General features: G+C 69.8%; 57 protein-coding genes and 1 pseudogene (1 of these 58 only partly in view). 34 read left to right on the top strand and 24 right to left on the bottom strand.

Features of this window, described 5'->3' with window-relative positions; genetic code table 11:
- On the bottom strand, positions 1-412 hold the 5' portion of the coding sequence (locus tag BW41_RS03845; RefSeq protein WP_037531626.1) for an SdpI family protein. The gene continues 248 nt to the left of window position 1, outside the view; the window shows 412 of its 660 coding nt (coding positions 1-412); its start codon is at positions 410-412; its stop codon lies off the left edge, out of view.
- Positions 409-702 carry a metalloregulator ArsR/SmtB family transcription factor gene (locus tag BW41_RS03840; protein WP_037531624.1) on the bottom strand — a complete coding sequence of 98 codons (294 nt, stop codon included), beginning with the start codon at positions 700-702 and terminating at the stop codon, positions 409-411. Before BW41_RS03840 ends, BW41_RS03845 begins: the two co-directional genes overlap by 4 nt.
- Before the next feature lie 90 nt (positions 703-792).
- Here BW41_RS03840 and recQ point away from each other — a divergent pair, with 90 nt between their 5' ends.
- The 12 genes from recQ to BW41_RS03785 all read left to right on the top strand — a co-directional run bounded on the left by recQ (position 793) and on the right by BW41_RS03785 (position 12,846).
- The gene (gene recQ / locus BW41_RS03835; RefSeq protein ID WP_037531622.1) at positions 793-2,562 is read left to right on the top strand and encodes a DNA helicase RecQ; all 1,770 of its coding nucleotides are present in this window, start codon (positions 793-795) and stop codon (positions 2,560-2,562) included.
- A gap of 82 nt (positions 2,563-2,644) precedes the next feature.
- Positions 2,645-3,079: a TIGR01244 family sulfur transferase gene (locus tag BW41_RS03830; protein ID WP_037531621.1), complete on the top strand. Its 435-nt coding sequence runs from the start codon at positions 2,645-2,647 to the stop codon at positions 3,077-3,079.
- On the top strand, positions 3,076-3,510 hold the full coding sequence (locus BW41_RS03825; protein WP_037531619.1) for a hypothetical protein: 435 nt from the start codon (positions 3,076-3,078) through the stop codon (positions 3,508-3,510). Before BW41_RS03830 ends, BW41_RS03825 begins: the two co-directional genes overlap by 4 nt.
- A gap of 143 nt (positions 3,511-3,653) precedes the next feature.
- Positions 3,654-5,324, top strand: a complete 1,671-nt coding sequence (locus tag BW41_RS03820) for a DUF1800 domain-containing protein (protein WP_235199500.1) — start codon at positions 3,654-3,656, stop codon at positions 5,322-5,324.
- Positions 5,325-5,329: 5 nt separating this feature from the next.
- Positions 5,330-6,715: a DUF1501 domain-containing protein gene (locus BW41_RS03815; protein WP_037531618.1), complete on the top strand. Its 1,386-nt coding sequence runs from the start codon at positions 5,330-5,332 to the stop codon at positions 6,713-6,715.
- Between the two features lie 208 nt (positions 6,716-6,923).
- Positions 6,924-7,838: a heme o synthase gene (locus tag BW41_RS03810; RefSeq protein WP_037531695.1), complete on the top strand. Its 915-nt coding sequence runs from the start codon at positions 6,924-6,926 to the stop codon at positions 7,836-7,838.
- Complete coding sequence (locus BW41_RS21940) at positions 7,835-7,969, top strand: hypothetical protein (RefSeq protein WP_268747101.1); 135 nt, start codon at positions 7,835-7,837, stop codon at positions 7,967-7,969. The genes BW41_RS03810 and BW41_RS21940 overlap by 4 nt, the downstream gene beginning before the upstream one ends.
- Positions 7,966-8,532 (top strand): cytochrome c oxidase assembly protein, encoded by a 567-nt coding sequence (locus tag BW41_RS03805; protein WP_037531616.1) that lies wholly within the window; start codon positions 7,966-7,968, stop codon positions 8,530-8,532. The genes BW41_RS21940 and BW41_RS03805 overlap by 4 nt, the downstream gene beginning before the upstream one ends.
- A gap of 37 nt (positions 8,533-8,569) precedes the next feature.
- Positions 8,570-9,502: a cytochrome c oxidase subunit 3 gene (locus BW41_RS03800; RefSeq protein ID WP_037531614.1), complete on the top strand. Its 933-nt coding sequence runs from the start codon at positions 8,570-8,572 to the stop codon at positions 9,500-9,502.
- 31 nt (positions 9,503-9,533) lie between these two features.
- Complete coding sequence (locus tag BW41_RS03795) at positions 9,534-9,953, top strand: DUF983 domain-containing protein (RefSeq protein ID WP_081792882.1); 420 nt, start codon at positions 9,534-9,536, stop codon at positions 9,951-9,953.
- Positions 9,950-10,534, top strand: coding sequence for an SURF1 family cytochrome oxidase biogenesis protein (locus tag BW41_RS03790; RefSeq protein WP_037531611.1), 585 nt, complete (start codon positions 9,950-9,952; stop codon positions 10,532-10,534). The genes BW41_RS03795 and BW41_RS03790 overlap by 4 nt, the downstream gene beginning before the upstream one ends.
- Before the next feature lie 134 nt (positions 10,535-10,668).
- Positions 10,669-12,846 carry a xanthine dehydrogenase family protein molybdopterin-binding subunit gene (locus BW41_RS03785; protein ID WP_037531609.1) on the top strand — a complete coding sequence of 726 codons (2,178 nt, stop codon included), beginning with the start codon at positions 10,669-10,671 and terminating at the stop codon, positions 12,844-12,846.
- Here the strand turns inward: BW41_RS03785 and BW41_RS03780 are convergent.
- Positions 12,821-13,948, bottom strand: a complete 1,128-nt coding sequence (locus BW41_RS03780; protein WP_235199499.1) for an SGNH/GDSL hydrolase family protein — start codon at positions 13,946-13,948, stop codon at positions 12,821-12,823. The two genes, BW41_RS03785 and BW41_RS03780, sit on opposite strands and share 26 nt — an antisense overlap.
- A gap of 233 nt (positions 13,949-14,181) precedes the next feature.
- Here BW41_RS03780 and BW41_RS03775 point away from each other — a divergent pair, with 233 nt between their 5' ends.
- Positions 14,182-15,552 carry a carbohydrate porin gene (locus BW41_RS03775; protein WP_037531607.1) on the top strand — a complete coding sequence of 457 codons (1,371 nt, stop codon included), beginning with the start codon at positions 14,182-14,184 and terminating at the stop codon, positions 15,550-15,552.
- Positions 15,553-15,591: 39 nt separating this feature from the next.
- Here BW41_RS03775 and BW41_RS03770 read toward each other — a convergent pair whose 3' ends face one another.
- Positions 15,592-16,338 carry a glucose 1-dehydrogenase gene (locus BW41_RS03770; RefSeq protein WP_037531606.1) on the bottom strand — a complete coding sequence of 249 codons (747 nt, stop codon included), beginning with the start codon at positions 16,336-16,338 and terminating at the stop codon, positions 15,592-15,594.
- 107 nt (positions 16,339-16,445) lie between these two features.
- Here BW41_RS03770 and BW41_RS03765 point away from each other — a divergent pair, with 107 nt between their 5' ends.
- A complete protein-coding gene (locus BW41_RS03765) occupies positions 16,446-16,811 on the top strand; it encodes an ArsR/SmtB family transcription factor (protein ID WP_037531605.1) in 366 nt (121 codons plus the stop codon).
- Between the two features lie 279 nt (positions 16,812-17,090).
- Positions 17,091-18,050, top strand: coding sequence for a glucokinase (locus BW41_RS03760; protein ID WP_037531603.1), 960 nt, complete (start codon positions 17,091-17,093; stop codon positions 18,048-18,050).
- Positions 18,051-18,060: 10 nt separating this feature from the next.
- Here BW41_RS03760 and BW41_RS03755 read toward each other — a convergent pair whose 3' ends face one another.
- The 5 genes and pseudogenes from BW41_RS03755 to BW41_RS03740 all read right to left on the bottom strand — a co-directional run bounded on the left by BW41_RS03755 (position 18,061) and on the right by BW41_RS03740 (position 23,835).
- Complete coding sequence (locus tag BW41_RS03755; protein ID WP_200870336.1) at positions 18,061-19,008, bottom strand: alpha/beta hydrolase family esterase; 948 nt, start codon at positions 19,006-19,008, stop codon at positions 18,061-18,063.
- Positions 19,005-20,114, bottom strand: coding sequence for a hypothetical protein (locus tag BW41_RS19965; RefSeq protein ID WP_235199498.1), 1,110 nt, complete (start codon positions 20,112-20,114; stop codon positions 19,005-19,007). Before BW41_RS19965 ends, BW41_RS03755 begins: the two co-directional genes overlap by 4 nt.
- A 194-nt stretch (positions 20,115-20,308) precedes the next feature.
- Positions 20,309-21,424: pseudogene (locus BW41_RS21715) on the bottom strand (TonB-dependent receptor domain-containing protein); the annotation flags it as partial.
- Positions 21,425-21,439: 15 nt separating this feature from the next.
- Positions 21,440-23,350, bottom strand: a complete 1,911-nt coding sequence (locus BW41_RS21710) for a TonB-dependent receptor (protein ID WP_235199497.1) — start codon at positions 23,348-23,350, stop codon at positions 21,440-21,442.
- Between the two features lie 242 nt (positions 23,351-23,592).
- The gene (locus BW41_RS03740) at positions 23,593-23,835 is read right to left on the bottom strand and encodes a hypothetical protein (protein WP_037531601.1); all 243 of its coding nucleotides are present in this window, start codon (positions 23,833-23,835) and stop codon (positions 23,593-23,595) included.
- Positions 23,836-24,029: 194 nt separating this feature from the next.
- On the opposite strand from BW41_RS03740, the gene thrC reads away from it, so the two are divergent.
- The 3 genes from thrC to BW41_RS03725 all read left to right on the top strand — a co-directional run bounded on the left by thrC (position 24,030) and on the right by BW41_RS03725 (position 26,593).
- Positions 24,030-25,421, top strand: a complete 1,392-nt coding sequence (gene thrC / locus BW41_RS03735; protein ID WP_037531599.1) for a threonine synthase — start codon at positions 24,030-24,032, stop codon at positions 25,419-25,421.
- On the top strand, positions 25,418-26,287 hold the full coding sequence (locus BW41_RS03730; protein ID WP_037531598.1) for a class I SAM-dependent methyltransferase: 870 nt from the start codon (positions 25,418-25,420) through the stop codon (positions 26,285-26,287). The genes thrC and BW41_RS03730 overlap by 4 nt, the downstream gene beginning before the upstream one ends.
- 99 nt (positions 26,288-26,386) lie before the next feature.
- The gene (locus tag BW41_RS03725) at positions 26,387-26,593 is read left to right on the top strand and encodes a hypothetical protein (RefSeq protein ID WP_037531597.1); all 207 of its coding nucleotides are present in this window, start codon (positions 26,387-26,389) and stop codon (positions 26,591-26,593) included.
- Positions 26,594-26,600: 7 nt separating this feature from the next.
- Here BW41_RS03725 and BW41_RS03720 read toward each other — a convergent pair whose 3' ends face one another.
- Genes BW41_RS03720 through BW41_RS03710 form a run of 3 tightly spaced genes read right to left on the bottom strand, consistent with a single transcriptional unit; the run spans position 26,601 to position 28,203 of the window.
- The gene (locus BW41_RS03720; protein WP_037531595.1) at positions 26,601-27,242 is read right to left on the bottom strand and encodes a heme exporter protein CcmB; all 642 of its coding nucleotides are present in this window, start codon (positions 27,240-27,242) and stop codon (positions 26,601-26,603) included.
- Entirely contained in the window at positions 27,242-27,796 is a 555-nt protein-coding gene (gene ccmA, locus BW41_RS03715) for a heme ABC exporter ATP-binding protein CcmA (RefSeq protein ID WP_037531592.1), read from the bottom strand. Before ccmA ends, BW41_RS03720 begins: the two co-directional genes overlap by 1 nt.
- Positions 27,793-28,203, bottom strand: coding sequence for a metallopeptidase family protein (locus BW41_RS03710; RefSeq protein WP_037531687.1), 411 nt, complete (start codon positions 28,201-28,203; stop codon positions 27,793-27,795). Before BW41_RS03710 ends, ccmA begins: the two co-directional genes overlap by 4 nt.
- Before the next feature lie 49 nt (positions 28,204-28,252).
- Between BW41_RS03710 and BW41_RS03705 the strand changes: the two genes are divergently transcribed.
- Entirely contained in the window at positions 28,253-28,546 is a 294-nt protein-coding gene (locus tag BW41_RS03705) for a 4a-hydroxytetrahydrobiopterin dehydratase (protein WP_037531590.1), read from the top strand.
- 257 nt (positions 28,547-28,803) lie between these two features.
- Here the strand turns inward: BW41_RS03705 and BW41_RS03700 are convergent, their stop codons facing one another.
- Positions 28,804-29,592, bottom strand: coding sequence for an SDR family oxidoreductase (locus tag BW41_RS03700; protein WP_037531589.1), 789 nt, complete (start codon positions 29,590-29,592; stop codon positions 28,804-28,806).
- Positions 29,593-29,643: 51 nt separating this feature from the next.
- On the opposite strand from BW41_RS03700, the gene BW41_RS03695 reads away from it, so the two are divergent.
- Both BW41_RS03695 and BW41_RS03690 read left to right on the top strand, forming a co-directional pair.
- Positions 29,644-30,405 (top strand): ATP-binding cassette domain-containing protein, encoded by a 762-nt coding sequence (locus tag BW41_RS03695; RefSeq protein WP_037531587.1) that lies wholly within the window; start codon positions 29,644-29,646, stop codon positions 30,403-30,405.
- Positions 30,402-31,949 carry an ABC transporter permease/substrate-binding protein gene (locus tag BW41_RS03690; RefSeq protein ID WP_037531586.1) on the top strand — a complete coding sequence of 516 codons (1,548 nt, stop codon included), beginning with the start codon at positions 30,402-30,404 and terminating at the stop codon, positions 31,947-31,949. The genes BW41_RS03695 and BW41_RS03690 overlap by 4 nt, the downstream gene beginning before the upstream one ends.
- Here BW41_RS03690 and BW41_RS03685 read toward each other — a convergent pair.
- Together BW41_RS03685 and BW41_RS03680 are read right to left on the bottom strand one after the other, a co-directional pair.
- On the bottom strand, positions 31,946-34,696 hold the full coding sequence (locus tag BW41_RS03685) for a TonB-dependent receptor (RefSeq protein ID WP_037531585.1): 2,751 nt from the start codon (positions 34,694-34,696) through the stop codon (positions 31,946-31,948). The genes BW41_RS03690 and BW41_RS03685 overlap by 4 nt on opposite strands.
- A 76-nt stretch (positions 34,697-34,772) precedes the next feature.
- Positions 34,773-35,228 carry a MarR family winged helix-turn-helix transcriptional regulator gene (locus BW41_RS03680; protein WP_037531583.1) on the bottom strand — a complete coding sequence of 152 codons (456 nt, stop codon included), beginning with the start codon at positions 35,226-35,228 and terminating at the stop codon, positions 34,773-34,775.
- A gap of 80 nt (positions 35,229-35,308) precedes the next feature.
- Between BW41_RS03680 and hppD the strand changes: the two genes are divergently transcribed.
- The 5 genes from hppD (at position 35,309) to BW41_RS03655 (ending at position 39,752) form a co-directional block, all read left to right on the top strand.
- Positions 35,309-36,388 (top strand): 4-hydroxyphenylpyruvate dioxygenase, encoded by a 1,080-nt coding sequence (hppD, locus tag BW41_RS03675; protein ID WP_037531581.1) that lies wholly within the window; start codon positions 35,309-35,311, stop codon positions 36,386-36,388.
- A 42-nt stretch (positions 36,389-36,430) separates the two neighbouring features.
- A complete protein-coding gene (gene hmgA, locus BW41_RS03670; protein WP_037531580.1) occupies positions 36,431-37,732 on the top strand; it encodes a homogentisate 1,2-dioxygenase in 1,302 nt (433 codons plus the stop codon).
- Positions 37,699-38,358, top strand: a complete 660-nt coding sequence (gene maiA / locus BW41_RS03665) for a maleylacetoacetate isomerase (RefSeq protein WP_200870335.1) — start codon at positions 37,699-37,701, stop codon at positions 38,356-38,358. Before hmgA ends, maiA begins: the two co-directional genes overlap by 34 nt.
- The gene (locus BW41_RS03660; protein WP_037531577.1) at positions 38,355-38,711 is read left to right on the top strand and encodes a Rieske (2Fe-2S) protein; all 357 of its coding nucleotides are present in this window, start codon (positions 38,355-38,357) and stop codon (positions 38,709-38,711) included. The genes maiA and BW41_RS03660 overlap by 4 nt, the downstream gene beginning before the upstream one ends.
- Positions 38,712-38,783: 72 nt before the next feature.
- Positions 38,784-39,752, top strand: coding sequence for an alpha/beta fold hydrolase (locus BW41_RS03655; protein ID WP_037531575.1), 969 nt, complete (start codon positions 38,784-38,786; stop codon positions 39,750-39,752).
- Here the strand turns inward: BW41_RS03655 and BW41_RS03650 are convergent.
- The gene (locus BW41_RS03650; protein WP_037531573.1) at positions 39,725-40,246 is read right to left on the bottom strand and encodes a gamma carbonic anhydrase family protein; all 522 of its coding nucleotides are present in this window, start codon (positions 40,244-40,246) and stop codon (positions 39,725-39,727) included. The genes BW41_RS03655 and BW41_RS03650 overlap by 28 nt on opposite strands.
- Positions 40,247-40,563: 317 nt before the next feature.
- Here BW41_RS03650 and BW41_RS03645 point away from each other — a divergent pair, with 317 nt between their 5' ends.
- Complete coding sequence (locus tag BW41_RS03645; protein ID WP_235199496.1) at positions 40,564-40,947, top strand: hypothetical protein; 384 nt, start codon at positions 40,564-40,566, stop codon at positions 40,945-40,947.
- A gap of 104 nt (positions 40,948-41,051) precedes the next feature.
- On the opposite strand, the gene BW41_RS03640 is transcribed toward BW41_RS03645, so the two are convergent.
- Entirely contained in the window at positions 41,052-41,348 is a 297-nt protein-coding gene (locus BW41_RS03640) for a hypothetical protein (RefSeq protein WP_037531571.1), read from the bottom strand.
- Positions 41,349-41,425: 77 nt separating this feature from the next.
- On the bottom strand, positions 41,426-41,656 hold the full coding sequence (locus BW41_RS03635; protein WP_037531569.1) for a hypothetical protein: 231 nt from the start codon (positions 41,654-41,656) through the stop codon (positions 41,426-41,428).
- Positions 41,657-41,773: 117 nt separating this feature from the next.
- Here BW41_RS03635 and rarD point away from each other — a divergent pair, with 117 nt between their 5' ends.
- Positions 41,774-42,655 carry an EamA family transporter RarD gene (gene rarD / locus BW41_RS03630; protein WP_037531567.1) on the top strand — a complete coding sequence of 294 codons (882 nt, stop codon included), beginning with the start codon at positions 41,774-41,776 and terminating at the stop codon, positions 42,653-42,655.
- On the opposite strand, the gene BW41_RS03625 is transcribed toward rarD, so the two are convergent.
- From BW41_RS03625 to BW41_RS03615, 3 genes are all read right to left on the bottom strand, one after another.
- Positions 42,652-43,662 (bottom strand): sugar kinase, encoded by a 1,011-nt coding sequence (locus BW41_RS03625; protein ID WP_037531566.1) that lies wholly within the window; start codon positions 43,660-43,662, stop codon positions 42,652-42,654. The genes rarD and BW41_RS03625 overlap by 4 nt on opposite strands.
- A gap of 10 nt (positions 43,663-43,672) precedes the next feature.
- Entirely contained in the window at positions 43,673-45,091 is a 1,419-nt protein-coding gene (gene uxaC / locus BW41_RS03620; RefSeq protein ID WP_037531565.1) for a glucuronate isomerase, read from the bottom strand.
- Between the two features lie 106 nt (positions 45,092-45,197).
- The gene (locus BW41_RS03615) at positions 45,198-46,208 is read right to left on the bottom strand and encodes a LacI family DNA-binding transcriptional regulator (protein ID WP_037531564.1); all 1,011 of its coding nucleotides are present in this window, start codon (positions 46,206-46,208) and stop codon (positions 45,198-45,200) included.
- 130 nt (positions 46,209-46,338) lie between these two features.
- On the opposite strand from BW41_RS03615, the gene BW41_RS03610 reads away from it, so the two are divergent.
- Both BW41_RS03610 and BW41_RS03605 read left to right on the top strand, forming a co-directional pair.
- Complete coding sequence (locus tag BW41_RS03610) at positions 46,339-47,781, top strand: mannitol dehydrogenase family protein (RefSeq protein WP_037531562.1); 1,443 nt, start codon at positions 46,339-46,341, stop codon at positions 47,779-47,781.
- A 97-nt stretch (positions 47,782-47,878) separates the two neighbouring features.
- Positions 47,879-49,189 carry a glycoside hydrolase family 130 protein gene (locus BW41_RS03605; RefSeq protein ID WP_037531560.1) on the top strand — a complete coding sequence of 437 codons (1,311 nt, stop codon included), beginning with the start codon at positions 47,879-47,881 and terminating at the stop codon, positions 49,187-49,189.
- A gap of 15 nt (positions 49,190-49,204) precedes the next feature.
- Here the strand turns inward: BW41_RS03605 and nudC are convergent, their stop codons facing one another.
- The 3 genes from nudC to mutY are packed head-to-tail and all read right to left on the bottom strand — an operon-like array spanning position 49,205 to position 52,487.
- Positions 49,205-50,086 carry an NAD(+) diphosphatase gene (gene nudC / locus BW41_RS03600; protein ID WP_037531559.1) on the bottom strand — a complete coding sequence of 294 codons (882 nt, stop codon included), beginning with the start codon at positions 50,084-50,086 and terminating at the stop codon, positions 49,205-49,207.
- Complete coding sequence (locus BW41_RS03595) at positions 50,083-51,432, bottom strand: serine hydrolase domain-containing protein (protein ID WP_037531558.1); 1,350 nt, start codon at positions 51,430-51,432, stop codon at positions 50,083-50,085. Before BW41_RS03595 ends, nudC begins: the two co-directional genes overlap by 4 nt.
- Entirely contained in the window at positions 51,429-52,487 is a 1,059-nt protein-coding gene (gene mutY / locus BW41_RS03590) for an A/G-specific adenine glycosylase (RefSeq protein ID WP_037531556.1), read from the bottom strand. The genes BW41_RS03595 and mutY overlap by 4 nt, the downstream gene beginning before the upstream one ends.
- Before the next feature lie 26 nt (positions 52,488-52,513).
- Here mutY and BW41_RS03585 point away from each other — a divergent pair, with 26 nt between their 5' ends.
- The 4 genes from BW41_RS03585 to BW41_RS03570 form a co-directional block, all read left to right on the top strand.
- Entirely contained in the window at positions 52,514-53,026 is a 513-nt protein-coding gene (locus BW41_RS03585; RefSeq protein WP_235199495.1) for a DUF721 domain-containing protein, read from the top strand.
- A 5-nt stretch (positions 53,027-53,031) separates the two neighbouring features.
- Entirely contained in the window at positions 53,032-53,697 is a 666-nt protein-coding gene (locus BW41_RS03580) for a DsbA family protein (protein WP_037531683.1), read from the top strand.
- A 40-nt stretch (positions 53,698-53,737) separates the two neighbouring features.
- Positions 53,738-54,466, top strand: coding sequence for a thioredoxin domain-containing protein (locus BW41_RS03575; protein WP_037531552.1), 729 nt, complete (start codon positions 53,738-53,740; stop codon positions 54,464-54,466).
- 449 nt (positions 54,467-54,915) lie between these two features.
- A partial coding sequence (locus BW41_RS03570) for an AAA family ATPase (RefSeq protein WP_037531550.1) occupies positions 54,916-55,866 on the top strand: 951 nt, incomplete at its 3' end.

The following is a 55,866-nucleotide window of genomic DNA, read 5'->3' as shown; positions in this document are numbered from 1 at the left end:
ACTTGGGCAGGGCGTTGCCGAGGACGATCAGCAGCAGGCCGCAGGCCGCGAGATGCAGCGTCGCCGGCAGCCACAGGCCGAACGCCGGTGCGGCGATGACGATCTCGGTCAGGATCATCATGCCGAGCAGTCCCGCCCACGCCGTCCGGTAGAGCGGCGCGCTTTGCTGCAGGCGATGCTGCATCGGCTCGATCCGCGGCAGTATCGCCATGACAAGGCTGATCACGGCCGCCGATACCACCGGCATGAACAGGGCGCGGTCGGCGGACGCAAAGCCATTCGCCTGTCCCGCGCCGTTCCAATGTACCGGCAGGCTCGTGCCGGTCGGCAGCCGCTGTAACGCGGTCGCGGCGATCAACCCCAGCCCGGCGACGGTCAGCAGCGATGCGAGCGTGATGCGTCGATAGCTCATGCGTGTTCCTCCCGATCATCGTCAGCGTCGCCGCCGACGCGCAGCCGGCCCATGAACGCCATCATCACCTCTTCGAGCGCCGAGAGGTTGAGCGTGTAGACCATGCTGGTGCCGCGGGTTTCGCCCTGGATCAGCCCGGCGTCGCGCAGCCGCGCGAAATGCCCCGACATCGTCGGCTTCGAAACCGCAAAGGCCTCCGCCAGATCGCCCGCCGTCATCCCGCCCGCCTTGAGCAGTTCGAGGATACGGCGGCGCGTCGGATGCGCGAGGGCGTCGAATACCTTGTCCACGCGCCTTATTTAGCCGATCCGCTAATTAGCTTCAAGGCTAATAAAGCCGCGCCTCGACGCCGACCGCCCCCACGCCTACATGGCGCGATGATGATCCCCGATCCCCTGCCCACCCTGTCGCGCGTCTTCGGCTTTCCCGGATTCCGCGGCGTGCAGCAGCAGGTCGTCGAACGCGTGCTCGCCGGTGAGCGGACGCTGGGGGTGATGCCGACCGGCGCGGGCAAGTCGCTGTGCTACCAATTGCCGTCGGTGATGATGGAGGGGACGTGCGTCGTCGTCTCGCCGCTGATCGCGCTGATGCACGACCAGCTGCGTGCCGCCGAGGCGGTCGGCATCCGCGCCGCGACGCTGACCAGCGCCGATCAGAACCGTGCCGAGTCGATCGCGCGCTTCCGCGCCGGCGAGCTGGACCTGCTGTATATCGCGCCCGAACGCGCCTCGACCGGGCATTTCCGCGAGCTGCTGGCGAGCGCCAAGCTGAGCCTGTTCGCGATCGACGAGGCGCATTGCGTCAGCGAATGGGGCCATGATTTCCGCCCCGATTATCGCCTGCTCGCGCCGCTGATGGATGCGTTTCCGGAGGTGCCGCGGCTGGCACTGACCGCCACCGCCGACGCGCATACCCGCAGCGACATCCTCCAGCAGCTCGGCATTCCGGCGGACGGGCTGATCGTCTCCGGCTTCGACCGGCCCAACATCCGCTATGCGATCACCCCCAAGGCGAACACCACCAAGCAGATCGCCGACGTCATCGCCGCGACGCCCGGCCCCGGCATCGTCTATGCCCAGACCCGCGCCGCCACCGAGAAGCTCGCCGAGGCGCTCGCCCGCACCGGCCGGCCGACGCGCGCCTATCATGCCGGGCTCGAGACGCACATCCGCCAGAAGAACCAGGCCGATTTCGTCGCGTCCGAAGACATGGTGATCTGCGCGACGGTGGCGTTCGGCATGGGGATCGACAAGCCCGACGTCCGCTTCGTCGCGCATGCCGGCCTGCCCAAATCGATCGAGGCCTATTATCAGGAGACCGGCCGCGCCGGGCGCGACGGCGACCCGGCGGTGGCGCATCTGTTCTGGGGTGCGGAGGATTTCGCCCGCGCCCGCCAGCGGATCGGCGAGGTCGAGCCCGAGCGGCAGGCGGGCGAGCGCGCGCGGCTCGCCGCGCTCGGCGCATTGGTCGAGACCGCAGGCTGCCGCCGCCGCATCCTGCTCAAGCATTTCGGCGAGGACCGGCAGGAGGATTGCGGCAATTGCGACAATTGCCTCGGCTCGCCCGATGCGGTCGACGCGACGCAGACCGCGATGAAATTCCTCTCCGCGGTGTTCCGCACCGGGCAGATGTTCGGCGCCGGCTATGTCGAGCAGGTGCTGCTCGGCCAGTCGACCGAACGCAGCGTCGATCGCGGCCATGAATCGCTGTCGGTCTGGGGGATCGTCGACGGCGAAGAGGCGGCGCTGATCAAGCCGGTGGCGCGCGCGCTGCTGCTGCGCGACGCGCTGCGCACCAATGCGCACGGCGGGCTCGAATTCGGGCCGGGCGCACGGCCGATCCTCAAGGAAGGCGCGCGGCTGACGCTGGTCGTGCCGCCGAAGCGGACGCGCAGCCGCAAGCGCGACGCGGGCATCGCCACCAATCCGGCCGACGATCCGCTGTTCGAGGCGCTGCGCGTCTGCCGCCGCGATCTCGCCAAGGCGGCGGGGGTGCCGCCCTATGTCATCTTCCACGATTCGGTGCTGCGCGAGATGGCGGCGCAGCGGCCGACCAGCCGCGCCGAGCTGATGCACCTGTCGGGGATCGGCGCGCGCAAGCTGGAGGCCTATGGCGACGCCTTCGTCGAGGTGATCCGCGCGGCCGGCTAGACCGGCGGCGAAATCGTCACATCCAAGCGGAAATGCATCCAAAAAGGCTGACGAATCTCCGCCGATCGCCTAATAAGACCGGATGGCCGACATTCGCACCATCAACGACCGGATCAGCGTCGCCCCGCAGATCACCGCCGACGATATGGCGGCGATCAAGGCAGCCGGGTTCGTCGCGATCGTCAACAACCGTCCCGACGACGAAGAGGGCGGCCAGCCGGCCGGTGACGCGATCCGTGCCGCGGCCGAGGCGGCGGGTCTCGCCTATAGCGCGATCCCGGTCACGCATGCCGGCTTCTCGCACCCGCAGATCGATGCGATGGCCGCCGCGCTGACCGCCGCCGACGGGCCGGTGCTCGCCTATTGCCGCTCGGGGACGCGCAGCTGCAACCTGTGGGCGCTCGCCGCGGCCAAGGCGGGGCGCGACCCGGCGCTGCTCGTCGCGCAGGCGCGCGGGGCGGGCTATGATCTCGGCGCGATGCGGCCGACGCTGGACGCGCTCGCCGCCGGCCAATGAGCGCGCCTGCCGACCAGACGATCGTGATCGCGGCCGCCGCCGCGGTGGTGGCGGTGCTGCTCGTGATCGCCATCGTCATGGTGCTGCGCCGCCGCCGGCCGAAGCGGATCGGCAGCCCCGAAGAGGCGGCGGAGGCGGCGGAACGGTCGCTCGCCGGATTCGACACGCAGGGTGCGGTGGTCGGTGCCGACGGCGGCGGCGCGCTCGCGGTCGACCGCGCCGGGCGCGTCGCGGTGATGATCCGCCAGGGCGCGAGCATCGCGGTGCGCGAGGTACCGTGGGGCGCGTTGCGCTCGACCGCCGACGGCATCCTGATCGACACCGGCGAACGCCGGCTCGGCGCGGTGCTCGTCGCCGGCGTCGACGCGCTCGACGTCCGGCGCCTCGCACCCGCCGATCTCAAGCGATTGGTCTCGCACCTCGGGCGATAGACGCCGGCCGGGATGCGGCGAAGCGAAGCGCGTTAAGCCTCTTCGTTAAGACCGTATCGGCTATATCCCTCGTATGGCCGTTAACGCTTGTGGGGAGCGTGGCAGGGGGGACCGTTCCAGTGCTGGATGACAGGGTGGACCGCGTGTCCGCCGACGACGCGGCGCCGATCGCCGCCGCGACGCCATGGCAGGCGGGCGCGGCCGCGGTACCGGCGCTGCTGCTCGCCGCCTGCGCTGGCGGCAGCGGCGACGGCGGCGGCACCCCGACGGCGAGCGCCCCCGTCACCGTCCTTCCCGCCGCGATCACCGCGACGCAGGCGAGCCGGTTCCTCGCCCAGGCGACGATGGGCGGCACCCGCGCGATGATCGATAGTGTGATCAGCCGGCGCTACGAAGGCTGGATCGACGACCAGTTCGCCATGCCGCGCGCGACCAGCCACTGGGACTGGCTCGTCGCCAACGGCTACAACGCCTCCGCCAACATCAACAGCGAGGCGGGGTTCGACGCGAGCCTGTGGCGGCAGATGATCGTCGAGCCCGATCAGCTGCGCCAGCGCGTCGGCATGGCGCTGCTCGACCTGCTCGTCGTCGGTATCGGCGGCGTCAATCTCAGCTGGCGGCCGTTCGCGGTCGGCGCCTATGTCGACCTGCTGCTCGACAATGCCTTCGGCAATTACCGCACAATCCTCGACGCGATCACCACCAATGCGGCGATGGCATCGTTCCTCACCTTCCTCGGCAACCGCAAGGCCAATGCCAAGACCGGCGCGCAGCCCGACGAGAATTACGCGCGCGAGCTGATGCAGCTGTTCACGCTCGGCCTCTACCAGCTCAATATGGACGGCAGCGTCCGCACCGCCAACGGCGTTCCGCTCGAAACCTATGGCCCCGCCGACGTCAGCGGCCTCGCCCGCGTGTTCACCGGATTGAGCCTCGCCACCAGCGACAACAGCACGCCCGATCGCCTGCGCAAGCCGCTGGTGATGAACAGCGCGATCAACGAGACCGGCGCCACGAGCTTCCTCGGCGCGACGGTGAGCGGCGGCGGCATGGCGGCGATCAAGACCGCGCTCGATACGATCTTCGCGCATCCCAATCTGCCGCCCTTCGTCTCGCGCCAGTTGATCCAGCGGCTGGTGACGAGCAATCCGAGCCCCGCCTATGTCGGCCGCGTCGCCGCGGCCTTCGCCGACAATGGCGCCGGGGTGCGCGGCGACATGAAGGCGGTGATCAAGGCGATCCTGCTCGACAGCGAGGCGCGCAGCGATACCGCGCTGACCAGTGCCAGCGCGGGCAAGCTGCGCGAGCCGGTGATGCGGCTCACCGCCTGGGCGCGGCTCGCCAAGGTCAACTCGCCGTCCAACGCCTGGGCATTCGGCGATACGTCGAGCCAGTCGACGCGGCTCGCCCAGTCGATGGGACGCAGCCAGACCGTCTTCAACTTTTTCCGCCCCGCCTACACGCCGCCCGCCAGCGCGATCGGCAGCGCCGGGCTGGTCGCCCCCGAATTCCAGATCACCAACGAACAGAGCGTCGTCGCCTACGTCAATTACATGCAGGGGCTGATCGCCAACGGCGCCGGCGACGCCAAGCCCGATTATGCCGACCTCATCGCCAAGGCGGGCGACAGCGCCGCGCTGGTCGACGAGATCAACACGGTGCTCGCCGCCGGCCAGCTCGGCACGGCGACGGTGAGCGCGATCCGCGCCGCGGTCGACAGCGTCGCGGCCACCGCGACCGACGGCCCGATCAACCGCGTCGGCATCGCGCTGCTGCTGACGCTCGCCTCCCCCGAATTCCTGACCCTGCGGTGAGCATGATGGACGTCACGCGTGATGCCTCGCGCCGCGCCTTCCTCAAACGCTCCGCCGCGCTCGGCATGGCGGGGGTGGCGACGCCCTTCGTCACCAGCCTCGCCGCGATCGGCGAGGCGGCGGCGGCGGTGTCGACCGACTATAAGGCGCTGGTCTGCATCTTCCTCTATGGCGGTAACGATTACGCCAATACCGTCGCCGCCTATGACGAGGCGAGCTACGCCGCCTATCTCGCCGCGCGATCCAATATCGCGCTGACCCGGGAAACGCTGGCGGCGACCGTGCTGAAGCCGACGCAGGCGCTGCCCGAGGCGCGCCGCTATGCGCTGGCGCCGACGATGGCATCGCTGCTGCCGCTGTTCGATCAGGGCAAGCTCGCGGTGGCGCTCAACGTCGGCACGCTGGTGCAGCCGACCAGCAAGCTGCAATTCCAGCAGAATGCAGTGCGGCTGCCGCCCAAATTGTTCAGCCACAACGATCAGCAGAGCTATTTCCAGGCGTCCAATCCGGAAGGCGCGACCTCGGGCTGGGGCGGGCGGATCGGCGACCTGTTCCAGTCGGGCAATGGCGCGGCGACGCTGACCTGCATCAACACCAGCGGCAATGCGGTCTATCTCACCGGCAAGAGCGCGGTCCAATATGCGATCGGCGCCGGCGGTCCGGTCGCGCTGCTCAACAACCAGACCAAGCTGTACGGATCGACCGCGGCGGCGACGACGCTGCGCAGCCTGATGACCGGCGGCAACACCAATCTGCTCGCCGACGAACATGCCCGCGTCAGCAAACGCGCGCTCGACACCTATGCGCAGGTGAGCAGCGCGCTGACCGGCGCGCCGGCCAGCGGCTTCACCCTGTTCCCGACCGGCAATGCGCTCGCCGATCAGTTGAAGATGGTCGCGCGGCTGATCTCGGTCTCGTCGCAGCTCGGCGCCCGGCGGCAGGTGTTCTTCGTGTCGATCGGCGGGTTCGATCTGCACGACAATCTGGTCGCGCAGCATCCCGGGCTGATCGGCAAGGTCGCCGACGCGATGCGCGCCTTCTACGACACCACCGTCGCGCTCGGCGTCGCCGACACGGTGACGAGCTTCACCGCCTCCGACTTCGGCCGCACCCTGCAATCGAACGACGACGGCTCCGATCACGGCTGGGGCAGCCATCATCTCGTGATGGGCGGCGCGGTGCGCGGCCAGCGCTTCTACGGCACCGCGCCGCAGCTCGGCAACGGCACGCCCGACGACGTCGGCCAGGGCCGGCTGCTGCCGACGATCGCGGTGGATCAATATGCCGCGACGCTGGCGAGCTGGTTCGGCGTCGGCGCGGGCGATCTCCGGACGGTGCTGCCCAATGCGGGCAATTACGATGCGGCGAGCCTGAACCTGGGGTTCGTCTAGGTCCAACTCCTCCCCGGCACGGGGAGGGGGACCGCCGCGCAAGCGGTGGTGGAGGGGGGTATCCACACGCGCTGCCGTCAGCGGAAGCCCCCCTCCACCAGCCTTCGGCTGTTCCCCCTCCCCGTGCCGGGGAGGATTGGTTGGGTGGTCATCGGTGCAAGCCCGATCGGCTTTGCTCAAAGCGCCCGCGCGGCGTATAGCCATGGCGATGACGGTCGCGACGCCCCTGCTGCCCCCCGCTGACTGGCGGGACTTCCTCGCGCTGACCAAGCCGCGGGTGATGACGCTGGTCGTCTTCACCGGGCTGTGCGGGATGCTCGCTGCGCCGCCGGTGAACGGACACTTCATCCATCCGGTGCTCGGCTTCACCGCGATCCTGTGCATCGCGCTCGGCGCGGGGGCGGCGGGGGCGCTCAACCAATGGTATGAGGCGGACCTCGACGCCAAGATGCGGCGGACGCAGAAGCGGCCGCTGCCCGCCGGGCGGATGGAGCGCGAATCGGCCCTGCACTTCGGCGTCGGGCTCGCCGCCTTCTCCGTCATCCTGATGTATTTCGCGGTGAATTTCGCCGCGGCGGCGATCCTCACCCTATCGATCCTGTTCTACGTCCTCGTCTATACCGTCTGGCTCAAGCGCCGGACGCCGCAGAACATCGTCATCGGCGGCGCCGCGGGCGCGTTTCCGCCGCTGATCGGCTGGGCGGCGGCGACCGGACAGGTCGCGCTGCTGCCGTTGCTGCTGTTCGCGCTCGTCTTCCTGTGGACGCCGCCGCATTTCTGGGCGCTCGCGCTGTTCGTGAAGACCGATTACGCCAATGCCGGGGTGCCGATGCTGCCGGTCGTCGCCGGCGAGCGGGTGACGCGGCGGCAGATCGGGCTCTACACCATCCCGATGGCGCTGGCCGCGGTGCTGCCCTGGCCGCTCGGCCTGTCCGGGCCGCTCTACGGCGGCGTCGCCAGCGTCACCACCCTCGTCTTCGCCGCGCTCGCGCTCGTCGTCGCGACCCGCACCACCACGGCCGACGATGCCATGAAGCCGGAGAAGCGCTTGTTCAGCTATTCGATCCTCTATCTGTTCGTCGTGTTCGGCGCGCTCGTCGTCGACCGCTGGATGTTCGCATGACGCCCGACGAACAGGACCTCGTCCGCCAGCGCCAGCGGGCGCGGGCACGGATCATGGCGCTGCTGCTCGGTGCGTTCGTGATCCTGATCTTCGCGATCGCGATCACCAAGATCCGCCAGGGGCTGGCATGAACGCGCCGCCGCGCCCCGACGATGCGTCGACGCGGCGGCAGTTGCGCACCGCCTTTTTCGCGGTGCTCGGCATCTGCTTCATGACCGGCGTCGCCTGGGCGAGCATCCCGCTCTACCGCCTGTTCTGCCAGGTGACCGGCCTCAACGGCACGACGCAGCGCGCGCAGGAAGCACCGGGTGCGGTCAACAAGCTGATCCGCATCGATTTCGACAGCAATGTCGCGCCCGGGATGAAGTGGCGCTTCCGGCCCGAAGCAGGGTCGGAGACGGTCAAGATCGGCGCACGCGACATCGCCTTCTTCACCGCCACCAACATGGACAGCAAGCCGATCACCGGCAGCGCGACGTTCAACGTCACGCCGAGCCAGGCGGGCAAATATTTCACCAAAATCCAGTGCTTCTGCTTCACACAGCAGACCCTGGCACCGGGCGAGACGCAGCGCATGCCGGTGATCTTCTTCGTCGACCCGAAGATCATGGACGATCCCGACGCCAACGACGTCGAGACGATCACCCTCTCCTACACGTTTTACCCGGTGGATTCCGCGAAATCGGCGGGCTAAGCGTTAGCGCAAGAGGATAGAGAACAGGGAAACGACCATGGCCGGCGCCAAGAACCACGATTACCATATCCTGCCCCCCAGCATATGGCCCCTGTTCGGATCGCTGTCGGCCCTGGTGATGGCGTCGGGTGCGATCATGTGGATGCACGGCGCGCATCTCGCCGCCGACAAGGCCAATGGCGGCGGCTGGATCTTCCTCGCCGGGCTCGGCGGCGTGCTGTTCACCATGTACAGCTGGTGGGCGGAGGTGGTGCGCGAGGCGCATCACGGCGATCACACCCCGGTCGTCCAGCTCCACTTCCGCTACGGCATGATCCTGTTCATCGCCTCCGAGGTGATGTTCTTCGTCGGCTGGTTCTGGGCCTTCTTCGACTTCGCGCTGTTCCCGACCGCGATGAGCTTCATCGACGGTCAGGTCGAACGCGCCGCGGAAGGGGCGGCGGCGATCGCCGCGCAATGGCCGCCCAAGGGGCTGGAGGTCATCAACGCCTTCGAATTCCCGCTGCTCAACACGCTGATCCTGCTGACCAGCGGCACCACCGTCACCTGGGCGCACCATGCGCTGATCCACAACCAGCGCGGCGGCGAGAAGCGCGGCCTGTGGGGCCTGCTCGGCGTCGGTGATCGTGACGGCGTGCTCAAGGGGCTGTGGCTGACGGTGGCGCTCGGCGTGCTGTTCAGCTCGATCCAGGCCTATGAATACATGCACGCGCCGTTCCCGTTCAAGGGGCTGAACTATGGCGCCGCCTTCTTCATGGCGACGGGCTTCCACGGCTTCCACGTCCTGATCGGCACGATCTTCCTCGCAGTCTGCCTGATCCGCGCCTACAAGGGCGACTTCACGCCGCGCCAGCATTTCGGCTTCGAGGCGGCGGCCTGGTATTGGCATTTCGTCGACGTGGTGTGGCTGTTTTTGTTCGTCACCATCTATGTCTGGGGTGGCTGGGGCGCGCCGGTCCACGCCGGCTGAGGCGGGCGCGGGTGAGCGGACCGACCGGAGGATGACCGATCCCGAGCCATCCGGCCCCGTGCCGTCCGCCCCTGCGCAGCCCGGCCCGGTGCAGCCCAGCATCGTCCAGGCCGCGCTCGGCGGGCTCTGCCCGCGCTGCGGCAAGCCGACGCTGTTCGCCGGGATGATCCGCTTCGCCGATCGCTGCTCCGCCTGCGGACTCGATTTCAGCCGCTTCAACGTCGGCGACGGTCCCGCCGCCTTTCTGACGCTGATCCTCGGCACGTTGGTGGTGATCGGCGCGATCACGCTCGAACTGACGCTCCACCCGCCGTTGTGGCTGCATATGCTGATCTGGATCCCGGTGACGCTCGCCGGGGTGATCTGGTCGCTGCGACTGGCGAAGGGCGCGCTGATGTCGGCGGAGTTCCGCAACGCCGCGCGCGAAGGCCGCATCGATCCGCGACCATGAGGCGCGTGCCGCTGCTCCCGACGGTGATCGTCGCGCTCGCGGTCGCGGCGATGATCGCGCTCGGCCTGTGGCAATGGCTCGATCGGGCACCGCAGAAACAGGCCTATCTGGCGCAGCTCGCCGCCAATCCGGCACGCCCGCCGATCGCCTTCCCGCGGCGCGCCGACGACCGGCTGCTGTTCCGCCGCAGCTATGCCGCCTGCCCCCACCCGCTGGCGCAGCGCCTCGCCGGCGCCGGCGCGGCGGGGTTCCGGCTGATCGCCGATTGCGGCGACGGGCTGCTCGTCCAGCTCGGCACCACGCCCGACCCGATGTTCGCGCGGCGCTGGCCGGGCGGGCCGGTGCGCGGCTTCATCAGCCATGCGCCGGACGGCCGTTCGCTGATCGGCACCGTGTTCGACCGGCACCCGCAGCCACTGCTGCTCGTCGCCGATACGCCGCCGCTCGGCCTGGCCGCCAACGGCCGCCCCGATCTCGCCTCGGTGCCCAACAACCATCTGTCCTATGCGGTGCAATGGTTCCTGTTCGCCGCGGTCGCGACGGTGATCTACGTGCTGGCGCTGCGGCGGCGCTCGGCCTAGCGGCGCGTCCGCCGAGGCCGACGCCCTCGGGCAGCAAAAAGGAATATCCGATTCTTTCAACTGCTTGAATGACATAACGGAGCGTCTCCGCCCGTCCGCACGTTGCGCCATGCGGACCGACGAAAGGTATCGCGATGACCGCTCCCTCCGATGCATCGGGCGTCCGCGCCCGCCGGGACGATGCCGTCGCCCGGCTCGGCGCGCCGCATCCGCGCATCGACGGGCCGCTCAAGGTCTGCGGTCAGGCCGAGTATCCCGGCGACGTGAGCGTCCCCGGCATGGCGCATGCCGCCATTGCGGTCAGCGCGATCGCACGCGGGCGGGTCACCACGATCCATCGCGACGCCGCCGAGGCGATGCCCGGCGTATTGCTGATCCTGACGCATGACGAGGTCGGCGAGGCGATCCGCCCGGTCGATCATCTGATGCAGGGCGGCTATGCCAACAGCAGCTGGCGGCCGCTCGCCTCGCCCGAGATCCGCTATGCCGGGCAGATCGTCGCGCTCGTCGTCGCGGAAACCGCCGAGATCGCCGCCGCGGCCGCCGCCGCCCTGCGCATCGGCTATGCCGGCGAAGCGCCGGTCGCCTGCCTCGCCGATCCGCGCAGCGCGGCCGTTCCGCTGACCACGATCAAGACCGAGCATCACGATCGCCGCAGCGGCGATCTCGATGCCGCGCTCGGCGCCGCCGCGGTGCGGATCGACGCGCAGTATACGACGCCGATCCAGCACCATAACCCGATCGAACTGCCGAGCACGACCTGCCTGTGGGAGGGCGACCGGCTCACCGTCTACGAACCGACGCGCTATGTCGTCGCGGCGCAGCACGGCCTCGCCGCACAGCTGGGCCTTCGCCCGGAGCAGGTGCGGGTGATCGCGCGCTTCATCGGCGGCCATTTCGGCGGCAAGCTCGCGCTGTCGCAACATAGCGCGATCTGCGCGCTCGCCGCGCGCCGGCTCGGCCGTCCGGTACGGCTCGAGATCAGTCGCCGCGACCAGTTCACGATCGCCAACCACCGTACCGAGACGCGGCATCGCATCCGCCTCGGTGCGGATGCCGACGGCCGGCTGCTCGGCGTCGGCCATCAGGCGGCGACGGCGAGTTCGCGCTTCGACGATTTCGCGATGGAAGGCGCCGACGTCTCCACCGCCCTCTATGCCGCCGAGGCGGTCGCGGCGGAGGAACGGCTCGGCCGCGTCGATCGCAACACGCCCGGGCCGATGCGGGCGCCGCCCGAGGTCCCGTTCCTGTTCGCGATGGAAAGCGCGATCGACGAGCTGGCGCATGCCCTGTCGATCGATCCGATCGCGCTGCGCCGTCGCAACGAGACCGCGGTCGATCCGGTCTCCGGCAAACGGTTCACGACGCGCCCGCTGCTGCGCTGTTTCGACGCCGCGGCTGCGGCGTTCGGCTGGGCGGAGCGGTCGCCGCGGCCGCGGGCGCGGCTGCGCGACGGCTGGTGGATCGGTCATGGCTGCGCCGCGGCGGCACGCCCGGTCAAGATCGGCCCGGTCGCGCTGCGCCTCAGCCAGAATGCGGACGGCACGGTGCGGATCGAAACCGCGCATCACGAGATCGGCAACGGCCTCTATACCCTGCTCGCGACGATCGCGTCGGAGCGGCTCGGCGTACCGCTCGATCGCGTCACCGTCGCGCTCGGCGATACCGCGCTGCCGCCGGCGGGGATCTCGGGCGGGTCGTCGACCACCACCTCGCTCGCCAATGCGCTCGCCGACGCCTGCACCGCGCTGCGCCGCCAGCCCGAAGGCGCGCGCAGCGTCCGGCTCGACTATCTGCCGCCGGGCGCCAAGCCGGCGGCGGTGGACGATCTCCGCGCCGGCCATATCAAGCTGCTGACGCTGCCCGAGGATGCGCTCGCCTGGGCGTTCGGCGCGCATATGGTGGAGGTCGCGGTCCATGCCGCGACCGGCGCGATCCGCGTGCCGCGCCACGTCGGCGCCTTTGCCGCGGGCCGCGTGCTCAACCCGCTCGCCGCGCGCAGCCAGTATCTCGGCGGGATGAGCTGGGGGCTGAGCTCGGCGCTGCTCGAGAAGACCGAGATCGATCCGCGCACCGGCGTCTACATGAACCGCGATCTCGCCGACTATCTGGTGCCGACCGCCGCCGATATCGGCAGCCAGACCGTCGTCATGGTCCCCGACGCGGATGACGCGGTCAATCCGGAAGGGGTCAAGGGCCTGGGCGAACTCGGCATCATCGGCGTCGCGGCGGCGGTCGCCAACGCGGTGTTCAACGCCACCGGCATCCGCGTCCGCGACCTGCCGATCAGGATCGAGGCGCTGATCGCCTGAGCGCCGGCGCCGTCCAGACCTGCGGCTGCGCATCGATCGCCGCGGCGATGCGCGTCGCGATCACCGTCTGGTCGGCGAGCGAGGGATGATTGTGGCAGCCGGCGAAAGCGAGGCCGTCGACCGGCACATAGGCGATCCGCCGCTCGCCCGCGGCGCGCAGCCGGGCGGCGACCTTGGCGACCTCCGCCTCGATCTCGCCCTGCGCCATGTCGGTCGCCCACAGCACGATCAGCGCCTGCGGTGCGCGCCGCCGCAGGTCCTGGACGAAGCGGACATAGCGCGCCTCGTAATCGGCATGCAGCGCCGCCCGGTCGGGCCAGCGTTCGCCGGCGTGGAGCGGCGTGGTGAAATCGTTGGTGCCGAGCGCGATGACGATCACCTGCGGGTGCCAGTCGACCGCCGCCGCCGGGGTGCGATGATCGAACAGCGCATAGGGATAGGCGTCGGGCAGCGGATCGGCCGCAAAGCCGTCGTAATTCCGCACCACCCCGCGTCCGGAGATCGCATTGACCTGATAGTCGGCGCGATATCGGCGGGCGAGCTGCGCGCCGAACCCCTGCGACGTATCGGTCGTCCGCCACACGCCATCCTCCGAACAGTCGCGCGTCGCCGACGTCACGCCATAGCCGACGGTGTGCGAATCGCCGATGAACTCGATCCGGCGGGTGCGGGGCGCCGGCGGGGCAGCGGCCTGCGCGGCGTAGAAGGGCCCGATCCGCGTCGGCCCCGCCTGACTCTCCGACGCGACCTCGATGCGCAGCCGATGCCGGCCGCGCGCCAGCCCGTCGATCCGGTAGAGACCCGGCGCGGGCTTGACGAGCGTCTCCACCGCGACGCCGTCGACCGACAGATGCAGGGCGACCTCGCCGCTGCCGATCCGGAAGACCACCGCCGGCCCGGCGAAACCGGCTTCGAAATAGCTTCCGGGCCATTGGCGGACGAAGGCGTCGCCGTCGCGCACGACGCGGCCGTGCACCGCCACCGGCAGCACCGCCATCGGCGCGGGCACGTCCGCGATCCGCTCGATCCGCTGCGGCGACGCCGCGCTCACCGACATCACCGCAAGGGCGATCCCCACACCCGCCAGCCTGCGTCTGGTCAACACCGTCTCCCGCTTCGATGGCCGCCATCTTAACCATGACGGCGTGCGGTGGCCAGCGGCGGTGCCGGCCATAACCCGTCCGGGCAACCTCTCCCGACGCGGCGGCGCATCCGGGATGAGAGAACGCCCCGATCGCCATCATCGGAGCGCCTCGCGACCGTGCATTGGCGCGCGCGTCTATATCGGAAGCGTGGCCCGGCCGCGCTTGGCTGCACCGGGCGAGGGAGACGTGGATGTCCGCCAGCCTCGCAGTCCTGCTCGCCGCGCAGGCGATCGTATCGCCGCCCGCCGCCCCGGCGGCGGCCTCGATCCAGCCACCACCGCCCGTCGCCGCGGACGGCGCCGCCGTCGCCCGCTGGCAGCATGACAATGCGGTCGGCAAGGCGCTGCGCGGCCTGCAGGCGGACGGCGTCGACCTCGGCATCGACGGCGTCGAGAATGTCGCCGGCAACCCGATCGGCGGTGCGCGGCAGGGGGTGCGCGAGGCGCATTTCATCGTCGGCACCGCCGATCTCGATCTCGAGCGGCTGTTCGGCCTGTCGAAGACGCGCGTGCATATCCAGGGCGCATGGTTCACCGGCGACAGCCTCGGCCGCGAGGTGATCGGCAATTCGATCAGCCTGCAATCGACCTTCCGCCCGGTCCCCGGCCCGCGGTTGACGCAGCTCAGTATCGAACATGATTTCGGCCGGCTCAACCTGCTGGTCGGCCGCGCCGACGAAAACAGCTATTTTAACAATTCGCCGCTCAATTGCTCGTTCATGAGCAGCATCATCTGCCTGACCGGCTATGGCGCGATCCCCGTCATCGGCATCACCGGCTTCCCGTTCTCGGCCTGGGCGGCGAAGGCGCGCTACGCGGTGGACGACCGGCGTTACGTCCAGGTCATGGTCACCGAGCATAATATGGCGCTGCATGCCCCCGGCAAGGGCGGGCTTGATTTCTCGCTCGGCAAGGGCAGCGGCGTGCTGCTCGCCGGCGAACTCGGCTATCAGACGAGCTTCGCGCAGGAGCGGCTGCCGCGCCGGTACAAGCTCGGCGTCTTCGTCAACACCGATGGCGGGACCAGCCCCTATTATGACGGCAGCGGCGCATCGGCGGCGCTGAGCGGCCGGCCGCGGGCCGCGCTCGGCGGCAGTCGTGTCGCACTCTACGGCCTGATCGACCGGACGATCGCGCGCGCGCCCGGCGCGGGCACGCGCAACCTCGCGCTGTTCGCACGCGGCTTCTGGAACGTCGGCAACGTCCAGATGCTCGACAGCTTCGTCTCCGCCGGCTTCGTCAAGACCGGCACCTTCCGGCATCGGGACGAGGATACGGTCGGCATCATCCTGTCGGACGCGCATTTCAGCGACCAGCAGATCGGCAATCTGCGCGACCTGCGCGCCCGGGCGGGGGGCCACGGCGCGCCGCATCACGACGAGATCGTCGGCGAGTTCAGCTATGGCTGGGCGGCGCTGCACGGATTCAAAATCTATCCCGTGGTGCAATATGTCCTCCACCCCGATCCGATGTTCGCGCCGAAGCGCCGGACCGACGTGCCGAGCGCCGTGGTGCTCGGGCTGCGCGCCGACGTGCGGCTGGCGCAACTGTTCGGCGGATGAGCCGCCACGCCGGCGCGATGCGGGCGTGGCGGCTGCGGATCAGCGGATGCCGCCGCTCGCGGTGATGGTCTCGCCGGTCAGCCAGCGTGCGTCGTCGGAGGCGAGGAACGCGACCACGCCGGCGATATCATCGGGCTGACCGGCGCGACCGAGCGGCGTCTGCGCGACGAGCGACGTCTCCATCTCGGAACCGACGACGCCCGCGGCACGCGAGCCTTCGGTGACGACGAAGCCGGGGCTGACCGCATTGACGCGGATGCGGCGCGGCGCCAGCTCGTTGGCAAGCACGCCGGTGATCGCGTTGAGCGCGCCCTTGGTTCCGGCATAGACCGCCGCATGCGGCGTGTGGACGTGCGTGATCGCCGACGAGATGTTGATGACGCTCGCTCCCTCGCCGAGATGCGGCACCGCCGCCTGCGTCGCGAGCAGGACGCCGAGCACGTTGACGTCGAATTGCCGCCGATAGTGATCCTCGGTCACGTCCTCGATCGCGGCGAATTCATAGACGCCCGAATTGTTGACCAGCACGTCGAGCCGGCCGAACCGATCGACCGCGGTGGCGATCAGCGCCTGCGCCTCGGCGGCCTGCGAGACGTCGCCCTGCACCGCGATCGCCTCGCCGCCCGCCGCGGCGATGCCGGCGACCACCGCATCCGCGCCGGCCTTGCTCGACACGTAATTGACCACGACCGACGCACCCTCTGCCGCGAGCGCGCCGGCGATCGCCGCGCCGATCCCCTTCGATGCGCCCGTCACCACCGCGACCTTGCCTGCAAGCCTTGCCATACGTCCGTCCTTCCGTTTCGGCCCGGCACCGTGGCGGCACCGCTATTCCGATAGTTCGGGAATCTGGAACTAACGCTGTCGCGATCAAGTCCCTATATGCAAAAAAGATGAGGCCCTTGATTCACCCCGCGATCGACGACGTCCGGCCCGAGGCGATCCTGCATGCGCTGTCCGATCCGGCACGTGCGGCGATCTTCGCGCGGATCATGCGCGCCGGCTGTGTCGAGGCCTGTTCGGCGCTGGCGGCGGTCGGTGACCGGGTCATTCCCAAATCGTCGCTCTCCAACCATTTCAAGATCCTGCGCGAGGCGGGATTGATCCGCAGCGAGCGCGCCGGCGTCGAGGTGCGCAACCATTCGCGCTGGGACGAGATCGAGGCGCGCTTTCCCGGCCTGCTGCCGGGCATCATCAACGCCTATGCCGCGACACCGGCGGGCAATGCCGACGGCATCGCCGCCCTGGACGACGATTAGGGTCGCGTTGCGGCGCAGAGGACGCGGCAGCCTGACCAGCCATGCGTCGGCGCGAACTTCCGATCGGCACAGGCCTGGCGTTCTCTGCGCTTCCGCGCGCAAATCTTCTTCGTATTGCCGCGCGGCTCACGCCGGAAAGCAAAGATATCAAATACGATTTCCTGCGATCCGGCCGACTAGTCTGACGACTAATCTGCACGGAAACGAAGAAAATACTTCCACCACCCGATCCCTATCGGCATACCCCCGGCAACGATAGCGATACCACGGGGGGCGGGGATGGAGGCGACGGGGATCGTCGGGCATGTCGGGCGCAAGGGGCTGCGCTTCGCGCTGACCGATGCGGCGGCGGGCTTTCAGGCCGACAGCCTGCGCCACTATGGCGCCGACCGTGGCGCGAGCGTGTCGGGCGCGCTGTCGGCATTCCAGCAGGACCTCGCCTTGTCGCGCCTGCCCGAGCGGCTGGCGATCGCGGTCGCCGGGCTGGCGCGCGGTGACGCGATCTCGATCACGCAGACACGCTGGTTCGTCTCACGCTCGGGATTGCAGGCGATGCTCGGCCAGCCGCCGTTGATCCTCAACGATTTCGAGGCGGAGGCTTGGGCGCTGAGCGGCGGCCATGCGATGCTCACCCCGGCGGCGGGGTCGCTGCCGATGCTCGACCGGCCGGGCACCTATTGCGTTCTCGGCATGACCACCGGGCTCGGCGCCGCGGTGCTGGTCCGCAAGCCCGACGGCGCGGTACACGTCCTCGCCACCGAAGCCGGCCATGGCGGCTTCGCGCCCGGCTCACCGGCGATGGCGGCGCTGACCGCGCGGCTGTTCCCCGATCGTCATCCGGTACTCGCCGAGCCGCTGATCTCGGCCAGCGGGCTGGTCGCGATCTACACCGGCCTCGCCGCGATGCAGGCGCTGCCGCCGCGGCTTACCACGCCCGAGGAGATCACCCGCGCCGCCAGCAGCGACCCGCTCGCCCGCCACGCCTGCGAGATGCTGTGCGAGGCGTTCTGGACGCAGGCGAGCAGCCTGGTGCTGACCTATGGCAGCTGGGACGGCGTGATCGTCACCGGCAAGCTCGCGGCGGCGCTCCGCCAGATGCTCGCCGCCCCGCGGATGCAGACGGTGTTCGCCGGCACCGGCAAATATGCGCGGCTGCTCGCCACCGTGCCGCGGGCGATCGCGACGCTCGACCAGGGGCCGCTGACCGGCGCCGCGCAGGCGTTGCAGCGGCAGGGGTGACGGAAGCGGTCTAGCGGCGATACGCCGCGAAGAAGGTCCATAAGGCGTCGTTGTCGACCACCGACCAGCTGTGCGTCCCGCCGCGCCGCACGCGCACCGCGACGCTCGTGCCATTGCGGCAGTCCGCATAGCCCTGCTCGTAATGGCGCGCGTCGAGCGCCCGGGCATAGGCCCGCGTGCAACCGTCGAGCGCCGCCCAGCGCTGCAGGGCGGCGGCCTGCGGATAGCGCCAATAGGGTGCGCCGCCGCCGCCGATCGGATTGGTCGTGTCGGCATCGCCGGCGAAGGCGAGCACCGGCAACGGTACGTCGGGGCGGCAGCTTGCCGGATCGGGCTGCGTCGGATCCTCCCGCCGCGGTCGCCCAGCGCGCAGGCCGACCACCGGCGCGATCGCCGCGAAGCGGCCCGGCACGACGCAGCCGAGCCAGGACGCCATCCGCCCGCCGCCCGACAGGCCGGTCGCATAGACGCGCGTCGCATCGACGCAGCCGGTCGCGACCAGCCGCCCGATCAGCCCGGTCAGATAGGCGACGTCGTCGCGCGCGCCTGCCGCGGGCATCACGCCGCTGACCGTCGGCACGCCGGGAATGTTCCAGACGAAGCCGCGCGTCCCCGCGATCCCGCCATCGGGCGCGACGACGGCGAATCCCCGCGCATCGGCGGTCTCGGCGAGACGGCTGTCGCGCAGCATCTCCGCGCCCGTCCCGGTGCTGCCGTGAAGCAGCAGGACGAGCGGCAGCGGCGGCGATCCCGCCGACGCGGGCCAATGGAGCTGCGCCCGCTCGGGCAACGCCGCGAGCGCCGCCATCCGGCATTGCGCCGCGACCGCCTGCGGCAGCAGGCAGGCGAGCAGGGCGCCGAGGCCGAGCAGCAGGCGTCGGACCCGCGCGCGCGGCGGCGCGCCTGCTGCGCGCGCCTGGACCCGGTGGATGGCGCGCCGGTTCGTTGGAGCCGTCATGGCGCGGGCGGCGTGGAGATGGCGGTGAGGTCGGTCGTCTCGATCCGCCCCTGCGGAGAGCGCGTTGGGATGCGCGATTCGCTGGTCGGCGCCAGTGGATAGACGATCGAATAGCGCTCGACCTGATAAAGGCCGCGAGCATCGCCGCCTGGAGTCACCGGGGCATATCGCCGTTGCTCGACCGCCTTCGTCTTGCGCGCCAGCCACGACCCGGGCGGGCTTTGCGATTGGCCGACCAGGCGCAGATCGGCCACCGATCCGTCGTGCGCCACCCAGAAGGCGACGTCGGCCCATTCCGGCGACGCATTGCTGGTCCCGCCGAGGTTCGTCGCCAACGCAGGGGCCTGGTAGGTGAAGTCGGGCTCGTACAACAGCACCGCTTCGGCGACCGCCGGGGCATCGCGCAGCGCCCGGGCTGCGGCCTTGCCGTGCTGCCGGCCCGCGGCCAGTCGCGCCTTGAGCAGCAGCAGGCCATCGCGATAGCGGTCGAAGCCGGGCTCGCGCCGTGACTCGATCCGGCTCACCCAGCTCTGCGCGGTGGCGCGGTAACTGGGGTCGACCTCGGCAAGCGCGGCATAGGTCGCGGCGCCGCGGAACAGCGCCTGGGCCTCGACGTCGATCTGACCGGCCCGATGCGCGCGGGCGGCGACGTCGTTGAAGATCTGGCGGGCGCCGATGATCCGCCCGTCGTGCGCGAGCTGGCTGCCGCTGTCGAGCCGTTGCAGCAGGATCGCCGGATCGTCGGCGGCAAGGCCACTGCGCAGCGCGTCGGTCGCGTCGAGGCCGGAAAGCCGCGCCGACTCGCCACGCCCGTCTAGCGTCGACATGAGGTTGAGCGCGCGGTGCACGTCGGCAACGTCATGGGGATAGCGCGAATCGAAGCGCGCGTTGCGCCGCCGCGTCGCAAGCAGGCCGCTGCGCGCCCCGACATAATCGCCGGCGAGGAATTGGCGTGACGCGACGAGCAGCGACGCCTTGATCTCCTCGTCGGGCGGACACTGGCGCGCGATACAGGCCGCCAGCGATGTCTTCGCCGCGTCGATGCTGCGCCCGAGGACGACGATATCCTCCGCCGGCGCCGCCGGCGGCGCAGCAATGGCCGCCACGGCCTGAACGACTGCGAGGAAGAGAATGGGGATCGATTGTCTCCTGCGGCAAAGCTCGGCGCGCGCTGAGCGTCCGGCGCGAGACTGCCGCGGGCGGGACGGTAATACCAGCGCAAATACAACGCCGTCCCTGAGCAAGACATGAGAGGCTATGCGGTCATGGAAGAATCTCGCAGTAGCCCAACAGCGACTGGTTAGAAGGTGAAACTGGCGCCAGCGCTGAAGTTCCGTCCGACGACGCCGGCATAATGCCAACTGATGAGATAATTGGGTGCACTGGGATAGGCGCCCGCCGCCAGCGGGGCGCGTGCATTGGTCACGTTCTGGACGTTGACGAAGAAACGCATCTGATCGCCCACCTTCACCCCGGCATTGAGATCGACGTAGATGAAGGGGCGAATGAAGCAATGCTGTCTGGGGTCGGCGCCCGGCAGCAACGGTACCAACGTATGCTGGCACGACAGATCGATAACACCATCGACCGGTGTGATCTCGTCGGCAGCAACCTGCTTGATGCGACTTACGTAATAGGTGGTCGCGGCGAGCGAGAAGGCGCCGATCTCCACTGCGTTCTGCCAGTTGCCACGCACGCGCGGGGTGCCGCTTCCCGAAGACAAGTCGTTGGGCCCGAGCGTTCCGGCATATTTCTCTATGACGCCCGCAGGGGTGACGAGGTCGAGCCGCAATACCCGGGTGACGTCGATACGGCTGATCAGCCGAACGTCCTGAGAAAGCGGAACGTTGAGCGCCCCCTGCATGTCGAGACCGGAACTGACCTCATAATTTGCGTTGACGAAGGGCACATCGAAAACGAGCAGGCGTGGCAACGTATCGGGGGCGAGTGGGTCAGGTACATCGACGATATTGCATCGATAGCCTGGACCGACCGCAGCGAGCGCCGCACAACCGGCGGCTTGAGTGGTTTGTCTGTAATAAGCGGCGATCGCGTCGGCGCGCAGCGGGCCGCTGACAATCAAATTCGATTTTTTTATGTTGTAATAATCGACCGTAAGGCTGAACCATGGGGTCGGCCTGAGTATCGTGCCGAAGGTTATGCTACGCGACACTTCCGGAAGGAGGTCCGCATTTCCGCGGGCTGCACTGCCGATAGAATATTTATAGGCATAAACCGGGTTAGCCTGATGTGCCGCGACGAAGCTGCCCTCGGGTGTGTAGGGCGAGAAGCCTGCATAGTTACTCACCGGATTGTTTTCGGCAAAGGTCGGCGCACGGAACCCTTGCGAATAGGTAGCGCGAAACGCGATCGCCTCTTTCGGCGTTACTTTGATGCCGACCTTTGGAGAGAAGTGGCTATAACCTTGAGATTAGTGGTCGTAACGGCCGGATATATTGAGGTCGATGGCCTGGCGAAAGGGTGCATCGACTTCGAAGAACCCGGCCATCACGGTCTGCCGGCCACTGGCCGAAGATGAGTTCAGGCCATAATAGTCCATCCCCGCATTCTGATTGCGGTTGAGGAGGGTTTCCCGGCGAAGCTGAAAACCGGCGCCGACATTGAAATCGCCACCCGGCAGAGTGGTCAAAACCTTGATCAGCGAACCCCCGACGGTGGCGATCGTCGAATTGGATCGGGTGGTATGATCGGGTGAGATTTGCCGGCGTACCGCGGCGGTGTTGCGATCTGGATGGACGAAGTCATAGGCGCCGGTATTGATGGCTTGGAGCAGCCCCGGGATGTGCAAAGCGCCATATTGCGTGATGCTGAAATCGTCGCGGGCATAAACGCCATTGAGCCGGAAGCTGAAGCCGTTGCCAAGTTGACCGGACAGGCCCGCCGACCCGCGAAAGACGTCGACATAGCGATAGCTGCTGCGGGGAATATCGCCGAAGAGATAATAGATGCGCGCGGCACTGTTATGAGGATCGGCCGCGGGGACGGCATAGGGATTGTTCGGATTCAACCGTCGATCCGCAGCAGTGGAGCAATCGACTCCTGCCGAGCAGACATAGACGGGAAGGACGATCCCTGGATTGTTCGATGCCAATGACGGTGACGCCGCGAACGGCTGTGTTTGGCGGATCGACGACGGCGAGCCCGGGATCGTGACTTCCGAATGGGAATAGCTGCCGGTTGCGAACGCTTCGTAATGCTCACCGAGACGTGTGGTGAAATGCGCTGTGGTCGAATACCGTTGCTGCCGCGGCTGGAGGATCGCATATTCGTCGATCAAATCATGCGCACAACCCGTCCCCTGCGCGGGTCCGTCAGACACGATGAAGGTACCACGGGGACAGCTGGCGGGGTCGAGGAGTTGATAACGATGGACCACGTCCTGCTTGCCGGTGTAGCCGGCGAGCGGATTGTTGAGATCGCGCTGCCGAACCCGGGTAACGACCGCTTCCGGATTGGGTATCAGCAGCGAACTGTGATTCCCGTTGCCATCGCTTAATCCACTCCGCCGCAAGTCTATCGTGTTGAACGGATACCCTCGCGCGTGATTGGTTATGTATCCGTCGGAAGTATATTCGCTATTTAGATAGAGGTTCCATCCCTTCGCGGTGTAATCGCCATAACCGACGGTCAGCGATGCTCGGTAACGGGATCCGTCGCCATATGCCGTCGTGCCGCCCTGGATCGCCCCCTCGACCCCTTCGAAATGTTTCTTGCTGATCAAATTGACCACGCCGCCGATCGCGTCGGCGCCATAGGTCGATGAGGCGCCGTCTTTCAGCACCTCGACATGATCGACGATGCTGAACGGGATCGAGTTGAGGTCGACATACGCATTGTGCCCATCGTCGAGCAGCGGGAAGTTCGCCGATCGCAGCCCGTCGATCAGTATCACGGTCGACGAAACGCCAAGACCGCGTAGCGACACCGCCGCGCCGCCCGCCGAGAAACCGGACCGGAATGCGGTCGAGATCGATCCGGCGCTGTCCGCCGACACCGAACGCACCGCCTCCTGCGCGGTGGTGATGTTTGCCCGCTCCAGCGTTGCCGCGGTGATTACCGTCGCCGGCGAGATCAACGTGACGTTCGAATCGCGAAACAACGTACCGGTGATGATGATGTCGCTGCGATGATCGCCATTGTCCTGCGCCGGCTGCGAAGGCTTTTCCATCGTCTCAGACGGCTCGGACCTTTGCCGATCGGTCGCCGCCTGCGCCCCCGGCGCCCCCTCCTGCGCGTAGGCCGGCGCGGCGAGCGCGATCAGCATCGCGATCAGCGAGGTGCCTTGCCGAAGAACGGCCGTCGCACAATGACTTGGATACATCGCCTGCGTCCTCCTTCGGCCTGATTGCCGATGGCAGGCAAGCAGCGGCCGGGCTCGCATGGTCCATCCCATCCGACGGCTGCCGGATCGTTGCCGTGCCTGATGCCTTTATAGGTGAGCAACCGATTGCCCGGACTCGGCGGGCGTATTTTGCAATCAGCAGGCGAGGCGGGGCCTCGCTTCGGTGTCGATACGCTGTCCGCGAAGGCCTGCGACACGGAACGGCGCTTGGCGCAGCCCCCTCACTCCCTCGCGGTGATCGGCACCGAGGCACGCGACACCGGCCGCGGCGCCGCCGGCGGCGTTCCCGGCGCCTCGGCATGACGCGTCGCGTAGAGACGGCGGAGGATCAGCGCGAGGTCGGCTTCGGTGAGGCCCGACGCCGGATCGATCAGCCCGCCCGCGGGCAGCGGCTCGACGAAGGCGGCGAGCCGGTTGCAGGCGGCGCCGAGTTCGGGATCGTAGCTGTCGTCGAAATTGGCCATGATGCACACCCTATGCCGTCTGCGGCGATCGGCAAGGGCGGACGCGCGTCCCCGCAGCGTCGGGGCACACCGCCCGCGCCCTTGCGGCCGTAGGCAAATCCCGTCGCTTATGCCGGCGCGTCGATAGCAGGACCGCCCCTGCCCCCAAGCACGCCGGCGTTGCCCCGCCTGCTGCGGGCCGCTACCCAGCGGCGATGCGTTATGTCAGCACCCGCGGCGCCGCGCCCGCGCTCGATTTCCGCGACGTCACTTTGGCCGGACTGGCGTCCGACGGCGGGCTCTATCTGCCCGACCATTGGCCGAGCCTCAGCCGCGAGGCGATCGCCGGGCTCGCCAATCTGTCCTATGTCGATACCGCGGTCGCGGTGATGACGCCGTTCGTCGGCGACGCGCTCACCCCCGCGGAGCTGAAGGCGCTGTGCGCGCAGGCCTATGGCCGGTTCAGCCATGCCGCGGTGACGCCGCTCGTCCAGCTCGACCATGACCGCTGGCTGCTCGAGCTGTTCCACGGGCCGACGCTGGCGTTCAAGGACGTCGCGCTGCAATTGCTCGGGCTGTTGTTCGAACGCTTCCTCGCCGGCAGCGACCGGCACCTGACCGTCGTCGGCGCGACGAGCGGCGACACCGGATCGGCGGCGATCGATGCGCTGGCGGGCCGCGCCGGGGTCGACATTTTCATGCTCCACCCCGCCGGGCGCGTGTCCGACGTGCAGCGTCGGCAGATGACGACGGTACTCGCCCCCAACGTCCATAACATCGCGATCGAGGGCGATTTCGACGCCGCCCAGGCGCTGGTCAAGCGGATGTTCAACGATCCCGGCTTCGCCGGCCGGTTCGCGCTGTCGGCGGTCAATTCGATCAACTGGGCGCGGCTGATGGCGCAGGTGGTCTATTATTTCTACGCCGCAGTGCGGCTCGGCGCGCCGGAGCGCAGCGTCGCCTTCTCGGTGCCGACCGGCAATTTCGGCGACGTCTTCGCCGGCTATGTCGCGGCGCAGATGGGCCTGCCGGTCGCCAAGCTGATCGTCGCGACCAACGTCAACGACATTCTCCATCGCGCCATCTCGGCCGGCGACTATAGCAAGGGCATCGTCCAGCAGACGCCGACGCCGTCGATGGACATCCAGGTCAGCTCCAATTTCGAACGCCTGCTCTACGATCTCGGTGCCCGCGACGGCGGCGCGCTCGCCGCGCAGATGCAGGGCTTCGAATCGTCCGGCGCGATGCGGCTGACCGATTCGCAGCACAAGGGCGCGGCGCTGTTCGCCAGCGACCGCGTCGACCTCGACGACATGACGCTGGCGATGCGCTGGGCGCACGAGCATGCCGGGCAGGTGATCGATCCGCATACCGCGATCGCGCTCGCCGCCGCGCGCCGCCATGCCAGCGACGTGCCGGTGGTGACGCTCGCCACCGCCCACCCCGCCAAGTTCCGCGACGCGGTCGAGCGCGCCACCGGCCAGCGGCCGGCGCTGCCCGGCCGGATTGGCGACCTGTTCGAGCGCGAGGAGCGGTTCGTCACGCTGCCCGGCACGTTCGAGGCGGTCACCGACTATATCGCCGCACGCGCGGTGCCACGGGCATGAGGCTCGATACGCTGATCGGCGAGCCCTGGGCCGATTACGGGCTGGTCGATTCGGGCAACGGCCGCAAGCTCGAACGCTACGGCCGGTTCCGCTTCATCCGCCCGGAACCGCAAGCGATGTGGGCACCCGCCACCGAGACGTGGCGCGCGCACGGCGAGTTCGTGCCGGCGAGCGACGAGGACGGCGGCGGCCGCTGGGTGTTCAGCGAACCGGTGCCGCGCGAAGGCTGGCCGCTCAAATGGAACGAGGTGCGCTTCACCGCGCTGCCGACGCCGTTCCGCCACCTCGGTTTCTTCGCCGACATGCCGCCGATCTGGCGCTGGATGCGCGAGCAGGTCGCCGATCTCGACACGCCCGAATGCCTCAACCTGTTCGGCTATACCGGCGTCGGCACGCTGGCGATGGCGACCGCGGGGGCGAAGATGGTGCACGTCGACGCTTCGAAGAAATCGGTCGAGGCGGCGCGCGGCAATGCCATATTGTCGGGGATGACCGAGGCGCCGATCCGCTGGATCGTCGACGACGCGGTCAAGTTCGTCGCACGCGAGGTGCGTCGCCAGCGCCGCTATGACGGCATCCTGCTCGATCCGCCCAAATACGGGCGCGGGCCGGAGGGCGAATTGTGGCGGCTGGAGGAGGATCTGCCGCGCCTGATCGCCGACTGCCGCAAGCTGGTCGACGCCAACAGCCGCTTCGTCTTCCTCACCGTCTATGCGGTGCGGATGTCGGCGCTGGCGATCGGCGAGCTGCTCCGCCAGGCCTTCGCCGACCTGCCCGGCACCGTCGAGGCGGGCGAGCTCGGCGTCCGCGAGGAAGCGCGCGGGCTGACGCTGCCGACCGCGATCTGGGCGCGCTGGCGGCGCTGAGCCGCGTGGTGCAGCGCAGCAAACAAACGTTACGAAACGCTCGTCGTCCGGAAGACTTGTCCGCCTATATGATGCCTGACCGCTTTATGGAGGCAATGGATGCGACCGCAGGACGATTTCGCCAATACCGCGCATGACGATGCCGAGCCCAATCCGCTGTGGGGCCGCCTTGCGCTGTTGATGTTCGGTCTGACCGTGCTGGCGTTTCTGACCGCGATCGATCGGCCGGAGTGGTTCCACCTGAAGCCGGCGACCGGGACGGCGGCGGCGATGGTCTATGCTTCGGACGGCGGGTCGAAGTCTTAAGCGTCGACTAATCCATGCCGCTGCGGATCGCCGCGGCGGCGATCCACGGCGCGCCGGCGGTCAACACCAGGCTGACCGCGGCGAGCAGCTTCATCGCCGCCGCACCGCCGTCGAGGGCGCCCGCACCGAAGATCAGCAGCGGCACCGCGAGCGGCATCATCACCAGCCCCGCCACCGCGCCGCTGCCACGCAGCCCGGCGACCAAGGCGGCGGTCGCGACGCCCAGCGCCGCCAATCCCGGCGTACCGATCGCCAGCCCCAGCTCGATCCGCAGCAGCACCGCCGCCGGCAGGTCGAACAGCCCCGCAGCGATCAAGGCGGCGAGCATCAGCGGCGGTGCGAAGCCGAGCCAATGCGCGGCGATCTTGGCGCCCGCGACCAGCGCAAGCGGCACGCCGCGCACGACATATTGATCGATCACCCCCGCCTCGACATCGGGCGCGACCAGCCGCTCGACCGGCAGCAGCGCGGCGAGCAGCGCCGCCGCCCAGATCACGCCGCCGCCGATCCGCGTCAGCAGCGCGGCATCGGGGCCGACCGCGAAGGGGAAGAGCGTCGCGACGAGCAGGAAGAAGGCGACCGGCCACCACAGCCCTCCCCCCGCCCAGGCACGGCGGAGGTCGCGCGTGATGATCACGGTTGCCCGCATCAGCCGAGCGCCACCTGCAATGCGTCGGGCAGCGCGATCGGCTGATGCGTCGCGACCACCGCGATGCCGCCCGCGGCGCGATGCGTCGCGATCAGCGCCGCGATCCGCGCCACGCCCGCCTTGTCCAGCCCGTTGGCGGGCTCGTCGAGCAACCAGATCGGCGCATCCGCGCCGACGATCCGCGCCATTCCGGCCCGGCGCCGCTGCCCGGTCGACAGCATGGCGACCGGCACCTCGGCGAGCGGCTCGAGCGCCAGCGCCGCCAGCGCCATCGAAACGCGCGACCCGATCCAGAAGCGGAGCGCCCGCGCCAGCGGCAGTTCGGGGTCGAGCGCATGCGCCTCGCCGAGCAGCGCCACCGCGCCGTCGCGCGTCACCGTACCGGCGGCCGGACGCAGCAGACCGGCGGCGATGCGGAGCAGGCTCGACTTGCCGACGCCATTGGCGCCGCTGACCAACGCCGCCTCGCCCGCATCGAGCGCCACGCCGATCCCGGCGAACAGCTCACGCCCGCCGCGCCGGCAGGCGACATCGGCGAGGCGCAGCGCGGTCAATCGGCCACCGCGTCTTCGAGCGCGTGCATGTCGTCGTCCGACAGGCCGAAATGATGGCCGATCTCATGGATGGTGACATGGCGGACGAGATCGTCGAGCCGCACCCCCGTCTCCACCCATTCGGCGAGGATTGCCTGCCGATAGAGGTGGATGCGATCGGGCAAGGCGCCCGAATCGGTCGAGGATTTCTCCCCGATCGGCCGGCCGTGGTAGAGGCCGGTGAGATCGAGCGGATGATCGATGCCGAGGTCGGCGAGCGTCTCGGCATCCGCCTCCTCCTCGACCAGCAGCACGACGTCGCCGAGATGCGCGGCAAAGGCGGCGGGCAGCCGCGCGATCGCGTCGCGGGCGAGGCCCTCGATCGCGTCGGCCTGCGGTGGCGGCCCATAAGCATCTTGCCCGTTCATGCCGCCCGCCATACCGCGGCTCTTCTCCGTCCAGCAAGGAAGACCGCCGATGATCGAGCCCCTTAGCGAAGCCGAACGGGCCGATGCGCTCGATGGACTGCCCGAATGGGATTATGACGAATCGCGCGACGCGATCACCCGCAGCCTCGTCTTCGCCGATTTCGTCGAGGCGTTCGGCTTCATGACGCAGGTCGCGCTGATGGCCGAAAAGGCCAACCACCACCCCGAATGGCGCAACGTCTACAATCGCGTCGAGGTGCTGCTCACCACCCACGATGCCGGCGGCCTGTCGGGGCGCGACATCGAGATGGCCGAGGCGATCGACGCGATCGTCGACGAATAGGCTGGGGTTTTCGTCGCCGGGCTGCCCTCGGGAGGTGCGCTGGTGGATAGCCGGGCTTCGACAAGCTCAGCCCTAGCGGTTGGAGGTCATCAGCCCCAACGCTGGGGATGATCAGCTCTGACCGTTGGAATGAGGGACGATCACCCGCGCCACCGTTTGCCCTGAGCTTGTCGAAGGGCGGGTCGCCCAGCAGACGACGCCCGCCCTGGGCAAACGCGCCCATGGCCCGCCCTGATCGCCCTCAGCGGGCACCCCGATCAGCGCAGCGACCGGCGCATCTGCTTGCGCAGCGCGCCGGGGAACCAGCGCGCGGCGAAGCGCAGCCGCGCCGCGGTCTTGCCGACATAGGTGTGGACCGCGTCGCCGTGCACCGCCTTCCACGCCGCCTCGGCGACCGTATCGACCGGGGTGAGTTCGAGCCCCGCACCGGTCACCGCCTCGCGGATCGTCCGGTTGCTGCCGCCGGCGACCCCGTCGAGCAGCGGCGTTTCGATGAAGCTCGGCAGCAGGCAGCGTACCTTGATGCCGTCGCGATGCCATTCGCCGTCGAGCGCCTCGCTCAGCCCGCGCACCGCGAATTTGGTCGCCGAATAGGTCGCCAGTCCCGACGAGCCGTAGATGCCCGACGCGGACGCGGTGTTGAGCAGCACCGATCCCGGCGTGCGCGCCAGATAGGCGTGGCCGATCCGCGCGCCATTGACCACACCGGTGAAATTGATCGCGATCGTCCGGTCGATCGCCGCGAAATCCGCCTCGGCGAGCGGCCCGCCGGTGCCGATGCCGGCATTGTTGAACAGGACGTCGAGCCGCCCGCCGCTCGCCTGCGTGAAGGCGTCGAGCGCCTGCGTCCAGCCGTCGCGGTCGCGCACGTCCATGACATAGCGTTCGACCATGCCGCTCGGGATCAGCGCGGCGGTGGCGTCGAGCCCGGCGGCGTCGACGTCGGCGATGCCGATCCGCCAGCCGCGGCTGGCGAACAACCGTGCCACCGCGCGGCCGATGCCCGAACCGCCACCGGTGATGAAGATCGCCCGGACCTCGCTCATGACCCTCTCCCTGTTGGACTTTCTCTCAGGCATCCCGCATCCTCGCCGGCGATGCCAGCCAAATCGCTCCGCTTCGACGCCGTCACCAAGCGGTTCGGTGCCACCCTGGCGGTCGATCATGTCACGCTGATGATCGAAGCGGGCCAATTCGTCGCGCTGGTCGGCGCCTCGGGATCGGGCAAGTCGACGTTGCTGCAGACGATCAACCGGCTGATCGAACCGAGCGAGGGCCGGGTGCTGATCGACGACGTGGATGTCGCCGCCGGACCCGCCCCCGCGCTGCGCCGCCGGATCGGCTATGTCTTCCAGGGCATCGGCCTGTTCCCGCACCTGACCGTGGCGGAGAATATCGCGATCGGGCCGCGCATCGCCGGCCTGCCCGCCGCCGACGTGCCGGCGTTGCTCGAGATGGTCGCGCTGCCGCCCGCGCTCGCCGAGCGGATGCCCGACGCTCTGTCGGGCGGCCAGCGCCAGCGCGTCGCCATCGCCCGCGCGATCGCGCCGGGCGCGAAGCTGCTGCTGCTCGACGAAGCGTTCGGGGCGCTCGATCCGGTGACGCGCGACGCGCTCGGCGGCGAGATCAGGCGGCTGCACGCGCAGCTCGGCCTCACCACGATCCTCGTCACGCACGATATGGCCGAGGCGCTGCTGCTCGCCGACCGCATCCTGGTGATGGCGGCGGGGCGGATCGTCGCCGATGCCACTCCCGCGGAGCTGCTCGCCGGCGGTGGCGGCGCGGCGGCGCAGGCGCTGGTCGCGGTGCCGCGCGAGCAGGCCGAGCGGCTGCGGGCGATCGCCGGGGCCGCGGCATGAGCGACTTCCTCGCCGCGCTCGGCCGGGTGCCGCCGTTGCTCGCGCAGCATGTGCTGCTGTCGGCGGCGGCGCTGTTGCTCGGCATCGCGATCAGCCTGCCGCTCGCCATCCTTGCCGCCCGCCGCCCCCATGCGGGCCGCGTCATCCTCGGCATCGCCAGCCTTATCCAGACGGTGCCCAGCCTCGCTTTGCTCGCGCTCTTCTATCCGCTGCTGCTCTGGCTGTCGGCGCTGGTCGGCGGCGGGATCCCGGCGCTCGGCTTCCTGCCGTCGCTGATCGCGCTGACGCTCTATGCGCTGCTGCCGATCATCCGCAACGGCGTCGCCGGCCTCACCGGCATCGATCCCGCCGTGCAGCAGGCGGCCAAGGCGGTCGGCATGACGCCGGCGCAGGCGCTGCGGCTGGTCGAGGCGCCGCTGGTCGCGCCGGTGCTGATCGCCGGCATCCGCACGGCGGCGGTGTGGACGATCGGCGCGGCGACGCTGTCGACGACGGTCGGTCAGCCGAGCCTCGGCGACATGATCTTCGCCGGCCTGCAGACGCAGAATTGGGCGCTGGTGCTCGCCGGCTGTGCCGCCGCCGCCGCGCTGGCGCTTGGCGTCGACGCGCTGATCGGGCTGATCGAGCGCGGCATCGCCCGCCGCCGGCGCTGGCTGTGGCTCGGCGCGACGCTGGCGCTGCTCGCCGGCCTCGCCGCGGCGACTGCGCCCATGTGGCGGAGCGACGACGGCAATGTGGTGACGATCGGCGCCAAGAACTTCTCCGAACAATATATCCTCGCCCGGCTGATCGGCTACCGGCTGACCCGCGCCGGCTATCGCGTCCGCTATCGCGACGGGCTGGGATCGGCGGTGATCTATGGCGCGCTGACCAGCGGCGCGATCGATGTCTATGTCGATTATGCCGGCACCCTGTGGACCGGGCCGATGCGCCGCCGCGACGTGCCGGCGCCCGCCACGATGGTGCGCGCGATCGGCGACTGGACGCGGGCGAGCAGCGGCGTGGCTTCGCTCGGGCCGCTCGGGTTCGAGAATGCCTATGCCTTCGCGATGCGCGGCGACGATGCCGCGCGGCGCGGTATCGCCAGCCTCGCCGATCTGGTCGCGGCGGCGCCCGACCTGCGCCTCGCCAGCGATCTCGAATTCCTCGAACGGCCCGAATGGGCGGCGGTGCGCCGTGCCTATCCGCTGCGCTTCGCCAAGACGACGCCTTATACGCCGACCTTCATGTATCGCGCACTAGCGAGCGGCGAGGCGGACGTCATCTCCGCCTTCTCGTCCGACGGGCGGATCGCCGCCGAGCACCTCCGCGTCCTCGCCGATCCACGCCATGCGATCCCCAGCTATGACGCGCTGCTGCTCGTCGCGCCGCGCCGGGCGGGCGATGCCGCCTTCACCGCCGCGCTCGCGCCACTGGTCGGCCGTATCCCGGTCACGGCGATGCGCGAGGCCAATTACCAGGTCGATCGCGATACCGCCAAGCGCACGCCCGAACAGGCGGCGGACTGGCTCGCCCGCCGCCTCGCGCTGCCCGCGCCGCGCTAGAAGAACAGCTTGCGCAGGCTGATCCGCACCGTCCGGCCGAGCGGATCGAGATAGTCGGGCTGGTAGCTGACCGGCGTCACGCCCTGATCGTTGCGCACCGTCTGGCGCGTGTTGAGGATGTTGGTCACCGACAGCGTCACCCGCGCACCGCGCACCCAGGGATGCGCCTTGACCAGCTTGAGCTGCTGGCCGAGGTCAGCGAACAGGCGCAGGTTGGCGGTGGCGAGGCCGGAGAAGTTGAGCGTCTGCGGCGATGCGGCGGTGCCGCCGTTGACCTGCGTGCCGGTCGCGTAATTGGCCGACAGCCGCAGCCCGAGGCCGTTGTTCGAATAGCCCGCCTGCGCCTCGAACTCGTGGCGCGGCTGGCCGCCGCTCGATCCGGTCGCATCGCCGTTGAGCAGGTCGAGCACCGGGCCGCCATCAGCGACGGTGACCCGCTCGGCGAGATGCCAGGTATGGTAGAGCGCGAACTGGATGCGGCCGCCGCCCTGCCCGCGGCCGCCGCCACCAAAGCCGCGCCCACCGCCGCCACCGCCGAAGCCGCGACCACCGCCACCGCCACCCTGCGGCGGCCCGTCGCCACCCGCCGGCGGCGGTGCGGCACCGTCCGCAGCACGGGGCGCGCCGCCAGCGTCGCCGCCGCGCGTCCCGCCCGGACCGCGCCCGCCGCCGGGAAAGCGCATTCCCGCGAACGGATTGGGCCCGGTGCCGGCACGGAACGCCTCCAGTTCCTTCTGCACCTTCGACTTGATCGGCCTGGAGAAGTTGATTCCCCAACGGATCTGCTCGCTCTCCGCGCGCGCGAAGTTGATCGGCCGCGTGTCGAGCCGGATCAAATTGCCCGCCGCATCGCGGGTGAAGCGATCGGGGAAGGCCGCCTCGATCGCCGCGGTCGGCGACGGGAAGCTCTGGATCGGATTGCGCGTATCCTGCTTGGTGTAATTGGCGATCAGCGTCAGGTCGGTCGCGCTCCACGGCTTGAGCGTCACCCCCAGCCGGGTGACGCGGCGGTCGCTCGAGCGCAGATCGGGATTGCCGCCGCTCAGCGTCGTCACCGTCACCGTCTCGCCCTGGACATAGTCGAACAGGCGGACGTTGGGCGTCACCAGCTGCGGATTGCCGAGCTGGGCGGCGCTCGGCGCATTCTCCTGCCGGTTGATCGAGCCGATGATGCGCAGCGGCGTCACCGGCGACCAGTTGAGGCCATAGCCATAGGCGGTCAGCGTGCCATAGTCCGACAGGCGGTCGACCGCGGCATTGCCGTTGACCGACAGGTTGCCGAGGAAGCCGAGCACCGCGCGGGAACGGCTGGCGATCGGCACGTCGAGATTGACCCGCCCGCTGGCATCGTCGCGCGACACCGACCCCGCGCTGGTCAGCCCGGCGCGATAGGAGCGGCTGGAAAAGTCGCTGGTCGTGCCGCCGACGCGGACCGCCGTCGACACGTCGCCGGCGGGCAGCTGGAACAGCGGCCCGTTGACCAGCGCCTCGACATCGCCGGAGCTCGACGTCGAGCGGGCGCGATTGGCGGCGGCGGCGGCGATGTCGGTGAGGCCGAGCGTGCCATTGGGGTCGGCGAGCGGATCGTTGGCGTTGAGCCGCGCCTGGAAACCGCTCGCGTCGACGCCGGTCTCGGTGAAGGTGCGCGTCTCGGCGCGATCATAGGCGCCGGTGACGGTCCACATCCAGCGCGGGCCGATCCGCCCGTTGAGGCTGGTGCCGACATGCGCGGTCAGTCCCTGGCTCGCCTGGCTGAGCGGATTGAAACCGCCGCCGTCGAGCACGCGGGTGACGCTGGTCGCCGCCGTGCCGGTGTTGAACGGATTGCCGACCGGCAGGCTCAGCGTCGTCGTCGGCAGGCCGTAGAGGCCGGTGCTCTCGCTCGACGCGATCTCGGCGTTGATCGAGGCGGTGATGCCGCCGATCGGCCGCGCATAAGTGGCGTTGGTCGAGACGTTGCGGGTGGACGGCAGCAAGGTGCGATAGGGCCGCTGGTCGAAGCTGGTCGTCGCGCCTTCGGTGCTCGCCGCGGCGATGGTGCGCTCCGATTCGGTCAGCGCCGAACTCTGCTGATATTTGGTGTGGAGGTTGAAGCGCGCGCCGTTGCGGATCGTCAGCAGGTCGAGGTCGCCTTGCGGGCTGTTGCGCCCGCCCTCGGTCGCGGCGCTGTCGGCCGCCTCGACGGTGGTCGAGCGGAAGCGGCGGCGGAGCACGAAGTTCACCACCTTCTGGTCGGCGGTGTAACCGTATTTGAGCGCCACCTCCTCGGGCAGGATGTCGACGCGCAGGATCGCCTCGGTCGGGATGTCGCGGATTTCCTGGAAGCCGGAGATGCGCTTGCCGTCGAGCAGGATGACCGGCGCGCCACCCGCGCCGCTCGTCGTCTGCGGCGCGAGTTCGGTGAGCAGGTCGGAGACGCTGCTGACGCCATAGCTGCGGATGTCGGCGGGGCTGAGCACCTGTTCGGCGGGAATGTCGCCGACCACCGATCCGGGCGGACGCCGGCCGGTGACGACGATGTCCGTCTCCTCGTCCTCGGCGTCCGCCGCCGCGGGAGCGGTCGGGTTGGTCGGCGGCGCGGCGTCGGTCTGCGGCGTGCCGGTCTGTGCGGTGGCGGCGGGCGGCGTCGCCGGGGATGCGGGCGTGGCGGCGGGCGTCGGCGTCTGCGATCCGGCGGGTGCCGGCGCCTGCTGCGCCACCGCCAGCGCCGGCCAGCTCGCCGCCATCATCATCACCGCCACACGCATAGACTGAACCCCTGAACACGGATCGGCGCTGCTAACCACCAATTGTCGCACAACTATGCCGGTGCGGCGTGGTGACTCAGCGATTGAGGTCGAGCGTGACGCGTTCGATCCGGCGCAGCATCGCGACGAATTGCGCCACCTCGGCGGGATCGAATGCGGCGAACAGCCGCCGTTCGAGATCGAGCGCCTTGGGCGCGACCGCCGCATAGAGGCTGCGGCCGTCGTCGGTCAGATCGAGCAGGTGCGAGCGGCGATCCTCCGGATTGTCGCGCCGCGCGAGCAGGCCGCGCCCGACCAGCGCGATCGCCGCGCGGCTCACCGTCACCTTGTCCATCAGCGTGCGCGCGCCGATCGCCTGCTGGGTGATGCCGCCCGTCTCGGCGATCACCGCGATCAGCCGCCATTCGGGAATGGTCAGGCCGAACAGCGATTCATACGCCCGCGCGATCGAGTCGCTGACGAGATTGGAGGTCACCGACAGGCGGTAGGGAATGAAGTCGTCGAGGACGAGGGGGCGGTCGGTCGGGGCCACGGCCGTTCGTATCAGTTGACACCAGTTTGGCAATGGCGCAGGGATTTGGTAACAGACGATACCATTTTGGAGCTGCCGCCATGACCGATCATTCGGCCGACCAGATCGACGTCAATCCGATGGGCCTTGATGGCTTTGAGTTTTGCGAATTCACCTCGCCCGATCCCGATGCGCTCGCCGCGCAGTTCGAGGCGCTGGGCTTCGTCGCCGCCGCGACGCATCCGACCAAGGCGCTGACCCGCTACAAGCAGGGCCGCATCAACCTGTTGCTCAACCGCGAGGCGAGCGGCCATGCCGCCGACTTCCGCGCCGCACACGGCCCGTCGGCGAGCGCGATGGCGTTCCGCGTCGCCGATGCCAGGGCCGCCTATGACGCGGCGATCGCCCGCGGCGCCAAGCCGGCACCCGCCGGCGCCGCGCTTGACGGCCTGCCCGCGCTCGAAGGGATCGGCGGCTCGCTGCTCTATCTCGTCGACACGCACGGCGCGGCCGGCAGCCTCTACGACGACTGGGATCAGGTGCCCGGCGCCGCCGAGGCGGAGGCCGCCAATAACGTCGGGCTCGACCTGCTCGACCATCTCACCCACAACGTCCGCCGTGGCCAGATGCGCACCTGGTCGGCCTTTTATGGTCAGATCTTCGGCTTCGAGGAGCAGAAGTATTTCGACATCAAGGGCAAGGCGACCGGCCTGTTCAGCCAGGCGATGATCGCCCCCGATCGCGCGATCCGCATCCCGCTGAACGAGAGCCAGGACGACAAGAGCCAGATCGAGGAGTTCATCCGCGACTATAACGGCGAAGGCATCCAGCATCTCGCGCTGACCACCGACGACATCTACACCACGGTCGAAAAGCTGCGTGCCCGCGGCGTCCGCCTGCAGGATACGATCGAGACCTATTACGAGCTGGTCGACAAGCGCGTGCCCGGTCACGGCGAGGATCTGGAACGGCTGCGCGCCAACCGCATTCTGATCGACGGCAACGTCGGCGAGGAAGGATTGCTGTTGCAGATTTTCACCGAGACGATGGTCGGGCCGATCTTCTTCGAGATCATCCAGCGCAAGGGCAATCAGGGCTTCGGCAACGGCAATTTCCAGGCGCTGTATGAATCGATCGAGCTCGACCAGATCCGCCGCGGAGTGATCACCGTCGACGCCTGAGTAGCGGACCGGGGTGATGGAGCAGGAGAGGACGCCAAAACAATGACAGTCCATCACCCCCGCGCGGAGCCGGATTATATCCCCGGCTTCGGCAACCATATCTCGACCGAGGCGGTCGCCGGCGCGCTGCCGGTCGGGCGCAACGCGCCGCAGCGGCCCGCCTTCGGCCTGTACGCCGAGCAACTGTCGGGCACCGCCTTCACCGCGCCGCGGCACGAGAACCGGCGCTCGTGGCTCTACCGGATGCGGCCGACCGCCGAACACCCGCCCTATGCGCCCTATGCCGGTGCGCCCCGCTTCGCCCCCGGCACCGCCGACCGGCCGCTCGCCCCCAACCGGCTGCGCTGGGACCCGGTCGCCGCGGCACCGCCGGGCACCGATCTGATCGACGGCATGACGACGATGCTCGCCAACCGCGATCCCGCAGATCTGGAGGGCGTGGCGCTGCACGTCTATGCGGCGAGCGCCGACATGACGCACCGCGTCTTCACCGACGCCGACGGAGAGCTGCTGTTTGTGCCGCAGGCCGGGCGGCTCGAACTGCTGACCGAACTCGGCCGGATCGTCGTCGGTCCCGGCGAGATCGCGCTGGTACCGCGCGGCGTGCGCTTCCGCGCTCGGCTCCCCGACGGCAGCGCCACGGGCTATGTATGCGAAAATCACGGCAGCCTGTTCCGCCTGCCCGATCTCGGCCCGATCGGCGCCAACGGCCTTGCCAATCCGCGCGACTTCGAAACCCCTGTCGCCTGGTTCGAGGATCGCGACGAGGCGACCGAGGTGATCCAGAAGTTCATGGGGTCGTTGTGGACGACGACGCTCGACCACAGCCCGCTCGACGTCGTCGCCTGGCACGGCAATCTCGCGCCGTGGCGCTATGACCTCGCGCGGTTCAACACGATCAACACGGTGAGCTTCGACCATCCCGATCCGTCGATCTTCACGCTGCTGACCAGCCCGTCGGACGTGCCGGGCCGCGCCAATGCCGATTTCGTTATCTTCCCGCCGCGCTGGATGGTCGCCGAGGACACGTTCCGCCCGCCGTGGTTCCACCGCAACGTCATGTCGGAGGCGATGGGGCTGATCACCGGCGCCTATGACGCCAAGGCGCACGGCTTCGCGCCGGGCGGGATCAGCCTGCACAATCTGATGGCCGGCCACGGCCCCGATCTCGCCAGCTGGCAGGCCGCCTCCGCCGCCGAGCTCAAGCCGCACAAGATCGACGGCACGATGGCGTTCATGCTGGAAAGCTGCTGGCCCTATCGCCCGACCGGCTTCGCGCTCGATCATGCGCAGCTCGACTATGATACCGTATGGGCGGACTTCCCCAAAGCGCGGCTGCCGTGATCCTGCACGGCTATTGGCGGTCGGGCGCCGCCTATCGCGTGCGGATCGCGCTCGCGCTCAAGGGGCTGGCCTATCGGCAGGTGACGCACGATCTGCGCACCGGCGGCCAGTCCGACCCGGCCTATGCCGCGCTCAACCCGCAGCGGCTGGTGCCGGCGCTGGAGGTCGACGGACAGGTGCTGACGCAGAGCGTCGCGATCCTCGAATGGCTCGAGGACCGCTATCCGACGCCGCCGCTGCTGCCCGCCGATGCGACGGGCCGGGCGATCGTCCGCGCGATGATCGCGACGATCGCCACCGACACGCATCCGCTGCACAATCTGCGCACCCTGTCGCTGCTGCGCGAGCAGTTCGGCGCGTCCGACGCGCAGGTCGCGGCATGGACCGGCCATTGGCTCATCCTCGGTCTCGCCGCGGCGGAGACGCTGATCGCGCGGCATGGCGACGGTTTCGCCTACGGCGACCGGCCGACGCTCGCCGATTGCATCCTCGTCCCCGCACTCTATTCGGCGCGGCGCTTCAAGGTCGATGTCGCGCCCTATCCGCATTGCGTCGCCGCGGCGGAGCGGACCGCGGCGCTGGCCGAGGCGGCGCATCCCGACCGGCAGCCCGACGCCGACCGATGAGCGAACGGCTGTCGGCAACCCCGCCGGGTGTCGCGCTCGCGCCGCTCGCCACCATCGCCGACGGCGGCGCGCGCAACTTCGTGCTGCAATTGCGCGCCGGTCGCTTCCACGGCTTCGTCGTCCGCCGCGCCGATCAGGTGGTCGGCTATGTCGATCGCTGCCCGCATGCCGGGGTGCCGCTGGCGCAGACGCTCGACGACTATCTCGATCCGTCCGGCGCGCTGATCGCGTGCAGCTGGCATGGCGCGCTGTTCACGATCGACGATGGCCTGTGCGTCGGCGGCCCCTGCGTCGGCCAGCGGCTCACCGCCTGGCCGGTGACGGTCGTGGACGGGATCGTCACCACCGCCTGAGCCGATCCGGCCTGACAAAGCCCGCGCGGCTGCTACAATGAAGGACTCGCACCGCCGACAGGAGCCAGGGTCATGAAGCGCGCGTTACGCTGGGGTCTCGCAACACTGGCCGGCGCAGGCGCGGGCGGCATCGGCCTGTCGCTCTATTCGCGCCACGTCGCGGCTGAGGTCGAACGACGGGTGCCGCCCGACGGCCGCTATCTCGAGGTGGAGGGCGCACGGCTCCATTATGTCGATCGCGGCAGCGGGCCGACGATCGTCATGGTCCACGGCCTCGGCGGACAGTTGCGCAACTTCCGCTATGCCCTGCTCGACCGGCTCGCCGAGACGCATCGCGTCCTCCTGCTCGACCGGCCGGGATCGGGCTATTCGACCGCCGACGAGGGGACGACGCCGGGTATCGCGGCGCAGGCAGAGATCGTCGGGCGGTTCATCGCCACGCTCGGGCTCGACCGGCCGCTGATCGTCGGCCATTCGCTCGGCGGCGCGGTCGCGCTGGCGTTGGCGACGCAGCGGCCCGAGCTGATCCGCGGCCTCGCGCTCATCGCCCCCTTCACCCAGCCGCAGTCCGTCCCCGCCGCCTTCGTCGGACTGGCGGTGATCCCGCCGGCGCTGCGCCGGATCGTCGCGGAGACGGTGGCGACGCCGCTTGGCCAGCTCACCACGGCGCGGACGGTCGCCGCGGTCTTCGCGCCGGAGGAGGCACCCGCCGATTTCGCCACCCGCGGCGGCGGCGCGCTGTCGCTCCGCCCCACCGCGATCGCCGCCGCCGCCGCCGATCTCGCCGCCGCCGGGGACGAGATCGCCGCGATCGTCGCGCGCTATCCGACGCTGACCGTGCCGACGGCGATCCTGTTCGGCCGCGGCGACGCGATCCTCAGCGCGACGCTGCACGGCACGCGCACCGCGGCGACGATTCCGGGCGCGCGCATCGAGCTGATCGACGGCGGCCATATGCTGCCGATCACCCAGCCCGACCGGACCGCCGCCTTCATCCGCGACGCCGCGGCGCATTATGCCGGCGACAGCCCCGCGGCATAGCGGCGCGCATTGGCGACATAGGTCGCCGCCGAGGCGCGCAGCCCCGCGACCTCCGCCTCGGTCAGCGGCCGCACCGCCTTGGCGGGCGCCCCGACGATCAGCGTGCGCGGCGGAAAGACCTTGCCCTCGGTGACGAGCGCCTGCGCGCCGACGATCGATTCCGCACCGATCACCGCACGGTTGAGCAGCGTCGCCCCCATGCCGATCAGACTATGGTCACCGACCGTCGCGCCATGGACGATCGCATGATGGCCGATCGTCACGCCGCGGCCGATCGTCGCCGGCGCGCCCGGATCGGCGTGGATCATCGCGCCGTCCTGGACATTGCTCTCCGCGCCGATCGTGATCGGATCATTGTCGCCGCGGATGACGGCGCCGAACCACACCGACGCGCGCTCGCCCAGCGTCACCCGGCCGATGACGTGCGCGCCCGGCGCGACGAATACATCCTCTCCCAGCGCCGGTGCGGCGTCATCCAGTCGGTAACAGCTCATCGAAACCCTCCCCACCGCCGCGATCCGGCCAAACGGGCGGTAATCCCTTGCCATCCTTCGCGTCCAGTGCAGCAAGCGGGTGACAGCGGCGTCTGGTAGCGTTAGCACTATGATTCGCACGGCAGCGACCGCCAGACACGACGGTCGCGCTGCGCCGATACTGACGTAGCAGCTTGATTTCGGACCTGCTCCGGCTATGCCCTGCTGCGTCTACGGGAGCGACGATCACGATGGGTGCCGGAGTACGCGACGATTTCACATTTCCTGGCGGTGTCGACGCCGGTAGCAGATCGTTCGCCGGCCTGCCCGCTTCGCCGATGATCGATGGGCAGGACCCGGAGGTCGCCCGGCTCGCGACGCTGGCGACGAGCATCACCGCGGCGCGGCGCAAGCTCGGCACGCATCTCGAGGCGTCGCTGTTCGCCAATCCCGGGCTCGACATCATGCTGTTCCTGTTCGCCGAGGGGATCAACGGCGCGACGGTGACGACCAACGCCTGCTGCGCCGCCGCCGGCGTGCCGCGCACCACCGCGCTGCGCTGGATCAAGCTGTTGCAGGATCGCGGGCTGGTCGATGGCAGCGACGACATCAGCGACCGCCGCGTAACGATGCTGGCGCTGAGCCCGCTCGGCCGCAGCACGATCCGCACCTGGCTCGGCGAGATCGCGGCACTGCCGCTGCGCGAGTCGCTCGACCGTTGATCCCCCGCGGCTGGCGCATCCGGCCCGTGTCGGATGCGTGACCCGCTCGCCGCGGACGACCGCCTGTGCCCTCACGCGGCACAGCCGGCGAACCGGACGAAGAATCAATAAATCCACAGCGCCAGCACGGCCAGGCTGATAGCGATGCGATATCGGCGCCGCACCGGACGGGCGCTGATTCCCGCCAGCATCAGCGCGGGTATCAGCACCACGACGGATACCGGCATGCGCGACGAATCCGGGTCCGTCGGGATGGAGCATAGCGTCAGCCGGCTGCCGTCCGGATCGACCTCGCCGATCATCCCGTCATAGCGTTCCGTCGAACAGACCACGATCAGACCGGCGACGCCGGCCGACGCCATGACGAAGACGGCATCTCTCAACACCTTGCCGATGTTCACGACGACCTGATCCCTGCCGGCCCCACGGGATCATGGTAGCGGCCTCGGCGACGAACCGCGCGCGTCGCGGCCGTCGGTCAGCCCGCGGTGACGATCGGGTGGCGCAGGCGCAGGTCGTCCGCGATCCGCTCGACGATGTCGTTCTCGGTCGCCGAGCCCGTCGGCGTCACCGCCCAGTTGCAATGCGCGTGTGTCGCCGGATCGTAGAGGCGGATTTCGCCGATCACCAATCGCCAGCGACGGCGGTTGCCGCCCGCCTGCTTGATCAGCGTCGACAGGAACAGGTCGTGGAGCATGCCGCTGGTCATGCCGGTCGCCCTAGACGGCTATCGGGTCGAGGAAAAGCGCGGGCGGCAAAGTCAACCAACGCCAGTGCCATGTCGGACTTTGTTGCGCGGCGGCAACGAACGTCGCACAGCCGGCGCATGACCGGACCGTCCGACGCGCGCCAGGGCCTCCTCTACGGCGGCGGCGCCTATATCCTCTGGGGGCTGCTGCCCTTCTATCTGCACATGCTGGCGGCGGTGGCGCCGGTGCAGGTGCTCGCCAACCGCATTCTCTGGTCGCTGCTGCTGCTCCTCGCGATCGTCGTCGCGACGCGCCGCGGGCCGGCGCTGCTTGCCGCGGCGCGCGGGCGGGTGCTGATGTTGCTGGCGGCGAGCGCGGCGCTGATCGCAGTCAACTGGTTCGTCTATATCTGGGCGATCAGCAACGATCATCTGGTCGAGGCGAGCCTCGGCTATTTCATCAATCCGCTGCTCAACGTCGCGCTCGGCATGGTGCTGCTCGGCGAGCGGCTCAGCCGCGTGCAGGCGGCGGCGGTGATCGTCGCCGGGATCGGCGTCGCGATCCTCGCGGGGGGTGGCGGCGGGGCGCTGTGGGTGTCGTTGGTGCTGGCGCTGAGCTTCGGATTCTACGGGCTGATCCGCAAGGTCGCGCACATCGACGCGCTCGGCGGGCTGACGCTGGAGACGCTGATCCTCACGCCTTTCGCGCTGGCGATCCTCGTCCAGGCGGAGCGGAGCGGCAGCGCGGTGCTGTGGCATGACGGCTGGCTGACCACGCTGCTGCTGCTCGCCGGCCCGGTCACCGCCGCGCCGCTGTTGCTGTTCGCGGCGGGGGCGAAGCGGCTGCGCTATACGACGATGGGGCTGCTCCAGTTCATCGCGCCGACGCTGCAATTCCTCGAAGCGGTGCTGGTCTATCGCGAGCCGATCACCGCGACGCAGCTCGCCACCTTCGCGCTGATCTGGCTCGGCTGCGGCCTCTACGCATGGAGCAGCATCCAGCGGGCGCGCGCCGCCTAGCGGCGGACGTCGAGCCCGCCGGCGAGATAGGCGTCGATGTCCGCCTGGCGGAACAGCGCCGCATCGCCGGGCAGCGAATGTTTGAGCGCGGTCAGCGCGAGGCCCGTCGCCGCCGCCGCGGCACTGTCGCCGCCGCCGCGCAACGCGTGCAGCACACCCGCGGCAAAGGCGTCGCCGCCGCCGATCCGGTCGACGATCCCCGCGAGCACCACCTCGTCGGTCTGCGCATGGCCGTCGCGCGTATCGACCCGCGCCGAGATGCGGTGCAGGTCGACCGTCTCGACATGCCGCGCGGTCGAGGCGATCGTGGTCAGCTTGGGGAAAGCGGCAAAGGCGGCCTCGGCCGCGTCGCGGCGGCGTTGCTCGCCGTCATGACCGGCGAAGTCGCGATCCAGCAGCAGCGCGATGTCGCGATGATTGCCGAACACCAGATCGGCCTGTTCGACCAGTCGGGTGAGGATGCCGCGCGGGTCGCTGTCCCACCGCTCCCACAATTTGGCGCGGTAATTGCCGTCGAACGAGATCGGGATGCCGCGTGCCGCCGCGGCGCGGGCCGCCGCGATCGCACTCTCCGCCGGCACCGGGCCGAGCGCCGGGGTGATGCCGGACAAATGGAACCAGTCGACGCCGTCGAACAGCGCATCCCAGTCCCATGCAGCGACCGGCGCCGCGGCGAAGCTCGAATGCGCGCGATCGTAGACGACGTCGGTGGCGCGCATCCCCGCGCCCGAGGTGACGAAATACAACCCCATCCGCTCGCCGCCGACCTGGATCGTCCGCGTGTCGACGCCATGGCCGCGCAAGGTCGCGATCGCCGAGCGGCCGAGATCATTGTCCGGCACCATGCTGACCAGCCCGACGTCATGGTCGAGCCGCGCCAGCGCGGTCACGACATTCGCCTCCGCCCCGGCGACCCACACGTCGAAGCGCGGCGACTGGAGCAGCAATTCGCGCCCCGGCGGCGACAGCCGCAGCATGATTTCCCCGAAGGCGAGCAGCTTGCCCATGGTCGTTCCCTCAGCGATCGATTCGATAGGCGCGGCGGACGAGGCCGCTGGTCAGCTCCTGCGCCAGCTCCGCCGCCTCCCAGTCCGCGAGCCGGTGCTCGGCGACGAGGCGGGCGAGGAAGCCGCAATCGACCCGCCGCGCGACGTCGTGCCGCGCCGGGATCGACAGGAAGGCGCGCGTATCGTCGTTGAAGCCGACGCTATTGTAGAAACCGGCGGTCTCGGTGGTCATCTCGCGGAAGCGGCGCATCCCCTCCGGACTGTCGTGGAACCACCAGGCCGGACCGAGCTTGAGGCACGGATAATGACCGGCGAGCGGCGCAAGTTCGCGGGCATAGACGCTCTCGTCGAGCGTGAAGAGGATGATCGACAGGTCGGTCGAGGTGCCGAACCGGTCGAGCAACGGCTTCAAGGCATGGACGTAGTCGGTGCGACCGGGGATGTCGGCACCCTTGTCGCGGCCGTGGCTGGCGAACAGTCCGGCATTGTGGTTGCGCACCGATCCGGGGTGGATCTGCATCACCATGCCGTCCTCGACGCTCATCGCCGCCATTTCGGTGAGCATCTGCGCGCGGAACAGCTCGGCATCGGCCGGCGTCCAGCTGCCGCCGGTGATGCGGGCGAACAGCGCCTCGCATTCGGCCGGAGTCAGATTGGCGGTGGCGGCGGTGGGGTGGCCGTGATCGGTCGCGGTCGCACCGGCGGCGCGGAAATCGGCGCGGCGCTTGCGGTGCGCGGCGAGATAGCCCTGCCAGCCATAGACATCCTCGCCGGTCAGCTCGGCGAAGCGGCGCAGCGCGGCGGGGAATTGCTCGTGCTCGACGTCGATCACGCCATCGGGCCGATAGGTGGTAACGACCCGCCCGCCCCAGCCGCTCTCCCGAATGCGCCGGTGCGCGTCGAGACTGTCGTGCGCGCCTTCGGTGGTGGCGAGGAAGTCGATGCGGAAACGGTCGAACAGCGCACGCGGCCGGAAGGCATCGGTGGCGAGCTTCTCGGCGATCATGTCGTAATAGAGATCGGCGGTGGCCGGCTCGAAGGCGACGTTGAAGCCGAACACCTCGGCGAAGACGTGGTCGAGCCACATCCGCGACGGCGTACCGCGGAACAGATGATAGTGATCGGCGAGCAGGCGCCACGCCGCGCGCGGATCGGCGCTGACCGATCCGTCCTTGCGCGGGATCGCCAGCGCGTCGAGGTCGACGCCCTGGCTGTAGAGCATGCGGAACAGATAATGGTCGGGCGAGAGCAGCAGGCTGGTCGCGTCGGTCCACGGCCGGTCGTCGGCAAACCACAGAGGATCGGTATGGCCGTGCGGGCTGACGATCGGCAGGTCGGCGACCGTCGCGTAGAGCGTGCGCGCGATGGCGCGGGTATCGGGGTCGGCAGGGAACAGCCGGTCGGGATGCAGGTCGAGGCTGCGGGTCATGACGCACTCTCCGTCGCGTTATGGGCCGGCGTGGTAACCGGTGTCAGGTTGGTGCGCAACCGGCTTGCGGCGCGCAGGAGGGTCAGGGCAATGGTGCCGGGGCGAGCTAGCACCGCGGCGGCGCGACCGATCCACGCGGGATCAGCGCCGACGGGAAATGCGTCGGTACGGTGGCCTCGTCCTCGATCAGCTTGCGCGCGGCGGCGGCGGCCATCGTCCGGCTCGGCCAGCGGACGGTGGTGAGCGGCGGCCAGAGGTGCGCGGCGATCGCGCTGTCGTCGAAGCCGATGATCGACAGATCGTCGGGCACCGCCAGCCCGCGCGCCCGCGCCGCGTGCAGCGCGCCCGCCGCCATCTCGTCGTTGCAGGCGAAGATCGCGGTCGGTCGCGGATCGGCGTCGAGCAGCCGCGCCGCCGCCGCCTGCCCGCCGGCGAAGCTATAGTCGCCCGCCGCGACCTGCGCCTCGCCCAACGCCAGCCCGGCTGCGGCAAGCGCCGCCTCGAAGCCGGCACGGCGTTCGTGCGCCGAGCGGAATCCGGCCGGGCCGCCGATGAAGCCGATGCGGCGATGGCCGCTGGCGAGCAGATGCGCCGCCGCCTCCGCCACCGCGACGCGGTCGTTGGAGGCGACCATCCGCGCCGGCGTGTCGAGCAGCGCCGACCCCATCCGCACGTAGCGGCAGCCGAGCGCCTCGCACAGCCGGGCGATCGCGTCATCCTCGCTGATCGGCGGCATCAGCAGCACGCCGAACAGCCGCTGGCGCTCGAGCACGTGGCGCAGATCGTCGAGCATCGTCGGCGCGGCGCGGTCGATCGGCCGGACGACCAGCTCGAATTCGGTGCCGCGCAAGCCGTCGAGCATCCCCTGCTGGACGTTCATCACCGTCTGCGCATTGGGGTTGTCGTGGACCAGGCCGATCAGGAAGTTGCGCCGCAGCGCCAGCGCGCGCGCCTGCGGGTTGGGGACGTAGCCAAGCTCGCGGATCACCGTCTCGACCCGGCGGCGCGTCTCGGCATGGAGCAGCGGCGAATCGTTGATGACGCGGCTCACCGTCTTCTTCGACACGCCCGCCAGCCGCGCCACATCGTTGATCGTCGGCTGGCCGGAGCTGCGCATCGCGCAACCGTAGCGACGCGCGGCGGGCTTCGCCAGCGCCGCGGCTTGCGCCCGCCGCGGCGGTGCGTCATGAGCGATGACACCGGTATCTACGCCCGCGGCGACGGGACAGTGACGAGAGGCAGACCCTGTGACCCGATTGACCCGCAGCACGATCGACCGTCTGCCCGCCGGCGTCACGCCGCCCGCGCCGCCGGGCGACGGCGTCGGCATCGTCCACTTCGGCCCCGGCGCCTTCCACCGCGCGCACCAGGCCGCCTATATCGACACGATCCTGCACCATGATCCGCGCTGGGGGATCGCCGCGGTGTCGATGCGCAGCCGCTCGACGATCGACGCGCTCGCCGCGCAGGACGGGCTCTACACGCTGGCGATCCGCGATGCCGAGCCGGTGCTGCGGGTGATCGGCGCGCACCGCCGCTTCCTCGCCCCCGATGCCGCGGCGGAGACGCACCGGCTGCTCGCCGATCCCGCCGTCGCGCTGGTGACGACGACGGTGACGGAGAAGGGCTATTGCCTCGCCGGCGACGGCACGCTGGACGTGGCGCATCCCGATATCGTCCACGATCTCGCCGGGGCGGCAGTGCCGGCGAGCGTGGTCGGCTGGATCGTCGCCGGGCTCGCCGCGCGGCGCGACGCGGGTGTGCGGCCGTTCGTGCCGATGCCGTGCGACAATCTCGCCAGCAACGGCGCCAAGCTCCACGCCGCGCTGGTCGCCTTTGCGCGGAGGCGCGACGCGGGACTGGCCGACTGGATCGCGGGCCAGGTGCGGGTGCCGTCGACGATGGTCGATTCGATCACCCCGGCAGCCGACGAGGCGCTATACGCCAGCGTCGCCGCGGAAATCGGGCTGGAGGATCGCGCCGCCATCCAGCGCGAGCGGTTCACCCAATGGGTGATCGAGGATGTCGGGCAGGCGGGACCCGATCTCGCCGCGGCGGGCGCGACGCTGACCGGCGACGTCGCGGGATATGAGAAGGCCAAGCTGCGCATCCTCAACGGCGCGCATTCGACGCTGGCCTATCTCGGGCTGCTGCGCGGCCATGCCAGCGTCGCGGCGGCGATGGCGGACGAGGCGCTCGCCCGGTTCGTCGACGCGATGATCCGCGACGACATCATGCCGATGCTGCCGACGGTGCCGGGGCTCGACCTCGACGGCTATCGCGCCGCGGTGCTCGCGCGCTTCCGCAACCCGGCGATCGTCCACCGGCTCGACCAGATCGCGATCGACGGGTCGCAGAAGCTGCCCTACCGGCTCGGCGACACGCTCGCCGCGCATCGCGCCGCCGGACGGATGCCGCGCCATGTCGTCGCCGCGCTCGGCGGCTGGATCGCCTTCCTGCTCCAGCGCAGCCGTGAAGGGGTCGCGATCATCGATCCGGCGGCGGCCCAGCTCACCGCCGCGGCACAGGGCGCGGAGCCGGCGACCTTGGTCCGCCGCCTCGCCGAAGCCGGCATCGGCCTGCCGCCGCAGGTCGCCGGCGATCCGCCTTTGCTTGCCGCGATCACCGCCGCGGCGCGTGCCGCGGACGCACGCGACTGGCACGCCCTGCTCGCCGGCAATCATTCCTGACACACCAGACGTGGTAGAAAGGGACCCACCGGGCCGGTTACGCGTCTGACGTGGGACGCCGGCAGCCGCCGGCGGGATCGCTTATCCGGAGGGTCCCTTGGCCGCTTCCTTCGTCCGCCACCTCACGCCCACGCTGCTGCCCGATCCCAAACGCACCGTCATCCGCCCCTTCCTACCCGAAGACCCCGATCCGTTCCGAGTCGAGGGCAAGCCCCGCGGCGACCGGATCGTCGAGCGGATGCTGGCGATGCCCGAAGAGGCCATCGACGCGCAGGTCGCCACCGTCGTCGAGGGGCTGGGCTCGCGCCACCGCGAGATCCCCGGACTGCTGCTGCGCCGCTTCGACGAGGTCGCGCCTGGACTGAAGCTCGATCCGACCCTCGCCGATTCGCGCAAGATGCTGATCGGCGCCTATTTCAGCGCCGAATATTCGTTCGAGGCGGCGGCGCTGTTCAACCCCAGCATCGTCCCCCATCCCGATCAGGGCGACTGCCCGGACGGCGCGATCCGCTTCGTCCTGTCGCTGCGCGGGATCGGCGAGGGGCATCTGTCGTCGGTCACCTTCCGCACCGGCATCTGGGGGCCGGGGGAGGATCAGCTGGTGATCGACACGCCGAGCGGTCAGGGCGTGCCGCCGGTGATCGAGCAGCCCGCGCCCGAGCTGATCCGCGAAATCGGTGCGAAGGCGCTGGTCCAGCTCAACTGCCGCGACGCGCGCGAACCGTCGGAGACGGTGCTGTTCCCGGTGGTCGAGAGCCAGAATCGCGGCATCGAGGATCTGCGCCTCGTCCGCTTCCGCGATGATGACGATCGCGAGACCTATATCGGCACCTATACCGCGGTCGGCGGCCAGGGCGCGCGGCAGGAGGTGCTGCAGACCGACGATTTCCGCCTGTTCCACATGCATCCGGTCGACGGGCCGGTGGCGAGCGGCAAGGGCATGGCGCTGTTCCCGCGCCGGATCGACGGCAAGTTCGCGGCGCTGTTCCGCCACGACAACGAGAACCTCTGGTATGCGACCAGCGACACGCCGCTCGCCTGGGACGATCCGGTGCGGATCATGACGCCCGAATATCCGTGGGAGTTCGTGCAGATCGGCAATTGCGGCTCGCCGATCGAGATCGACGAGGGCTGGCTGGTGCTGACCCATGGGGTGGGCATGGTGCGCAGCTATTGCATCGGCGCCGCGCTGCTCGATCGCGACGATCCGACCAAGGTGCTCGGCCGCCTGCCCGAACCGCTGATCGCGCCGGACGGCGAGACGTGGGACGGCTACGTGCCCAACGTCGTCTATTCCTGCGGCGCGCTGGTGCGTGGGCGGACGCTGCTGCTGCCCTATGCGCTCGCCGACGACATGACGAGCTTCGCCACCGCATCGCTCGACGAACTGGTCGCGGCGATGCGGTGACGGGTCGCCCGCCGCTCAGCCGGCGGCCGGCTCCGCCGCCCAGACGGTCAGCAGCGTGTGCGCGATCGCATAGGGAGGCGGCGGCAGGAACGGCCCCGCCTCGCCCGCCAGCACCGCGCGGACCATCTCGCGCGGCACCCACATCGCGTCCTCCAGCTCGTTGGTGTCGAGCGTGATCGCATCGTCCTCGGCGACGCCGACACAGGCGATCATCAGCGACGAGGGGAAGGGCCAGGGCTGGCTGGCGACATAGCGGACCTGGCCGACGCGCACGCCCGCCTCCTCGCCGATCTCGCGCGCCACCGCCTCCTCGATCGATTCACCGGGTTCGAGGAAGCCGGCGAGCGCCGAATAGCGCCCCTCGGGCCAGCCCTTGCCGCGGCCGAGCAGCGCGCGCCCGTCATGTTCGGCGATCATGATCACCACCGGGTCGACACGCGGGAAATGTTCGGTGCCGCAGGCATCGCAAAGCCGCCCCCAGCCGGCGCGGAAGGCGTGCGTCGTCGCGCCGCAGCGCGCGCAGAAGCGATGCCGCGCATGCCAGTCGAGCAGGCTGCGCGCCGTCGCATAGGTCGCCGCCTCGCCCGGCTGCAACGCGGCGAGCACCGCCATCAGCGCCGGCGAGCGCATCGCCGGCGCCGTCCCCTCCTCGCCCGCCGCGGGCAGCACCGCGGCATGCGCCCGGCCCTGCGCATCGAGCCCGAGCAGGACCAGCTCGGCATCGGCGGGCACCGCGTCGCGCGCGATCCAGGCGAGCTGCCCGTCCGCGGCGACCGCCGGCATCAGCCCGTCGAGCGCCAGCACCCGCGCATCGGCAAGCTTGGCGGCGAGCGCTTCGGCATCGTGGCGCAGCGCATCGGCACGATCGAGCGTGCCGCCGGTGAAGCCGGGGGTCATCGCTGCCCCCGCGCCATGTCGGCGATGAACGCGCGCACCGTCTGTTCGCGCACCGGCCAGCGGTCCGCCGGGAAGTAATTGACCATGATCGTACCCCGTATCTTCTTCACCGGATCGACGAAGGCGATCGTCCCCGCCGCCCCGCCCCAGCCATAAGTGCCCTTAGACGGAATGCCGCCCGGCCCGTCGGCGAGATAGACCGAGCCGCCCGCGCCATAGCCCATCGGCGTCGCCTGCCCGCTCGCCCCGCCGGTCGCGCCGCGCACGCCGCCATAGCTGACGCCGGCGGGGAGCAGGTTGGACAGGCCGAGCCGCACCGTCTCCGGCTTGAGGATCCGCACGCCGTCGAGCGTGCCCTCGTCGCTCAACATGTGGAGGAAACGGTCGTAATCGCGCGCCGAACTGACCAGCCCGGCGCCGCCATAGGGAAAACTCGGCGGCTGGAGGAAGACCGAGGTCGCGGCGGGATCGAGCGGCACCAGCGCATCGCCGGTGAAGGCGTAATTGGTCGCGAGCCGCCCCGCCTCGCCGCGCGGCACCGTCCAATAGGTCGAGGTCATGCCGAGCGGCGCGAGGATGCGGCGATTGACGAACTGGTCGAACGGCATGCCGCCGGCGACCTCGATCACCCGGCCGATCACGTCGAGCCCGACCGAATAATGCCATGCGGTGCCCGGCTGCGCGATCAGCGGCGCCTGCGCGACGCGATCGGCGAAGGCGGCGAGCGTCGCCGGGCGGGTGCGGCGCATCGCCGGCTCGATGCTCGCGCTGACCGCGGCGGGCAGGATGCCGAGCCGCTCATATTCCCTGAGCAGCGCCCCCTTGGCGAGGATGTTGTAGCTCAGCCCGGAAGTGTGGGTGAGCAGCATGCGGATCGTGATCGGGCGCTGCGCCGGCACGCCGGCAAGGCTGGTTTCGGGATGCGTCGCCACCGTCATATGCGCGAAGGCGGGGATGTAGCGCGCGACCGGATCGTCGAGGCCGATCCTGCCTTCCTCGATCAGCAGCATCGCCGCCATCGCGGTGATCGGCTTGGTCATCGAATAGACGCGCCACAGGCTGTCGGGCGAGACCGCGGCGGCATCGTCGTCGCTGGCGAGCCGGCCCGCCGCGACGAAGCGCGTCGGCTGGTCGCCGATGCCGAAGGCGGCGACGATGCCCGGCATCTTGCCGTCCCGGACATAGCCGTCGAACAGCGCCTGCGTCTGCGGCAGGGCGGCGTTCTCCGTTGCCGTTCCCGTCGCCGTCGCAGGGGACGGCAGCGGCCCGCCCGGCGCGGCGGCGGCGAGCAGCGCGACGAGGCCGAGGCTGAGCGTCGATCCGACAATCCGGTGCAATCGCGTCATCCGTCCTTCCTCATGATCGCCGCGGCGGCCTTGGCGAACAGCGTCGGCAGGCCGGCACGGTCGAGTTCCGCGATCGGCCACCATTCGCCCTCCGCCGCCTGATGCGCCTGCCCCCCGGCGACGGCAAGCGCGAGTTCGAGGTCGAAATGCGTGAAGCCATGCGCAACCGTCGCGTTGCGCATCTGCCAGTCGGCGGTGACCGGTGCGTCGGCGAGGCCCGGCGGCGCATCGCTCCACGGTCCGGTCGGCAACGCGCGCATGCCGCCGAGCAGACCCTTGCCCGGCCGGCGGACGAGCAGCACCGCGCCGTCGCGTTCGAGCCAGAAGATCGTGCCGTGACGCTGCGGCTTGGCCTTCTTCGCCGCCTTGACCGGCAGCGCGTCCGGCGATCCTTCGTGGCGGGCGCGGCATTCGGCGGCGAGCGGGCAGAGCAGGCAGGACGGTTTCTTCGGCGTGCAGATAGCCGAGCCGAGGTCCATCATCGCCTGCGCGAAGTCGCCGGCGCGCGCGTCGGGCGTGATCGTGTCGGCGGCGGCGCGGATCGCGACGCGCGCCTGCGGCAGCGGCTGGCGGATCGCGAACAGCCGCGCGACGACGCGCTCGACATTGGCGTCGACCACCACCGCGCGCCGGCCGAAGGCGATCGCCGCCACCGCCGCCGCGGTATAGGCGCCGAGCCCCGGCAAGGTCCGCAGCACCGCCTCGTCCTGCGGAAAGACGCCGCCGTGATCGGCGACCACCGCCTTCGCCGCGGCGACGAGGTTGCGTGCGCGGGCATAATAGCCGAGCCCCGCCCAGGCGGCCATCACCTCCGCTTCCTCGGCGGCGGCAAGGCTGGCGAAATCGGGCCAGCGCGCCACCCATGCCGCAAACCGCGGCCGCACCGCCGCCACCGTCGTCTGCTGCAGCATCACCTCCGACAGCCAGACGCGATAGGGATCGGCGGTCTCGCCGGGCAGCGCGCGCCACGGCAGCACGCGGCGGTGCCGGTCGTACCAGGCGAGCAGCAACGCGGATATCGCCGCGGCATCGGGATAAGAGCGAGTAGCGTCCACGACTTGGCTATGGCATGGAGCCGGCGATGAGCAAGCGCATCCGCGCCCCCGAAGCCGAGCCCCCCCGCCAGAATCGCGCCCGCGCGGTGAGCGAGCTGCTGCCCGCCATCCACGGCGCCGCGTTCAAGCGATTCGGCTTCGTACAGAGTGCCTTGGTCACGCGCTGGCCGGAGATCGTCGGCACCCGCTGGGCCGCGGCCTCCGCCCCCGAATCGCTGCGCTTCCCGCCGGGCAAGAAGGCGGACGGCGTGCTGACCATCGTCGTGCGCGGCGCCCATGCGCCGATGATGCAGCATATCGCGCCCGAGATCATCGAGCGGGTCAACCGCTTCTTCGGCTATGTCGCGGTGGCCCGGCTGACCATCCGCCAGGGCGAGGTCGCCAAGCCGATGCCGCGCAGCGCGCCCGCGTCGCTCAAGCCCGCCCCCGCCGAGATCGGCGAGGGGCTGAAGCGGATCGCCGATCCCGAATTGCGCGCCGTGCTCGAATCGCTCGCCGCGGGCGTCCACGCCAGCCGCGGCCTTCCCAGGATAGGATGATCGCCATGACGACCCTGCCCCGCCTCGCTCCGCTCGCCCTGCTGCTCGTCGCCGCCGCGCCCGCCGCCGACAGCGGCCAGACCGTGCGCCAGACCGCCAAGGGCGCCTACGTGATCGGCAGCCCGACCGCGCCGGTCAAGCTGATCGAATATGGCAGCTACACCTGTTCGCATTGCGCCGACTTCGCCGAAAAGAGCGCGCCCGTGCTGAAGGGGCAGATGATCCCTTCGGGCAAGGTCAGCCTGGAATATCGCCATCTGATCCGCGACCCCGCCGACCTCGGCGCGGCGATCCTCGCGCGATGCGGCGGCGCCCGCGGTTTCGCCGGCGCGCATGCGATGATCTTCGCGACGCAGGCGACATGGCTGGACAAGGCCGGCGCCTATCAGCAGGCGCATCCCGACATCGCCGCCAAGCCGCTGATCGTCCAGGCGCGCAGCTATGCCGATGCGAGCGGACTCACCGCGGCGATGCTCAAGCGCGGCCTCACCCCGGCGAAGGTCAACGCCTGTTTCGCCGACAAGGCGGAGGTGGCGCGGATCACCGCGATGACCGGCGACGCGCCGATCGAGGTCAACAGCACGCCGACCTTCTACATCAACGGCGAACTCCAGCCGCCCGCCGGCTGGGACAAGCTCGAACCCGCCCTGCGCGCCAAGGGCGCGCGATAACAGACAGGCGCGCCACGGGCGCACAATAACGGAGCCTTTCATGAAGATGTTTGCGTCGCTCGTCGTGCTGTCGCTCGCGCTGGCGGGCTGTTCGAAGGAGGCCGGTACGCCGTCCGCCCCGGCCAGCCCCGCCGCCGCGGTCGCCGCACCCGCCGGCCAGAGCTGGACCGAGACCGCCTCGCGCACCGCCGAGGGGACGATCGTCGGCAACCCCAATGCGCCGATCAAGCTCGTCGAATACGGCTCGCGGCTGTGCCCGACCTGCGGCGCGCTGGCGCGCGAGGGCTTTGCGCCGTTGCTCGAAAAGTACGTCAAGCCGGGCAAGGTCAGCTTCGAATATCGCGAATTCCTCGTCCACGGCGCACCCGACCTGCCGCCGGCGCTGCTCGGCAATTGCACCGATGCGAGCGCCTTCTTCCCGATCCTCGAACAGATGTATCAGGCGCAGGAAGGCTTCAACACCAAGCTGCAGGCGATGCCGGCGGCGATGCAGCAGCAGTTGCAGAGCGCCGAGCCGGTCGATGCGATCCGCATGATGGCCGAGCAGATGGGCCTGATCGACTTCGCCAAGCAGCGCGGCATCCCCGAAGCCAAGGCGCGCCAGTGCCTCGGCGATATGAAGCAGATCGACCGCTGGACCAAGCAGACGCAGGACAAGAGCGCCGACGGCACCGTCACCGGCACGCCGACGCTGATCCTCAACGGCAAGAAGATCGACGCGCTGAGCTGGGGCCAGCTCGAGCCGCTGCTCAAGGCGGCGGGGGCGTAAGCGCGGGTACGGGAGAAGCGGTAGGTTTCGCCGGCCTCGACTTCCCCTGACCGGTCGTGATGATTGGCGTGCGGGCGCGACGATATGGGTTCGCGCGGAGGCGCGGCGAAAAGGGTTTTGCGCGCAGAGGCGCAGAGGCCGCAGAGGCATAGGGTCGTCCCGACGGCCTCGCCTCAAGCCGGCCCGCCCTACCCGACCGTTCGCCCTCCGCTTGTCGAAGGCGGGTGAGTCTCATGCCCTTCGACAGGCTCAGGGCGAACGGGATGGTAAAGGTGGTGCCCGACCTTTGAGCTCGGAAAGCGCGTCACGCGCGTATCCTCTGCGCTCTCTACGCCTCTGCGGGCGCGGCCCTTCTTCTCCGCGCCTCCGCGCCTCTGCGTGAACCCCTATCCCCCGCGGCCACACGCCACCCTCTTGCCACGCCACGTCAGAAGCGGCACCCGCAGCCGGTGCAGATCAAGCGGCTTCGCATCGCCGGGTTCAAGAGCTTCGTCGATCCGGTCGACCTCGTCATCGAGCGCGGGCTGACCGGCGTCGTCGGGCCGAACGGCTGCGGCAAGTCCAACCTGCTCGAAGCGCTGCGCTGGACGATGGGCGAGAACAGCGCCAAGTCGCTGCGCGGCATGGGGATGGAGGACGTCATCTTCGCCGGCACCGCGACGCGGCCGCCGCGCGATTTCGCCGAAGTGTCGATCCTGCTCGACGCGCCCGTCCCCGGCGGCGAGGTCGCCGAGCGCGAGGTCGTGCGCCGCATCGAGCGCGGCGCCGGCAGCGCCTATCGCATCGACGGGCGCGACGTCCGCGCCAAGGACGTCGGCCTGCTCTTCGCCGATGCGGCGACCGGCGCGCACAGTCCGGCGCTGGTCAGCCAGAACCGGATCGGCGCGGTGATCGCCGCCAAGCCGGCCGAACGGCGCGCGATGCTGGAGGATGCGGCGGGGATCGCCGGCCTGCACGTCCGCCGCCGCGACGCCGAACAGAAATTGCGCGCGACCGAGGCCAATCTGCTGCGGCTCGACGAGCTGATCGCCGATCAGGATTCGCGCGCCGGCCATCTGCGGCGGCAGGCGCGTGCCGCCGAACGCTATCGCTCGCTGTCCGAACAGATCCGCGTCGCCGAGGCGCGGACGATCTTCGCGCGCTGGCGCGAGGCCGCCGCCGCCGCCGACGCCGCGCGCGCCGAGGCAGAGGCCGCCGACGCCGCGGTCGCCGCCGCCACCGCCGCCGAACAGGCGGCCGCCGCCGCGCAGGCCGAGGCCGCCGCCGCCGTCGCGCTCGCCCGTGCCGCCGCGCTCGCCGCCCGCGACGCGGCGGGCGAGGCAGGCCATCGCCTCGCCGGCCTGCGCAGCGAGCCCGCCGCCGCCGCCCGGCGCGTCAGCGAGCTCGCCGCGGCCCGCCGG

The organism is Sphingomonas sp. RIT328 (assembly GCF_000632225.1).
Lineage (GTDB): Bacteria > Pseudomonadota > Alphaproteobacteria > Sphingomonadales > Sphingomonadaceae > Sphingomonas > Sphingomonas kyungheensis.
The sequence above is the reverse complement of the archived record's forward strand: the minus strand, read 5'-3'. Positions and strand labels throughout refer to the sequence as shown.

Coding starts and splice junctions, on each gene's coding strand:
- hmgA (WP_037531580.1), top strand. CDS start 36,431: ATGACAGTCCATCACCCCCGCGCGGAGCCGGATTATATCCCCGGCTTC.
- rarD (WP_037531567.1), top strand. CDS start 41,774: ATGACCGGACCGTCCGACGCGCGCCAGGGCCTCCTCTACGGCGGCGGC.
- BW41_RS03650 (WP_037531573.1), bottom strand. CDS start 40,246: ATGAGCTGTTACCGACTGGATGACGCCGCACCGGCGCTGGGAGAGGAT.
- BW41_RS03785 (WP_037531609.1), top strand. CDS start 10,669: ATGACCGCTCCCTCCGATGCATCGGGCGTCCGCGCCCGCCGGGACGAT.
- BW41_RS03790 (WP_037531611.1), top strand. CDS start 9,950: ATGAGGCGCGTGCCGCTGCTCCCGACGGTGATCGTCGCGCTCGCGGTC.
- BW41_RS03725 (WP_037531597.1), top strand. CDS start 26,387: ATGCGACCGCAGGACGATTTCGCCAATACCGCGCATGACGATGCCGAG.
- BW41_RS03830 (WP_037531621.1), top strand. CDS start 2,645: ATGGCCGACATTCGCACCATCAACGACCGGATCAGCGTCGCCCCGCAG.
- nudC (WP_037531559.1), bottom strand. CDS start 50,086: ATGACCCCCGGCTTCACCGGCGGCACGCTCGATCGTGCCGATGCGCTG.
- BW41_RS03825 (WP_037531619.1), top strand. CDS start 3,076: ATGAGCGCGCCTGCCGACCAGACGATCGTGATCGCGGCCGCCGCCGCG.
- BW41_RS03625 (WP_037531566.1), bottom strand. CDS start 43,662: ATGGGCAAGCTGCTCGCCTTCGGGGAAATCATGCTGCGGCTGTCGCCG.
- BW41_RS03795 (WP_081792882.1), top strand. CDS start 9,534: ATGACCGATCCCGAGCCATCCGGCCCCGTGCCGTCCGCCCCTGCGCAG.
- thrC (WP_037531599.1), top strand. CDS start 24,030: ATGCGTTATGTCAGCACCCGCGGCGCCGCGCCCGCGCTCGATTTCCGC.
- BW41_RS03775 (WP_037531607.1), top strand. CDS start 14,182: ATGTCCGCCAGCCTCGCAGTCCTGCTCGCCGCGCAGGCGATCGTATCG.
- BW41_RS03730 (WP_037531598.1), top strand. CDS start 25,418: ATGAGGCTCGATACGCTGATCGGCGAGCCCTGGGCCGATTACGGGCTG.
- BW41_RS03810 (WP_037531695.1), top strand. CDS start 6,924: ATGACGGTCGCGACGCCCCTGCTGCCCCCCGCTGACTGGCGGGACTTC.
- BW41_RS03805 (WP_037531616.1), top strand. CDS start 7,966: ATGAACGCGCCGCCGCGCCCCGACGATGCGTCGACGCGGCGGCAGTTG.
- BW41_RS03765 (WP_037531605.1), top strand. CDS start 16,446: ATGAGGCCCTTGATTCACCCCGCGATCGACGACGTCCGGCCCGAGGCG.
- BW41_RS03755 (WP_200870336.1), bottom strand. CDS start 19,008: ATGACGGCTCCAACGAACCGGCGCGCCATCCACCGGGTCCAGGCGCGC.
- BW41_RS21710 (WP_235199497.1), bottom strand. CDS start 23,350: ATGTATCCAAGTCATTGTGCGACGGCCGTTCTTCGGCAAGGCACCTCG.
- BW41_RS03710 (WP_037531687.1), bottom strand. CDS start 28,203: ATGAACGGGCAAGATGCTTATGGGCCGCCACCGCAGGCCGACGCGATC.
- BW41_RS03815 (WP_037531618.1), top strand. CDS start 5,330: ATGGACGTCACGCGTGATGCCTCGCGCCGCGCCTTCCTCAAACGCTCC.
- BW41_RS03720 (WP_037531595.1), bottom strand. CDS start 27,242: ATGCGGGCAACCGTGATCATCACGCGCGACCTCCGCCGTGCCTGGGCG.
- BW41_RS03660 (WP_037531577.1), top strand. CDS start 38,355: ATGAGCGAACGGCTGTCGGCAACCCCGCCGGGTGTCGCGCTCGCGCCG.
- BW41_RS03740 (WP_037531601.1), bottom strand. CDS start 23,835: ATGGCCAATTTCGACGACAGCTACGATCCCGAACTCGGCGCCGCCTGC.
- uxaC (WP_037531565.1), bottom strand. CDS start 45,091: ATGACCCGCAGCCTCGACCTGCATCCCGACCGGCTGTTCCCTGCCGAC.
- hppD (WP_037531581.1), top strand. CDS start 35,309: ATGACCGATCATTCGGCCGACCAGATCGACGTCAATCCGATGGGCCTT.
- BW41_RS03690 (WP_037531586.1), top strand. CDS start 30,402: ATGAGCGACTTCCTCGCCGCGCTCGGCCGGGTGCCGCCGTTGCTCGCG.
- BW41_RS03700 (WP_037531589.1), bottom strand. CDS start 29,592: ATGAGCGAGGTCCGGGCGATCTTCATCACCGGTGGCGGTTCGGGCATC.
- BW41_RS03760 (WP_037531603.1), top strand. CDS start 17,091: ATGGAGGCGACGGGGATCGTCGGGCATGTCGGGCGCAAGGGGCTGCGC.
- BW41_RS03770 (WP_037531606.1), bottom strand. CDS start 16,338: ATGGCAAGGCTTGCAGGCAAGGTCGCGGTGGTGACGGGCGCATCGAAG.
- BW41_RS03800 (WP_037531614.1), top strand. CDS start 8,570: ATGGCCGGCGCCAAGAACCACGATTACCATATCCTGCCCCCCAGCATA.
- BW41_RS03615 (WP_037531564.1), bottom strand. CDS start 46,208: ATGCGCAGCTCCGGCCAGCCGACGATCAACGATGTGGCGCGGCTGGCG.
- BW41_RS21940 (WP_268747101.1), top strand. CDS start 7,835: ATGACGCCCGACGAACAGGACCTCGTCCGCCAGCGCCAGCGGGCGCGG.
- BW41_RS03635 (WP_037531569.1), bottom strand. CDS start 41,656: ATGACCAGCGGCATGCTCCACGACCTGTTCCTGTCGACGCTGATCAAG.
- BW41_RS03575 (WP_037531552.1), top strand. CDS start 53,738: ATGAAGATGTTTGCGTCGCTCGTCGTGCTGTCGCTCGCGCTGGCGGGC.
- BW41_RS03595 (WP_037531558.1), bottom strand. CDS start 51,432: ATGACGCGATTGCACCGGATTGTCGGATCGACGCTCAGCCTCGGCCTC.
- maiA (WP_200870335.1), top strand. CDS start 37,699: ATGGGCGGACTTCCCCAAAGCGCGGCTGCCGTGATCCTGCACGGCTAT.
- BW41_RS03655 (WP_037531575.1), top strand. CDS start 38,784: ATGAAGCGCGCGTTACGCTGGGGTCTCGCAACACTGGCCGGCGCAGGC.
- BW41_RS03685 (WP_037531585.1), bottom strand. CDS start 34,696: ATGCGTGTGGCGGTGATGATGATGGCGGCGAGCTGGCCGGCGCTGGCG.
- BW41_RS03705 (WP_037531590.1), top strand. CDS start 28,253: ATGATCGAGCCCCTTAGCGAAGCCGAACGGGCCGATGCGCTCGATGGA.
- BW41_RS03580 (WP_037531683.1), top strand. CDS start 53,032: ATGACGACCCTGCCCCGCCTCGCTCCGCTCGCCCTGCTGCTCGTCGCC.
- BW41_RS03645 (WP_235199496.1), top strand. CDS start 40,564: ATGATCGATGGGCAGGACCCGGAGGTCGCCCGGCTCGCGACGCTGGCG.
- BW41_RS03695 (WP_037531587.1), top strand. CDS start 29,644: ATGCCAGCCAAATCGCTCCGCTTCGACGCCGTCACCAAGCGGTTCGGT.
- recQ (WP_037531622.1), top strand. CDS start 793: ATGATCCCCGATCCCCTGCCCACCCTGTCGCGCGTCTTCGGCTTTCCC.
- BW41_RS03585 (WP_235199495.1), top strand. CDS start 52,514: ATGAGCAAGCGCATCCGCGCCCCCGAAGCCGAGCCCCCCCGCCAGAAT.